Annotated in this window: 51 protein-coding genes and 1 tRNA gene (1 of these 52 running past the window's edge); 26 read left to right on the plus strand and 26 right to left on the minus strand. The window is 68.1% G+C overall.

Annotated elements, in window-relative coordinates:
* Positions 1-26 precede the first annotated feature (26 nt).
* Positions 27-103 (plus strand) — tRNA-Met (locus tag Q0044_RS03320).
* 69 nt (positions 104-172) lie between these two features.
* Here the strand turns inward: Q0044_RS03320 and Q0044_RS03325 are convergent.
* Together Q0044_RS03325 and Q0044_RS03330 are read right to left on the minus strand one after the other, a co-directional pair.
* A complete protein-coding gene (locus tag Q0044_RS03325) occupies positions 173-1,528 on the minus strand; it encodes a sigma-54-dependent transcriptional regulator (RefSeq protein WP_298159547.1) in 1,356 nt (451 codons plus the stop codon).
* Positions 1,525-3,369 (minus strand): sensor histidine kinase, encoded by a 1,845-nt coding sequence (locus tag Q0044_RS03330; RefSeq protein ID WP_298159550.1) that lies wholly within the window; start codon positions 3,367-3,369, stop codon positions 1,525-1,527. Before Q0044_RS03330 ends, Q0044_RS03325 begins: the two co-directional genes overlap by 4 nt.
* 213 nt (positions 3,370-3,582) lie before the next feature.
* Between Q0044_RS03330 and Q0044_RS03335 the strand changes: the two genes are divergently transcribed.
* The 3 genes from Q0044_RS03335 to Q0044_RS03345 are packed head-to-tail and all read left to right on the plus strand — an operon-like array spanning position 3,583 to position 9,464.
* Positions 3,583-4,941 (plus strand): dicarboxylate/amino acid:cation symporter, encoded by a 1,359-nt coding sequence (locus tag Q0044_RS03335; protein ID WP_298159552.1) that lies wholly within the window; start codon positions 3,583-3,585, stop codon positions 4,939-4,941.
* Positions 4,942-4,987: 46 nt separating this feature from the next.
* Positions 4,988-8,134, plus strand: coding sequence for a TonB-dependent receptor domain-containing protein (locus Q0044_RS03340; RefSeq protein ID WP_298159555.1), 3,147 nt, complete (start codon positions 4,988-4,990; stop codon positions 8,132-8,134).
* A 22-nt stretch (positions 8,135-8,156) separates the two neighbouring features.
* Positions 8,157-9,464: an alpha/beta hydrolase family protein gene (locus Q0044_RS03345; protein WP_298159558.1), complete on the plus strand. Its 1,308-nt coding sequence runs from the start codon at positions 8,157-8,159 to the stop codon at positions 9,462-9,464.
* 194 nt (positions 9,465-9,658) lie between these two features.
* Here the strand turns inward: Q0044_RS03345 and acs are convergent, their stop codons facing one another.
* Positions 9,659-11,590, minus strand: a complete 1,932-nt coding sequence (gene acs / locus Q0044_RS03350; RefSeq protein ID WP_298159561.1) for an acetate--CoA ligase — start codon at positions 11,588-11,590, stop codon at positions 9,659-9,661.
* 118 nt (positions 11,591-11,708) lie between these two features.
* Between acs and Q0044_RS03355 the strand changes: the two genes are divergently transcribed.
* From Q0044_RS03355 to rlmJ, 6 genes are all read left to right on the plus strand, one after another.
* The gene (locus Q0044_RS03355; protein WP_298159563.1) at positions 11,709-12,614 is read left to right on the plus strand and encodes a DUF4232 domain-containing protein; all 906 of its coding nucleotides are present in this window, start codon (positions 11,709-11,711) and stop codon (positions 12,612-12,614) included.
* A 254-nt stretch (positions 12,615-12,868) separates the two neighbouring features.
* The gene (gene kbl, locus Q0044_RS03360) at positions 12,869-14,062 is read left to right on the plus strand and encodes a glycine C-acetyltransferase (RefSeq protein WP_298159566.1); all 1,194 of its coding nucleotides are present in this window, start codon (positions 12,869-12,871) and stop codon (positions 14,060-14,062) included.
* Positions 14,062-14,367: a barstar family protein gene (locus Q0044_RS03365; RefSeq protein ID WP_298159568.1), complete on the plus strand. Its 306-nt coding sequence runs from the start codon at positions 14,062-14,064 to the stop codon at positions 14,365-14,367. Before kbl ends, Q0044_RS03365 begins: the two co-directional genes overlap by 1 nt.
* 4 nt (positions 14,368-14,371) lie before the next feature.
* On the plus strand, positions 14,372-15,424 hold the full coding sequence (tdh, locus tag Q0044_RS03370) for an L-threonine 3-dehydrogenase, zinc-binding type (RefSeq protein WP_298159571.1): 1,053 nt from the start codon (positions 14,372-14,374) through the stop codon (positions 15,422-15,424).
* 10 nt (positions 15,425-15,434) lie between these two features.
* Positions 15,435-15,884, plus strand: a complete 450-nt coding sequence (locus tag Q0044_RS03375; protein WP_298159574.1) for an opioid growth factor receptor-related protein — start codon at positions 15,435-15,437, stop codon at positions 15,882-15,884.
* Between the two features lie 56 nt (positions 15,885-15,940).
* Positions 15,941-16,759: a 23S rRNA (adenine(2030)-N(6))-methyltransferase RlmJ gene (rlmJ, locus tag Q0044_RS03380; protein ID WP_298159577.1), complete on the plus strand. Its 819-nt coding sequence runs from the start codon at positions 15,941-15,943 to the stop codon at positions 16,757-16,759.
* 49 nt (positions 16,760-16,808) lie between these two features.
* Here rlmJ and Q0044_RS03385 read toward each other — a convergent pair whose 3' ends face one another.
* Complete coding sequence (locus tag Q0044_RS03385; RefSeq protein ID WP_298159578.1) at positions 16,809-17,153, minus strand: hypothetical protein; 345 nt, start codon at positions 17,151-17,153, stop codon at positions 16,809-16,811.
* Between the two features lie 139 nt (positions 17,154-17,292).
* Positions 17,293-17,607 (minus strand): antibiotic biosynthesis monooxygenase family protein, encoded by a 315-nt coding sequence (locus Q0044_RS03390; RefSeq protein ID WP_298159580.1) that lies wholly within the window; start codon positions 17,605-17,607, stop codon positions 17,293-17,295.
* 60 nt (positions 17,608-17,667) lie between these two features.
* On the opposite strand from Q0044_RS03390, the gene Q0044_RS03395 reads away from it, so the two are divergent.
* Entirely contained in the window at positions 17,668-18,396 is a 729-nt protein-coding gene (locus Q0044_RS03395) for a glutamine amidotransferase-related protein (protein WP_298159582.1), read from the plus strand.
* A gap of 54 nt (positions 18,397-18,450) precedes the next feature.
* Here Q0044_RS03395 and Q0044_RS03400 read toward each other — a convergent pair whose 3' ends face one another.
* Positions 18,451-18,840 carry an endonuclease domain-containing protein gene (locus Q0044_RS03400; protein WP_298159584.1) on the minus strand — a complete coding sequence of 130 codons (390 nt, stop codon included), beginning with the start codon at positions 18,838-18,840 and terminating at the stop codon, positions 18,451-18,453.
* Between the two features lie 76 nt (positions 18,841-18,916).
* On the minus strand, positions 18,917-19,804 hold the full coding sequence (gene hemF / locus Q0044_RS03405) for an oxygen-dependent coproporphyrinogen oxidase (RefSeq protein ID WP_298159586.1): 888 nt from the start codon (positions 19,802-19,804) through the stop codon (positions 18,917-18,919).
* Between the two features lie 126 nt (positions 19,805-19,930).
* Between hemF and Q0044_RS03410 the strand changes: the two genes are divergently transcribed.
* Together Q0044_RS03410 and Q0044_RS03415 are read left to right on the plus strand one after the other, a co-directional pair.
* Positions 19,931-21,223, plus strand: coding sequence for a M20/M25/M40 family metallo-hydrolase (locus Q0044_RS03410; RefSeq protein WP_298159589.1), 1,293 nt, complete (start codon positions 19,931-19,933; stop codon positions 21,221-21,223).
* A gap of 80 nt (positions 21,224-21,303) precedes the next feature.
* A complete protein-coding gene (locus Q0044_RS03415) occupies positions 21,304-22,557 on the plus strand; it encodes a dipeptidase (protein ID WP_298159592.1) in 1,254 nt (417 codons plus the stop codon).
* 3 nt (positions 22,558-22,560) lie between these two features.
* Here the strand turns inward: Q0044_RS03415 and Q0044_RS03420 are convergent, their stop codons facing one another.
* The gene (locus Q0044_RS03420; RefSeq protein WP_298159595.1) at positions 22,561-23,025 is read right to left on the minus strand and encodes a tRNA (cytidine(34)-2'-O)-methyltransferase; all 465 of its coding nucleotides are present in this window, start codon (positions 23,023-23,025) and stop codon (positions 22,561-22,563) included.
* Positions 23,026-23,222: 197 nt separating this feature from the next.
* Between Q0044_RS03420 and petA the strand changes: the two genes are divergently transcribed.
* From petA to Q0044_RS03455, 7 genes are all read left to right on the plus strand, one after another.
* On the plus strand, positions 23,223-23,768 hold the full coding sequence (petA, locus tag Q0044_RS03425; protein ID WP_298159598.1) for a ubiquinol-cytochrome c reductase iron-sulfur subunit: 546 nt from the start codon (positions 23,223-23,225) through the stop codon (positions 23,766-23,768).
* A gap of 11 nt (positions 23,769-23,779) precedes the next feature.
* The gene (locus Q0044_RS03430; RefSeq protein WP_298159601.1) at positions 23,780-25,108 is read left to right on the plus strand and encodes a cytochrome b; all 1,329 of its coding nucleotides are present in this window, start codon (positions 23,780-23,782) and stop codon (positions 25,106-25,108) included.
* Positions 25,109-25,113: 5 nt separating this feature from the next.
* Positions 25,114-25,971, plus strand: coding sequence for a cytochrome c1 (locus Q0044_RS03435; RefSeq protein WP_298159603.1), 858 nt, complete (start codon positions 25,114-25,116; stop codon positions 25,969-25,971).
* A 145-nt stretch (positions 25,972-26,116) separates the two neighbouring features.
* Positions 26,117-27,760, plus strand: coding sequence for a M28 family metallopeptidase (locus tag Q0044_RS03440; RefSeq protein ID WP_298159605.1), 1,644 nt, complete (start codon positions 26,117-26,119; stop codon positions 27,758-27,760).
* An 86-nt stretch (positions 27,761-27,846) separates the two neighbouring features.
* The gene (locus Q0044_RS03445) at positions 27,847-29,493 is read left to right on the plus strand and encodes a M28 family peptidase (protein WP_298159608.1); all 1,647 of its coding nucleotides are present in this window, start codon (positions 27,847-27,849) and stop codon (positions 29,491-29,493) included.
* 78 nt (positions 29,494-29,571) lie between these two features.
* The gene (locus tag Q0044_RS03450; RefSeq protein ID WP_298159611.1) at positions 29,572-30,069 is read left to right on the plus strand and encodes a hypothetical protein; all 498 of its coding nucleotides are present in this window, start codon (positions 29,572-29,574) and stop codon (positions 30,067-30,069) included.
* Between the two features lie 163 nt (positions 30,070-30,232).
* A complete protein-coding gene (locus Q0044_RS03455) occupies positions 30,233-30,634 on the plus strand; it encodes a surface-adhesin E family protein (RefSeq protein ID WP_298159614.1) in 402 nt (133 codons plus the stop codon).
* Positions 30,635-30,655: 21 nt separating this feature from the next.
* Here Q0044_RS03455 and Q0044_RS03460 read toward each other — a convergent pair whose 3' ends face one another.
* From Q0044_RS03460 to Q0044_RS03510, 11 genes are all read right to left on the minus strand, one after another.
* Entirely contained in the window at positions 30,656-31,501 is an 846-nt protein-coding gene (locus tag Q0044_RS03460; RefSeq protein WP_298159776.1) for a DUF6065 family protein, read from the minus strand.
* Between the two features lie 55 nt (positions 31,502-31,556).
* Entirely contained in the window at positions 31,557-32,651 is a 1,095-nt protein-coding gene (gene ychF / locus Q0044_RS03465; protein ID WP_298159616.1) for a redox-regulated ATPase YchF, read from the minus strand.
* Between the two features lie 75 nt (positions 32,652-32,726).
* On the minus strand, positions 32,727-33,203 hold the full coding sequence (locus Q0044_RS03470) for a copper chaperone PCu(A)C (protein ID WP_298159619.1): 477 nt from the start codon (positions 33,201-33,203) through the stop codon (positions 32,727-32,729).
* Between the two features lie 11 nt (positions 33,204-33,214).
* Entirely contained in the window at positions 33,215-34,576 is a 1,362-nt protein-coding gene (locus Q0044_RS03475; protein WP_298159622.1) for a PepSY-associated TM helix domain-containing protein, read from the minus strand.
* Positions 34,576-36,642, minus strand: coding sequence for a TonB-dependent receptor family protein (locus Q0044_RS03480; protein ID WP_298159624.1), 2,067 nt, complete (start codon positions 36,640-36,642; stop codon positions 34,576-34,578). The genes Q0044_RS03475 and Q0044_RS03480 overlap by 1 nt, the downstream gene beginning before the upstream one ends.
* A 71-nt stretch (positions 36,643-36,713) precedes the next feature.
* Positions 36,714-37,106 carry a DUF2946 family protein gene (locus Q0044_RS03485; protein WP_298159627.1) on the minus strand — a complete coding sequence of 131 codons (393 nt, stop codon included), beginning with the start codon at positions 37,104-37,106 and terminating at the stop codon, positions 36,714-36,716.
* A gap of 41 nt (positions 37,107-37,147) precedes the next feature.
* Entirely contained in the window at positions 37,148-37,762 is a 615-nt protein-coding gene (gene pth / locus Q0044_RS03490) for an aminoacyl-tRNA hydrolase (protein WP_298159630.1), read from the minus strand.
* Positions 37,763-37,834: 72 nt separating this feature from the next.
* Positions 37,835-38,509: a 50S ribosomal protein L25/general stress protein Ctc gene (locus Q0044_RS03495; RefSeq protein ID WP_298159633.1), complete on the minus strand. Its 675-nt coding sequence runs from the start codon at positions 38,507-38,509 to the stop codon at positions 37,835-37,837.
* Positions 38,510-38,643: 134 nt separating this feature from the next.
* Entirely contained in the window at positions 38,644-39,726 is a 1,083-nt protein-coding gene (locus Q0044_RS03500) for a hypothetical protein (RefSeq protein ID WP_298159636.1), read from the minus strand.
* A gap of 133 nt (positions 39,727-39,859) precedes the next feature.
* Positions 39,860-41,092 (minus strand): hypothetical protein, encoded by a 1,233-nt coding sequence (locus Q0044_RS03505; RefSeq protein ID WP_298159638.1) that lies wholly within the window; start codon positions 41,090-41,092, stop codon positions 39,860-39,862.
* A gap of 78 nt (positions 41,093-41,170) precedes the next feature.
* On the minus strand, positions 41,171-42,103 hold the full coding sequence (locus tag Q0044_RS03510; RefSeq protein ID WP_298159641.1) for a ribose-phosphate pyrophosphokinase: 933 nt from the start codon (positions 42,101-42,103) through the stop codon (positions 41,171-41,173).
* 202 nt (positions 42,104-42,305) lie between these two features.
* Here Q0044_RS03510 and bamD point away from each other — a divergent pair, with 202 nt between their 5' ends.
* From bamD to Q0044_RS03530, 4 genes are all read left to right on the plus strand, one after another.
* Complete coding sequence (gene bamD / locus Q0044_RS03515) at positions 42,306-43,166, plus strand: outer membrane protein assembly factor BamD (RefSeq protein ID WP_298159644.1); 861 nt, start codon at positions 42,306-42,308, stop codon at positions 43,164-43,166.
* Between the two features lie 70 nt (positions 43,167-43,236).
* Positions 43,237-44,937: a DNA repair protein RecN gene (recN, locus tag Q0044_RS03520; protein WP_298159646.1), complete on the plus strand. Its 1,701-nt coding sequence runs from the start codon at positions 43,237-43,239 to the stop codon at positions 44,935-44,937.
* Between the two features lie 335 nt (positions 44,938-45,272).
* Complete coding sequence (locus tag Q0044_RS03525; protein ID WP_298159648.1) at positions 45,273-47,939, plus strand: TonB-dependent receptor plug domain-containing protein; 2,667 nt, start codon at positions 45,273-45,275, stop codon at positions 47,937-47,939.
* Positions 47,940-47,965: 26 nt separating this feature from the next.
* The gene (locus Q0044_RS03530; RefSeq protein WP_298159651.1) at positions 47,966-49,066 is read left to right on the plus strand and encodes a pyridoxal phosphate-dependent aminotransferase; all 1,101 of its coding nucleotides are present in this window, start codon (positions 47,966-47,968) and stop codon (positions 49,064-49,066) included.
* Between the two features lie 85 nt (positions 49,067-49,151).
* Here Q0044_RS03530 and Q0044_RS03535 read toward each other — a convergent pair whose 3' ends face one another.
* From Q0044_RS03535 to Q0044_RS03565, 7 genes are all read right to left on the minus strand, one after another.
* Positions 49,152-49,673 (minus strand): hypothetical protein, encoded by a 522-nt coding sequence (locus Q0044_RS03535; protein WP_298159652.1) that lies wholly within the window; start codon positions 49,671-49,673, stop codon positions 49,152-49,154.
* Positions 49,674-49,814: 141 nt separating this feature from the next.
* A complete protein-coding gene (locus Q0044_RS03540; protein WP_298159655.1) occupies positions 49,815-50,618 on the minus strand; it encodes a hypothetical protein in 804 nt (267 codons plus the stop codon).
* 18 nt (positions 50,619-50,636) lie between these two features.
* Positions 50,637-51,542 (minus strand): cobalamin biosynthesis protein CbiG, encoded by a 906-nt coding sequence (locus Q0044_RS03545; protein ID WP_298159656.1) that lies wholly within the window; start codon positions 51,540-51,542, stop codon positions 50,637-50,639.
* Positions 51,543-51,619: 77 nt separating this feature from the next.
* Positions 51,620-52,135 carry a hypothetical protein gene (locus Q0044_RS03550; RefSeq protein ID WP_298159659.1) on the minus strand — a complete coding sequence of 172 codons (516 nt, stop codon included), beginning with the start codon at positions 52,133-52,135 and terminating at the stop codon, positions 51,620-51,622.
* 15 nt (positions 52,136-52,150) lie between these two features.
* Entirely contained in the window at positions 52,151-52,945 is a 795-nt protein-coding gene (gene xth / locus Q0044_RS03555) for an exodeoxyribonuclease III (protein WP_298159662.1), read from the minus strand.
* Positions 52,946-53,070: 125 nt separating this feature from the next.
* Positions 53,071-53,994: a hypothetical protein gene (locus Q0044_RS03560; RefSeq protein WP_298159664.1), complete on the minus strand. Its 924-nt coding sequence runs from the start codon at positions 53,992-53,994 to the stop codon at positions 53,071-53,073.
* A gap of 114 nt (positions 53,995-54,108) precedes the next feature.
* Positions 54,109-55,071 carry a hypothetical protein gene (locus tag Q0044_RS03565; protein ID WP_298159667.1) on the minus strand — a complete coding sequence of 321 codons (963 nt, stop codon included), beginning with the start codon at positions 55,069-55,071 and terminating at the stop codon, positions 54,109-54,111.
* 129 nt (positions 55,072-55,200) lie between these two features.
* On the opposite strand from Q0044_RS03565, the gene Q0044_RS03570 reads away from it, so the two are divergent.
* The gene (locus tag Q0044_RS03570; protein WP_298159669.1) at positions 55,201-56,292 is read left to right on the plus strand and encodes an MBL fold metallo-hydrolase; all 1,092 of its coding nucleotides are present in this window, start codon (positions 55,201-55,203) and stop codon (positions 56,290-56,292) included.
* Positions 56,289-56,549, plus strand: the start of a protein-coding gene (locus tag Q0044_RS03575; protein WP_298159672.1) for an enoyl-CoA hydratase. The gene runs 510 nt beyond the window's last position; the window shows 261 of its 771 coding nt (coding positions 1-261); it begins with the start codon at positions 56,289-56,291; its stop codon lies beyond the right edge, outside the window. The genes Q0044_RS03570 and Q0044_RS03575 overlap by 4 nt, the downstream gene beginning before the upstream one ends.

Here is a 56,549-nt window from a genome sequence, read left to right on the forward strand (position 1 = left end):
CTTCTTCCTCACATAGCCGCTCTTGCCGCGGGATGGAGCAGCCCGGTAGCTCGTCAGGCTCATAACCTGAAGGTCGCAGGTTCAAATCCTGCTCCCGCACCCAAGATCTAAAAGCCCCGATGCTACACGCACCGGGGCTTTTTGCTGGCCGAAATACACACGCCCAAGCCATCTACCCCACGTCACGCGTGCGGAAGTCGCCGGGGCGAAGGCCATGGCGACGGAACTTATCGTAGAGCGTCTTCCGCGGAACCTGAAGTGCCCGGGTCATGGCGACGATGTCGCCGCCGTGCCGATACAGGGCCTCCTCCAGAACCGCTCGCTCAAATCGCTCGAGCCGGTCGACCAGGCCGGATGCCGTATCCTCGGCCGTACCGGCAACCGCGGGCGCGTCGATGTCCAGAGCGACCTGGTCGGCAAAATGGGCCAGTTCACGCACATTCCCCGGCCAGTCGTGTTCCATCAGCGTCCGGCGCACGGCTGTGCTCATCGGCGGCGGCGTACGCTGGCGATCACCCGAGGCGCGCGCCAGGAAGTGGGCGAACAGCAAGGGCACGTCCTCGCGACGTTCCCGCAATGGCGGCACCCTCAGCTTCAGCACATTGAGCCGGTAGTAGAGGTCCTCGCGGAACTGGCCGCGCTCGACGGCGAGTTTCAAATCGATCTTGGAGGAGGCGAGGATGCGCAGCTCCAGTTGCCGCGGCCCCGATCCGCCCAAAGGCTGGATTTCCCGCGCCTCGACAACTCGCAACAGGGCGACCTGGGCCGCCATGGGCATGCTCTCGATCTCGTCGAGGAACAGGGTCCCGCGATGGCTCTGTTCGACCAGGCCGACGCGCCGCCTCACTGCGCCGGGAAAGGCTCCCGGCTCGTGGCCGAACATCTCGCTCTCGATCAGGCCGGCCGGAAGGGCGCCGCAGTTCACGGGGACGAAGGCATGCACGCGACGCCGCCCGCTGTTGTGCAGGGCGCGGGCGACGACCTCCTTGCCGACACCGGTCTCGCCCTCGATCAGAACATCCATTCCGGCGTCAGCGATCTGTTCGATGACGGTCCGCAGACGGGCGATGGCCGGGCTGGACCCGAGCAGGGGCAGGTCGGGGGTCACCCGACCGACCTCGGCCGCCAGGGCGCGGTTGTCGAGGACCAGCCCCCGCTTCTCCAGCGCCCGGTTGACACTGTCGGCCAGCCGGCCGAAGTCGAAAGGCTTGGCCACGAAATCATAGGCCCCGTTCCTCAGCGCATCGACGGCGTCGGCAATGTCGCCGTGACCGGTGATCATCACGACCGGCAGCCCCTCGTCGAGCGCCTGTAGACGGGACAGCAGACCCCGACCGTCCATCCCGGGCATCCGCAGATCCGAGACGACGACGCCGGGATAGTCTGCGCCCAGACTCCTGAGCGCGGCCTCGGCCGATGCGAAGGCCTGGACGTCCAGGTCTTCGAGGCGCAACCGTTCGAGCAGGGCGTTGCGGAAATCGTCGTCGTCGTCGATCAGGGTGACGCACCGGGGACGGGAGAAGTTCACGCGGCGGCCTTCAGCGAAATCACGAACTCGGCTCCGGACATGCCCGGACGCAGGCTGAGTTCGCCTCCAAACCCGGCGACGATGTCGCGGCAGATGACGAGGCCGAGGCCCAGACCGGCCGGCTTGGTCGTGACGAAGGGGGTGAAAAGAGTCGCTGCGATTGTCGGATCAACGCCGGGTCCGTTGTCGCCGATCACGATCTCAATGCGCCGCGCCTTGCGGGCGACGTCGATGGTCAGCCTCGGTTCAGGCGTTCCGGCCTCGGTCAAGGCCTCGTAGGCATTCTGGATCAGGTTGACGATGACCTGCTCCAGCCGCACCGGCTCGGCCTGGACCTGCAGATCGGTCGCCCCGGTGCGGATCAGTTCGACCCCGCCCTCACGCAGGCGCCCGCCGATCAGCAGAAGCGCGCCGTCGATGGCGGCGGCGGGTGAGACAGCGGAGACGCCCCGAGTGCTCTTGCGGGAGAAGGCGCGGAGCTCGTCGGTGATGGCGCCGATCCGGCCGGTCAGTTCGGCCACCCGGCCCAGGCTGCGTCGTGCGGCGTCGGGATCATCGCGGTCCAGATAGGCGGTCGCCGTGTCGGCGTGGGTGCGGATAGCGGCGACCGGCTGGTTGATCTCGTGGGCGACCCCGGCGGCGATCTGGCCGAGGGTGGCAAGTTTGTTGGCCTGGACCAGCTCCTCCCGCAGGACCTCGCGGCTGGCCTCGGCGCGGCGGCGTTCGTCGATCTCCCGGCTCAGCTGACCGTTGGCCGCCCGCAGTTCGCGGGTGCGCTCATCGATCCGGCGTTCCAGCTCGGCGCGGGCCTGTTCCTCGGCCTCGGCGCGCGCCATGGCCAGCTGCCGTCGACGCAACAGAACGCCCGCGCCGACGGCGAGGAGGGTGGCCAGCAGTCCTGCCACGGCCCGAGCGCTGAGCACATTGGCGACGATGGCGCCGCCGATCGGGTCGAGCAGATGCAGGGTCCAGCCCGGCGTGTCCGTCCCGGTATGGGCCAGGATCCAGTCCGTCGAGGGACCGCCGGCGGCGGCCCTTACGATCCGGTGGGTGCCCGTCGCCTCGCTGTCGAAGGGCAGGGGGGCCAGGGCCTGTCCCGTCAGGGTCTGGTCGTCGAGAATGGCCGCGCGCTCGTCGGCGGTCAGGTCGCGGCTGCGCCGGAAGCGCCATTCAGGCACACTGGTGACCAGGACGACTCCTCGGGAATCCGTGACATAGGCGGGCTCGCCCGAGCCGCGCCAGTCGGCCTCCAGCGCGTCGAACTCGACCTTGACCACCACGACGCCGATCGGGGCTGCGGCCGTGCCTATGCGACGGGCGAGGTAGAGGCCGGGGCGTCCGCTGACGGTGCCGAGGGCGAAGAACTCCGCCTGTCCGTTCTGCATTGCGCCTCTGAAATAGGGGCGGAAGGCGTAGTCGGAGCCGACGAAGCTGGTCGGCTGACGCCAGTTGCTGGCGGCCCGGGCGACGCCGTCGCGATCGAGGACATAGAGGGCCGCGGCGCGGGTCTGGGCGGCGAGGGTTTCCAGCTTGGCGCTGACGGCGTCGGCGGCCTGGCGGCCCTGACCGGCGACGAGGCCGACGACCTCCGGGTCCTGGGACAGAACGACGGGCAGGGAGCGGTGCTTTTCCAACTCGCTGCGCAGCACGGCGGCGTGAAGGGCGGCGGCGGCGTCGGCCTGACGTGCAAGGTCGGCCCGGGCGTCCCGGCGGGCCAGTTCTCCGGCGGCGGTCATGGCCAGGGCGCAGGCGACCAGCCAGCAGACCAGCAGGACCAGCCACGGTCGGGACGACCGGGTGGAAACAAGTGTGCCGAGTCGATCGAGCGCCGGGGCCGTCATCCGGAAAGCATGCGGAATTCCGCACAGAAACGCCACAACGCTGTCCGAAATTCCGGACAATATCACAGCGGTGTCCGTGAAAATGAAGCAAAAACAGCCGCATGAGCAATATCCTGGCGGATTTGGACGTTCGCTCAATCACGGCCAAACTGGGGCCTTGGGACACGGCGTCAGACCGTGCGGAAACAGCGCCAGCGGCGCACGGGAGGTCGAGTGCAGCTTTCGAGCGATCAAGGTCATGCGTCCGGCGCACCGCGCGCCTGGTATCGGCACCTGTATGTCCAGGTTCTGGGCGCGATCCTGCTCGGCGGGCTGATCGGACACTTCTGGCCTGAGTTCGGCGAGAGCCTCAAGCCGCTCGGCGACGCCTTCATCAAGCTGGTGAAGATGGTCATCGCCCCGGTGATCTTCCTGACCATCGTCACAGGCATCGCCGGTATGCGCGACCTCGGCCGCGTCGGCCGGGTGGCGGCCAAGGCCTTCGCCTATTTCCTCGTCTTCTCGACCCTGGCCCTGATCGTCGGTCTGGTGGTCGGCAATGTCGTCCAGCCCGGCCGCGGCCTGAACATCGATCCGGCCACGCTCGACGCCGGGGCGGTGGCCCAGTATTCGACCGCCGCCCACGAGACAACGATCATCGGCTTCCTGCTGGGCGTCATTCCCGACACCTTCGCCAGCGCCTTCTCGACCGGCAACATCCTTCAGGTCCTGTTCGTCTCGGTGTTGTTCGGCATCGCGCTGGCCTCGGTCGGCGACCTCGGAAAGCCTGTCCTGAGCTTCCTGGAGTCGGTCAGCGCGGCCTTCTTCAAACTGGTCGCCATCGTGATGAAGGCGGCGCCGATCGGCGCCTTCGGGGCCTTCGCCTTCACCATCGGCGCCTATGGCATAGCCTCCGTCGTCAATCTGATCGCCCTTGTCGCTACCTTCTATCTGACGGCCGCGATCTTCGTGGTCGGGGTCCTCGGTGCGGTCGGGATCGCCAACGGCTTCTCGATCTTCAAGCTGATGCGATACCTCAAGGAAGAGCTTCTGCTGGTGCTCGGCACATCCTCGTCCGAGGCGGCCCTGCCCAGTCTGCTGCAGAAGATGGAGCGGGCCGGCGCCTCCAAGTCGGTCGTCGGTCTCGTCGTGCCGACCGGCTATTCGTTCAATCTGGACGGCACCAACATCTATATGACGATGGCCGCCCTGTTCATCGCCCAGGCGCTGAACATCGACCTGACGCTGGAGCAGCAGATCCTGTTGCTGCTGGTCGCGATGCTGAGCTCCAAGGGGGCAGCCGGCATCACCGGCGCCGGCTTTATCACCCTGGCCGCGACGCTCGCCGTCGTGCCCACGGTGCCGATCGCCGGCATGGCCCTGATCCTCGGTATCGACCGGTTCATGAGCGAATGCCGGGCCCTGACCAACTTCATCGGCAATGCCGTGGCGACACTCGTCGTGGCGCGGTGGGAGGGCGCGCTCGACCGTGACGCCCTGCGCGAGGCCCTCGATGGCTCGCCGCGTCCGCTCGCCGCCGAACCCGATCCGGCCGCGGGGCCGGGGGACGACCTCGTCGTCGCTCGCGACTGACCCCTTCGCACGTGCCTGAAAACAAAAAGACTTTGGGAGGATGATCATGAACACCAAGAAGACCGCGATGCTGGCGACCACCGCCGCGACCGCTCTCCTGAGCCTGGCCCCCGCCGCCTGGGCCCAGACCGGGACCCAACAGACGCCGGCGCCCGTGCCGTCCTCGACCCAGCTCTCGCAGGCCGCCCAGTCGATCGCCGATCAGGCCAGCCAGAACGGCGAGGATGCATCCTCGGTCGACGACATCGTGGTCGTCGGCTCCCAGATCCGCGGCGCGGACGTCACGGCCGCCCTGCCGGTCACGGTGCTGAGCGAGGAACAGATCCTGGCCACCGGCGCCGTCAACGGCGACGACCTGCTGCGGTCCATCCCCCAGATGGGCGACGTGCTGTTCAGCGCGGCCAACAACCCCCAGACCTCGAACGCGGCGCGCGGCGACGTGAACTCGGTCAACCTGCGCTCACTGGGCGTCGGCAACACCCTGGTCCTTCTGAACGGTCGCCGTATCGTGCAGCATCCGACCAGCCAGGGCACGTCCGACACAGGCACGGTCCCTGTCCTCTCCTACAACTCCAACGCCATTCCGGTGACCGGCCTTGAACGTCTTGAGGTCCTGCTGGACGGCGCGGCCGCCATCTATGGCGCGGACGCCGTGGCCGGCGTGGTCAACACCGTGCTCCAGGACGACTTCGACGGCCTGAAAATGAACGCCCAGTACGGCGGCGCCGAGGGCACCCATCTGAAGGAGTTCAACCTCGGCGTCTTCGCCGGCAAGGACTTCGATCGCGGCAATATCTCGGCCTATATCGACTACACGGACCGCTCGGCGCTGCAGGCCGAGGACCAGGAGTTCACGGCGACCGACAACCTGCGCTTTCTGTTCGCGGGGAATGAGGCTTTCGCCTCCAGCCTGACACCGGACTTCCGCAACACGCGCGGCGCCTGGGGCAATTTCGCCGTCGTCGGAGCGACCACGGCGATCCGTCGCGGCACGACCTCCCTGACCACGGCGGCCGGCGCCTTCCACATCCAGCCGACGACCCTGACGGGCTGCCTTGTTCCCAATGCCAATGACGCCAACATCTGTCTCGGCTCCGGCGCCCTGAACTTCAACGGCGTGCAGCGCGACCTGCGCTTCGATACGGCCCCGGGCACGACGATCCTGCCCGACACCCAGCGCCTGAACGTCTTCCTCCAGGGCCACTACGACATCAACGACAGCGTCACCGCCTTCGGTGAGCTGGGCTACTATACGGCCGACACCCAGCGCGTTCAGCCGCCGGTGATCAACCTGAACACCCTCACCATTCCGGCCCAGAACTACTGGAACCCGTTCGGCCCGGTCACCTTCGCCAATGGCCAGGTGAACCCCAACCGCATCTCGGGCCTGACCAATGTTCCGGTCACGGGCCTGGCCATCACCCTGAACCAGTATCGTTTCGTCGATGCCGGCTATCAGAAGGTGAACGTCACCAACTACCAGGCCCGCGCGCTCGGCGGCCTGCGTGGCGAATGGCGCGGATGGGACTGGGAAACGGCCTTGCTTTACTCGGAGGCCGAGGCGGTCGACGAGTCGCTTGCCGTCAATACCCAGGCTCTGCAGGCCTCGCTCGCCCTGTCGACACCGGACGCCTACAACCCGTTCAGCGGCGGCTGCATCGCCCAGACCAGCTTCGGCGATTGCACGCCCAGCTCGCAGACGGCGATCGACGCCATCACCTTCACCCTGAAGCGTGAGAGCCGCACGACCCTCGCCCTTTATGACTTCAAGGTCTCGCGGTCTGACCTGTTCAGCCTGCCGGCCGGCGACGTCGGTATCGCCTTCGGCTTCGAGGCGCGCAAGGAGACCCAGCGCGACAACCGGGATTCCAATCTGGACGGCTCCAACCCGTTCCGTGACACGGTCACCGGCGCGGTCCAGCTGTCGAACGTCATCGCCGTGAGCCAGAACCCCGATACCCGTGGCGAGCGTTCGGTCACCTCGGCCTATGTAGAGTTCGCTGTGCCGGTCGTGTCGCCGGAAATGAACATCCCGTTGGTGCACAATCTGGAATTCCAGGTCGCCGGCCGGGCCGAGCATTATTCGGACTTCGGCGACGTGGCCAAGCCGAAGATCGCCGCCGCCTGGGACATCGTCGACGGCCTGCGCATCCGGGGCTCCTATTCGGAAGGCTTCCGCGCGCCGAACCTGGAACAGGTGAACACGGCGACCTACGGCCGTCTGTCGACCAACCCCGACTACATTCGCTGCGAGGCGGATCTTCGCGCCCGCCGGATCGCCACCTTCGGCGCCTGCTCGCGCTCGATCGGCGCCTCGCTGCTGGTGTCCGGCAACCCGGATCTGGAGCCTGAAGAGAGCCAGAACCAGTCCTACGGCGTAGTCTTCCAGCCCCAGTTCATCCCGGCTGAATGGGGGAACTTCACCTTCACCGTCGATCGCTGGCGGATCCAGCAGGAAAAGATCGTCGGCCTGTTCGGCGGCGCCAATGCGGTGGTGCTGGACTATGCCGAGCGCGTCCAGGGGCGCTCCAACCCCCTCGTCACGCGCGCCCCGGTCAACGCCGACGACATCGCCCTGTTCGCCGGCACGGGCATCACCCCGGTCGGCGTGATCACGTCCATCTCGGACCGGTTCGTCAACCTGCTGCCCCAGGATGTCGAGGGCATGGACATCGGCTTCAACTGGCGTCTGAGGAACACGCCGCTCGGCAGCTTCCGGGTCAATATCGACGCCGCCAAGCTGATCAAGTTCGGTCGTGAAGCGGGTCCGGCCGTCGACGCCCTCTATGCCGCCCGCGCGGCCGGCACGATCAATGCCGCCACGCCGCTACCGGACTCCAGCGACCTCCTCGCCAAGAATGGTCGCCCGGAATGGAAGCTGTCGGGCTCGGTGACCTGGAGCCAGGGCCCCTGGCAGGTCGGCGCCTTCACCCAGTATATCTCGGCGGTCGACGACACGAACCTGCTGGACGCCTCGGGCAACGCCTGGGAGGTCGAGAGCCAGGTGACCGGCAACCTCTACGGCCAGTACGAGTGGGAAGAAAACAACGGCTTCATCTCGAACAGCCGCATCCGTTTCGGCGCGCGCAACATCACCAACGAGCGTCCGCCCCTGTCATCCTCGGGCTATCTCGGCTCGCTCTATCGCCCTTACGGCCGCTACTGGTACGTCTCGATGGCCAAGGAGTTCTAGGCGGTTGCGACGGACGGGGACGATGCGTTCTGTGTTTTCGACCCTCGCCGTCGCGGGCCTGACCTGGGTCGGAGCGGGTTTCCATGAGCCCGTTTCGGCCCAGGCCATTCCGCCGGAACCCGCGACCTGTCCCGCCAGCCTGCCCGAGGGGACGACCTGTTCCTCGGGCCGGTCGGCGGACGGGGCCTGGTACTGGACCGCGTATCCGCGCGACTGGAACGGAACCCTGATCGTCCACGCCCACGGCGGCCCGCGCACGGCCGAGCCGCAGCGGAACGACCCGGTGGAAGACCTCGAACGCTTCTCCGTCATGGTCCGCGAGGGCTACGCCTGGGCGGGCTCGACCTACCGTCGGGGCGGCTACGGCGTCCGTATGGCCGCCCGTGATACGGATGATCTGCGCCAGATCGTCTGGGACGCCTTCGGCAAGCCGGAGCGCACCCTGCTTCACGGACAGTCCTGGGGCGGCAATGTCGCGGCCAAGGCGGCCGAGCTCTACGCCGTCTCGGCCGACGGCGAGCGCAACTATGACGGCGTCATCCTGACCAGCGGCCTGCTGGCCGGCGGGACGCGCGGATACACCTTCCGGGCTGACCTGCGCGCCGTCTATCAGTTCTACTGCCGCAACCACCCGCGCCCGACCGAGACCCGATACCCCCTCTGGCAGGGCCTGCCCGAGGGCGCCGTGATGGCGCGCGCCGATATCGCCGCCCGCGTCGAGGAGTGCACCGGCCTCAGCCTCCCGCCCGAGGCCCGCACCCGCGCCCAGGCCGACGCGCTCCGGAACATCCTGTCCTTGGTCGGGGTGACGGCCGACAACCTTGTGGCCCATCTGGCCTGGGGCACCAACCTGTTCCAGGACATGGTGTGGAAGCGGCTCGACGGCGGCAATCCCTTTACCAACGCCGGGACCACCTATCAGGGCTCCGACGACGACGTGGCGCTTAACCAGGGGGTTGAGCGGTTCGAGGCCGATCCTGCGGCGGTGGCGGCCCTGGCCTATGATGCCGACCTGACCGGAAACATCGTCCTGCCGACTCTGACCCTGCACGCGCGCTACGACCCGACAGTCTTCGTCGGCCACGAAGCGGTTTACGCCCGCACAGTCGCCGCGGCCGGCCGCTCGAATCTTCTCAGCCAGGTCTTCACCACCGAGGCCCTGCACAGCCAGCTCAGCGTTCCCCAGTATGCCGGTATGCTGATCGCCATGACCCGTTGGCTCGATACCGGCGAAAAGCCGGATGCGGAGGATGTGCTGGAGGCCTGCCGCGCACGGGTGGAAGCCTACGGGCAACCCTGCCTGATCGACCCGGGCTTCGTGCCGGACTAGCCACCCCTTCTCCCCTTGCGGGAGAAGGTGGCCGAGCGAAGCGAGGTCGGATGAGGGGTGACTCCGGGTCTGGCCGGTGAAGGCTCGACCCGCGCACGCCTTCGACTTCCTGAGTCACCCCTCACCCGACCGCGCAAGAACGACGGCTTCGCCGTCGTGCGCGATCTCCCTCTCCCGCAAGGGGAGAGGGGGCTCTAATTCCGGTTCCTCACCAGGTCGTCGACGACCGATGGATCCGCCAGCGTCGACGTATCCCCCAGCGAGCCCAGATCGTTCTCGGCGATCTTTCGCAGGATCCTCCGCATGATCTTGCCGGAGCGCGTCTTGGGCAGGCCGGGCGCCCACTGGATGACGTCGGGGGCCGCGATCGGCCCGATCTCGTGTCGCACCTGGGCGACGAGCGCCTTCTTCAGATCGTCGGTCGGCTCGATCCCCTTGTTCAGGGTCACATAGGCGTAGATGCCCTGGCCCTTGATGTCGTGCGGGAACCCGACGACGGCGGCCTCGGCTACGTCCTCGTGCAGGACCAGGGCGCTCTCGACCTCGGCCGTGCCCATCCGGTGGCCCGAGACGTTGATGACGTCGTCGACCCGGCCGGTGATCCAGTAGTATCCGTCCCCGTCCCGACGGCAGCCGTCGCCGGTGAAATACTTGCCGGGATAGGTCGAGAAATAGGTCTCGAAGAACCGCTGGTGATCGCCCCAGACGGTCCGCATCTGACCCGGCCAGGAGTCGGTGATGCACAGGTTGCCGCTCGTCGCCCCCTCCAGCACCCCGCCCTCGGCATCCACCAGCTGCAGCTCCACCCCCGGCAGGGGTTTGGTCGCCGATCCGGGCTTCAGGTCGGTCGCCCCGGGCAGGGGGGCGATCAGGGCGCCGCCGGTCTCCGTCTGCCACCAGGTGTCGATGATCGGCAGCCGGCCCTCGCCGACGACCTCGTGATACCAGCGCCAGGCCTCCGGATTGATCGGCTCCCCGACGGTGCCGAGCAGACGCAGCGACTTGCGGCTCGAGGCCTTCACCGGCTCGTCCCCATCGCGCATCAGGGCGCGCAGGGCCGTCGGCGCAGTGTAGAAGATCTCGACCTTGTGCTTGTCCACCACCTGCCAGAAGCGGCGGTTGTCCGGATAGTTGGGGACCCCCTCGAACATCAGGGTCGTCGCCGCGTTGGAGAGCGCGCCATAGACGACGTAGGAGTGGCCCGTCACCCAGCCCACGTCGGCCGTGCACCAGAAGACCTCGCCCGGCCGATAGTCGAACACCAGTTCGTGGGTGTAGCTGACCCAGAACAGATAGCCGCCGGTGGTGTGAAGCACCCCCTTCGGCTTGCCCGTCGATCCCGAGGTGTAGAGGATGAACAGCGGGTCCTCCGCGTTCATCGGCTCGCAAGGGCAGTCGTCGGAGACGCTCGCGACGGCGTCCTCGAACCGCACGTCGCGACCGTCGACGATCGTCACGTTCGCGCCGGTGTGGGCGATGACCAGGACCTTGTCGACCGCCACCTTGGTCAGGGCCTCGTCTACATTGGCCTTGAGCGGGATCCGCTTCCCGGCCCGCAGTCCCTCGTCGGCCGTGATGACGATCTTCGAGCCGCAGTCCTCGATCCGCCCGGCGATACTGTCGGGGGAGAAGCCGCCGAACACCACCGAATGGACGGCCCCGATGCGCGCGCAGGCCAGCATGGCCACCGCAGCCGCAGGGATCATCGGCAGATAGATCGTCACCCGGTCGCCCTTCACGACGCCGAGGTCCTTGAGCACATTGGCCATGCGGCAGACCTGATGGTGCAGGTCCGCATAGGTGATCGCCCCCGACACCGAGGGATCGTCGCCCTCGAACAGGATCGCGGTCTGGTCTGCGCGCTCCGCCAGATGCCGGTCGATGCAGTTGTGAGCGACGTTCAGCACCCCGTCGGCGAACCAGCGGATGCGGAAGTCCTCCTTGTCGAAGGACACGTCCTTGATCACCGTCGGTGCCGTGATCCAGTCCAGCCGCTTCGCCTGTTCTGCCCAGTATGCGTCCGGTGTCTCGCGCGACGCGATGCGGGCGGCTTCGTAGCCGGCGGCGTTCATGTGGGCGCGTTCGGCCCGGTCGGCGGGGACGGGATAGAGGTCGCGGTCGGTCATGGGGAACTCCTGGCGCCATCCTAGCGACCCATGACCTGACGGAACAACCGGCCCGGCGGCGGCGACGGAGCTTTTGTCATCTCCCGGCGTTAACCTTGAGCATTCACCGGGGATCGTCATGAGTCTGAATCGCCTTCTCCTCGCCGCCGTCATCGGCGCGATGTCCGTCTCGGCCTGCACCCGCGAAGCTGATTCGCCGCCCAATGCGGTCGAACAGACTCCACCGGCGGCCGCGACAGCGCCCACCGCTCCGCCGATCGGCTATGCTTGCGAGAGCGGTCAGACGGTGATGCTCCAGTATCCGGACACGGCCACGGCCAGCGTCGCCTACAAGGGCCAGACCTATGCCCTGCGCCTCGTGCCCTCGGGCAGCGGCGCGCGCTACTCCGGCTCGGGCCTTGAATGGTGGATCGCCACCCGCGAGGGATTGGAGAGCGCGACCCTGACCCGCCTCGGGCCGAACGAGGACGTCGGCGTCGCCGTGCTGGAACGCTGCAGCCGGCCCTCGGCCAACCCGGACCTGCCGGTCCCGGGACCTCAGCCCCAGCCTGCCCCGGGCGGCGTCCTGCCGAGCTCCGCACCGTGTCGCGCAGGCCAGCTGCGGCTCAACAGCGAGACCGGCGATGCGGGTGCCGGCAACCGCGTCAATGTCTTCGGCGTCACCAATGCCGGGACCGCGCCGTGCAGCGTCTCCGGCTATCCGGCTGTGAGTCTGCTGGACTCCCAGGGCCGCGCTCTCACCGCGATCCGGTCGGACCAGAACCCGAGCACGGCCACGCCGGTCAATATCCCGGTCGGCGGCAAGGCCTTCTTCGACATCGCCTGGAATGTGGTGCCCCAGGAGGCCGCGGGCGAGCGGGTCTGTCCGTCCGCGGCGCGGGTGCGGGTTCTGATCGCGGGCGACACGGCGGCCCTGGCGATCCCGCTGGAGTTCACCCCCTGCGGCGGGCGCATCCGGGTCAATCCGTTCCGGGCGGGAGTCGAGCCGGGTTCTGCGCCGGCCGCAGCGGCGTCCTCGACCTGATACCCATCAATGGGCACGCCGATTTTCCTCGTGAAATCAGCGCGCCGCTGCTGACGACAGGTTTGTATCAATCGCTCTGGAAAGCGGGCGCATAATGCAGCAGGCTCGCGTCCGAGCCGTCGTCGTTTGCGGTCTTGCGGACGCTTCGAACGCTTCGAACGCTTCGGACTGTATTTCGGAGTCCGGACCGGGCTCTCGTGGAGCCGAGGGTCGCAGTGCTGGAATCCATTCGCGAAAGGGCGTAGCTCCGCGCCATGCAAACCACAGGCTTTCACGACCGCGTTGCGGCCGAGCTTTCCGACATCGACGCCCAGGGGCTGACCAAGCCCGAGCGGGTCATTGAATCGCGCCAGGGACCGGTGATCCAGGTCGGGGGCCGAAAGGTCCTCAACTTCTGCGCCAACAACTATCTGGGCCTGGCCGGCGACGAGCGGGTTGTGGCGGCGGGGAACAATGCCGCCGAACTGCGCGGGGCCGGCACCGCCTCGGTCCGCTTCATCTGCGGCACGCTCGACATCCACAAACAGCTGGAACGGGCCATCGCCGACTATCTCGGCTTCGAGGATTCGATCCTGTTCGCCGCCGCCTTTGACGCCAACGGCGGCCTGTTCGAACCCCTGTTCGGGGCAGAGGACGCGATCGTCTCCGACAGCCTGAACCATGCCTCGATCATCGACGGCGTTCGGCTGTGCAAGGCCAGACGCTATCGCTTCGCCAACTCCGACATGGCCGACCTCGAAGCCCAGCTGAAACAGGCCCGGGCCGACGGCGCGCGTGACATCGTCATCGCCACCGACGGCGCCTTCTCGATGGACGGCTATATCGCAAAGCTCGACGAGATCCGCGCACTGGCCGACCGGTACGGCGCCCTGATCATGGTCGACGACTGTCACGCCACCGGCTTCCTGGGTCCGCAGGGGCGCGGCTCCTACGCCCACCACGGCGTGAAGGTCGATTTCGTGACCGGCACCTTCGGCAAGGCCCTGGGCGGCGCGATGGGCGGCTTCATCTGCGCGACCTCGGCGGTGGTCCAGCTGCTGAAGCAGCGGGCCCGGCCCTACCTGTTCTCCAACGCCCTGGCCCCCAGCGTCTGCGGCGCCTCGCTCGAGGCCATCCGCATCGCTCAGGGCGAAGAGGGCGACACACTGCGCGACCAGCTGACCGCAAACGCCGCCCGCTTCCGGGGCGCGATGGCCGCGGCCGGTTTCGACCTGTTGCCCGGTCAGCATCCGATCGTTCCGGTCATGCTGGGCGACGCCAAACTGGCCCAGACGATGGCGGCGCGGATGCTGGAGCTCGGCGTTTACGTCATCGGCTTCAGCTTCCCGGTGGTGCCGCGCGGCGCGGCGCGCATCCGGACACAGATGTCGGCGGCGCACACCTTCGACCACATCGATCAAGCGGTCGCGGCGTTCACGACGGCGGGTAGGGAACTGGGAGTGATCTGATGCCGCTCCGGCTGGAGATCGAAAGCGGCAAGATCGATGGACTGGAAGATGTCCACGATCTCGTCGCCGAACTTCCCGGCTTGCCGATCTGGTTTGGCCGGAACCTCGACGCGCTTTCTGAACTTGCCTACTTCGTCAAAGAGCCTCTCGACATAGTGTTGATCAACTCGTCAGCGCTCGAACGACGGCTTGGCCGTCGCGACTACAAGGCGCTGATGAGCACCCTTGAAGACATCAGGGACAGCCCGAACGACGATCCGAACTGGCAACCCGTTACACTGACGCTTACCCCCCTGAGGCGATGAAACGATGACCACTACCATGAAGGCCCTGGCCAAGACGGCCCCCGGCATTGGCCTCGAGCTGATCGACGCGCCGATCCCCGTGGCGGGACCCGAGGACGTGCTGATCCGCGTCCACCGCACGGCCGTCTGCGGCACCGACATCCACATCTGGAACTGGGACGAGTGGTCCCAGAAGAACGTCCCGACGCCGATGATCACGGGGCACGAGTTTGCCGGCGAGATCGTCGCCATCGGGTCGGACGTCCAGCGCCCGCTGAAGATCGGCCAGCGGGTCTCGGCCGAGGGGCATGTCATCGACCTGAACTCCGAGGCCGCCCGGGCGGGCCACTTCCACCTCGATCCGCACACGCGCGGCATCGGCGTGAACCGCCAGGGCGCCTTCGCCGAGTTCGTCGTGGCGCCCGCCTTCAACGTGATCGAGCTGCCCGACGACGTCTCGTACGAAGTCGCCTCGATGCTCGACCCGTTCGGCAACGCCGTGCACACGGCCCAGCAGTTCGACCTGCTCGGCGAGGATGTGCTGGTCACCGGCGCGGGACCGATCGGCATGATGGCGGCCGCTGTCGCCCGTCACGCAGGCGCGCGGACGGTGGTCCTGACCGACATCAACGACTTCCGCCTGGAGCTGGCGCAGAAGGTCGCGCCGGGCGTGCGGACGGTAAACACCACCAGGGAAGACCTGCACGACGTGATGAAGGAGTTGGGCCTCAAGGTCGGGTTCGACGTGGCCCTGGAAATGTCGGGCTCGCCGATCGCCTTCAAACAGTGTGTGGACACATTGATCATGGGCGGCGGCATGGCGCTGCTGGGCATTCCGTCGAAGCCGATGGAGACCGACTGGGGCGCGATCATCCTGAAGGCCCTGACCATCAAGGGAGTCTACGGGCGCGAGATGTTCACGACCTGGCGCAAGATGCTGGGCCTGCTCAAGGCCGGGCTGGATCTGGAGCCCCTGATCACCCACCGCCTGTCCTACGCCGACTACCGCGAAGGCTTCGATGCGATGAAGTCCGGCCAGTCGGGCAAGGTTATTCTGGACTGGGACAAGGCCGCCTGATGGGGGCGGCTTGAGCAGCGCTGTCTTCGACTTCCTGACCGGCTCCGGGACCGACGACGCGGGCCGGGAGGTCTTCGACGTCATTGCGATGGACGATGCCGCCATCGAGCAGGGGCATGACTTCATCCAGTGGCTCTTCCCTCTGAGTGAACGATCCGGGGCCAATCCGAACGCGCCGATTCTCACCGGGGAAGACGTCGAGGAGATCCGGGAGTCGCCGGCGGCTCAGGCGTCGCTGGCGGCGGCGACCGATCGGCTGGCGGTCTTCTATCACCGGAACGGCCACTGGCTGACGGCGAGCGACCACAACCACCTGAGGATCACCCGGATCATCAAATCGCTGCGCCTGCTGCGCGGCGACGAGCTCGCCGATGCCTTCCGGACCTTCATCCTGGCCAGGGTGGAGGAGGCCGGCTCACCGATCGGCAAGCCGACGCTGGGATTCTGGTCCCGGGCCTAGGCCGTTGGCCGTCCGGTTCCGCTTGACCCGGAGTGCCGGGAAGGAGACGGAGCGACATGAACTACCGCCACAGCTTCCACGCCGGGAATTTCGCCGACCTGGTCAAGCACGCCCTCGTCCTGTGGCTGCTGAAGACGCGGCAGGCGGCCGGGCCGGTGCTCGTGCTGGACACCCACGCAGGCGCGGGGCTCTACGATCTGACGGGCGACGCGACGCGGTCACGCGAGGCCGAGGCCGGGGTCGAGCGTCTGATGGCGGCGGCGGACCGTCCGGCCCTGATCGAGGCGCTGGCGGCCGAGGTCACGGCGCTGAATCCACAGGGCGGGGTGCGCTTCTATCCCGGGTCGCCGGTGCTGGTGGCGCGGAACCTGATACCCGCAGACGCCTATGTCGGGTTCGAGCTCCGCGAGGAGATGGCCGGTTTGCTGCGCGAGAGCCTCGCGGGCTTCCCGGCCGCCAGAGGCGAGATCGGGGACGGCTATGATCTGGTGCTGGCCGAGGCGCGTCAGGCCCGCGGGGCGCTGGTGCTGATCGACCCGCCGTTCGAGCGGCCCGACGACTACCTGCGCGCGGCGGACACGGCGGCGGCGATCGTGAAAGCGGACCCGACGGCGGTCGTGGCGATCTGGACGCCGCTGAAGGACCTGGAGACCTTCGACGGCTTCCTGCGCCGGCTGGCGTCGGGGACGGGCGCGCCGACCCTGGTGGCCGAGGCGCGGCTGAGGCCCCTGACCAATCCGATGAAGATGAACGGCTGCGCCATGGTGGTGGTCAATCCGCCGGAGGGCGCGGATGAGGCGGCGGCGGAGATCTGCGGCTGGGTGGCGGGCAATCTGGGCGACACAGGCGCGAGGGCGGAAGTCTGGCGGGTATAGGTTCTTTTTCCCGTTGGGAGACGGCCTTGCCCGGGGGAATGCCAGACGCTTATTCTGATCGTCCCCAGCGCCACTTCACGCGTCGGCTCCGATCGCGCGTCCGCCAGACGATTCCGGCATAGACAAAAGTCATAGCCGCAATGAAGGCGAGGGCGATAACCAGGCTGGACCACGAATCGTCGCCCCAAACCAGAATGGCTCTCGATCCCAACACAACAGTGACGCCGTAGGCGATCGTCACCACCCAACCCTGCCACGATCCAGCCGAGAAGCCTGCTCCGTAGCGCTTATGGTTGAACCAAGGTTTCGCGTTCATCGGATTTTCCTTCACGCTCAAGGTAGCGTGACGGGAAATCGTTTTCAAAATAAGCTCATGGTTGTTGCTGCGGGCCATCAAACCTGGGTGCAGGGTGACCAGCGGAGAGAGACGGAGGCGGGTGAGGTCTGACCGGTAGAGCACGACCCTCACCCTTTCGCGGTTCCAATCGCAGCGCTTCGGGACACTCAAAACCTCTCCCAATGGGAGAGGGGAGTTATTCGATGACTTCGCCGGCCTCGTAGAGGTTGGGCTCGAAGGTCGCGATGGCCATGATCGGCAACATGGCGGCGGAGACGGCTGCGGTGCGGGTCATCGCCTTCCAGTCCTCGACCGAGCGCCAGACCGCCTGGTTGACCACCGTCTTGCCGTTGAGGCCCCGGTGCAGGGTGGCCGAGACGAAGCCCGGCAGGCCGACCTGTGCGCGGGTCAGTTCCGCCAGCATATCGAGCAGTTCGTCCTGCTTTTCGGGCTGGACCTTGAACACATTGATCAGAACCACGGGGGCGATGTCGGCGTCCGGATCGGTCATGAGCGGGGCTGTAGCGCCTTTGCCCTTGTCCCGCCATCACAGACCGGTCCCTATGGAGTCATGAAACCCATCGCGATCCTGGAAACCGGCAAGCCGCCCGAGGCGCTGAAGGATGCGTTCGACGACTATCCGGCGCGGTTCCGGGCCCTGCTGGGCGAAGGCGTGGCCACGGTGCGGTTCGACGTCCAGTCGGGGCGGCTGCCGAACGATCCGGGCGAGTTTCAGGGCGCGATCGTCACCGGGTCGGCGGCCGGGGTCTATGACGATCTGCCCTGGATCCCGCCCCTGATCGACTGGCTGCGTGCGGCGCGAGGGCGGACGCGGCTGGTCGGCATCTGTTTCGGGCATCAGGTCATGGCGCATGCCTTCGGCGGCCGGGTCGAGAAGTCGGACAAGGGCTGGGGCGTCGGCCTGCATCGCTATGCGGTGGTCGCGCAGGAACCGTGGATGTTCCCGCGCGCCGCCTCCATCGCCATTCCGGTCTCGCATCAGGATCAGGTTCTGGTCCCGCCGGCCGATGCGCGGGTCATTGCGACCAGCGACTTCACGCCCTTCGCCGGACTGGCCTGGGATGACGCCATGTCCTTCCAGTGCCATCCGGAGTTTCAGCCGGACTACGCCGCCGCCCTGGTGGAAAGCCGGCGGGGAACGCGCATTCCCGAAGCCCTGGCGGACGAGGCCATGGCCAGCCTGTCCCGGTCCAATGACCGCGCGGTGCTGACGGCCTGGATCCGCGCCTTCCTCATGCTGACCCCGCCGCCGGTCGAGGGGGAGGGCAGCGGAATCTGAGGGGGACAGTGTCACCTCTCCAGCGCCGAACGGCGGTGGGGAGGACAGGTCGCGTCAGCGACCAGGAGGGGGCGACACCGGCGGCGGGTCGTTCAGCCTTGCCCTGACAGCCTCGCCAATGAAACCGAGTACGCCGTCCAGTTCCGTCCGGACATCCTCGGCCCGTAGGCGGATCACCTTGACGCCTTGCGTCGCGAGCCATGCGGTTCGCCGTTGATCGCGGCGACCTGCGTCCGGAGTGTCATGCACCGCGCCATCGACTTCGATCGCGAGGCGCGCTGCCGTGCAGTAAAAGTCGAGGATGTAAGGGCCGATGGGATGTTGCCGACGAAACTTGATGCCACGAAATCTGGAAGCACGCAGGCAGGACCAGAGGCGCGCTTCTGGCGGTGTCATGATGCGGCGGAACGCTTTTGCGCGGATGTAGCTTTGACTGTCCGGCATAGGGTCGCCCCCTCCTGACCGCTTCGCGGTCTGTCCTCCCCATTCGCCTACGCGAATGGAGAGGTGACAAGTCACCTCACGGCCATTTCACCACCGGCGGCATCGAGCTCAGGATCGAGTCCACGTTGCCGCCGGTCTTGAGGCCGAACATCGTGCCGCGGTCGTAGAGCAGGTTGAACTCGACGTAGCGGCCGCGACGGACGAGCTGTTCCTCGCGCTCTTCCGGCGTCCAGGCCTCGCTCATGCGGCGTTCGACGATGGACGAGTAGGTCTCGAGGAAGGCGTCGCCGACATCACGGGTGAAGGCGAAATCCTTTTCGTAGTCGCCCGAGTCATGGTGGTCGTAGAAGATCCCGCCTGTGCCGCGCGGCTCGTTCCGGTGCGACAGGAAGAAATAATCGTCGCACCAGGCCTTGAACTTCGGATGCCAGGTCGGGTCGTGGGCGTCGCAGGCCGCCTTCATCCCGGCATGGAAGGCGACCGTGTCCGGGGCGTCCTGACGACGGTCGATGTCGAGCACGGGGGTCAGGTCGCCGCCGCCCCCGAACCAGCTCCTGGTCGTGGCGATGAAGCGGGTATTCATGTGCACGGCCGGGATGCGCGGGCTGACCGGATGGCAGATCAGGCTGATGCCGGTGGCGAAGAAGCGGGGGTCTTCGGCGGCACCCGGCACCGTCTTCGCATAGTCGGCCGGGAACTCGCCGTGGACGGTGGAGACGTGGACGCCGACCTTCTCGAACAGGCGGCCGTGCATCATTCCCATGACCCCGCCGCCGCCGGCCGGCCTGTCCCAGGCCGTACGGACGAAACGGCCGGCCTCGCCCGGGAAGAGGTCGGCGGGTGCCGCGTCCTCCAGCGCCTCGAAGCCGGCGTGAATCCGGTCGCGCAGCGCCTCGAACCAGGCGCGGGTTTCGATCTTCTTCAGGTCAAGCGGATCGGCGTCGGGGAGGGGGGCCTGGCTCATGGGCCGCGTTCAATCACGTCTGAAGCCTGAGGTCACGGGGTGGCGGTTGAACCGGGATACCGCCCGCCGCGCTTTACTCGCTCCCCGACGTCGGCCACGGTCACCGTCCCACAGCGAGTACCGTCCATGCGACTGATCCTGCCTGCCCTGATCGGCCTCGTCCTGGCCGCACCCGCGATGGCCCAGACGCCAGAGGCCGAGCGGACGATCATGGCCGAGGTCGTCGCCGGGCATGGCCGTCACATCGATCTGCTGGAGCGGCTGGTCAATGTGAACTCGGGCACCCTGAACCTGGCGGGCGTGACGACGGTGGGTGAGATGGTCCGCGCCGAGCTCGAGCCACTGGGCTTCGACGTGCGCTGGGTCGACATGAGCGAGACGGGCCGGGCCGGACATCTGATCGCGACCCACGACGGCGGCGGCAGGAACGTCCTGCTGATCGGCCACCTCGACACGGTGTTCGAGGTGGACAGCCCTTTCCAGACCTTCGTGCGCGACGGCTCGCAGGCGACCGGCCCGGGCATCGGCGACGACAAGGGCGGGGTCGTGGTGATCATCGCCGCCCTCCGGGCCATGCAGGCGGCAGGAACGCTGGAGGGGTCGAACATCACCATCGTCCTGACCGGCGACGAGGAAAGGCCGGGCGCGCCGCTGGCGATCGCGCGGCGGGACCTGATCGAGGCGGGGCGGGTCGCGGACTTCGCCCTGGAGTTCGAGGGCCTGGCCATTGAGGACGGCGAGGAGTTCGGCACCATCGCGCGGCGCAGTTCGTCCAGCTGGACCCTGACCACCGGCGGCCGGACCGGTCATTCCAGCGGGGTGTTCGGGGACAATCTCGGCTATGGCGCGATCTACGAGATGGCCCGCATCCTCGACACCTTCCGGCGCGAACTGCCGGAGCCGAACCTGACCTACAACGTCGGGGTGATCGCGGGCGGGACGCCGGCGGAGATCGATGCGGACGGCTTCCGGGTCGAGGCCTCGGGCAAGACCAATATCGTCGCCGAGACAGCGATTGCGCGCGGCGATCTGCGCACCCTGACGCCCGAACAGGACGCGCGCGTGCGCGAGCGGATGGCGGGGATCGTGGAGGATCATCTGCCGAAGACGACGGCCGAGCTGGAATTCGCGCCGGACGGTTATCCGCCGATGGCCCCGACGCCGGGCAACACCGCCCTTCTGGAGCGGCTCAACGCCGTCAACCGCGACCTCGGCTTGCCGGAGATGGCCCCCTACGATCCGGCGAAACGGGGCGCAGCGGATTCAGGGTTCGTCGCCGCCGACGTAGACACCCTGGGCGGGCTCGGCACGGCCGGATCAGGCGCCCATGCCGTCGGCGAATCGATCGACCTCGACAGTCTGGTACGCCAGTCGCAGCGGGCGGCGGTCCTGATCGGCCGCCTGAGCCTGGGCGAATAGCCGAGGGTGACCGATCGCCGCTTTCCTTCGGGCGCCGGCGTCTGCCAGTCTCCGTCCGTCATCGTCTTCCGGAGGTCGTCATGATCCGCTCCTGCCTGCTCGCCGTGTCCGCCCTCGCCCTGGCCCTGCCGGCGGCGGCCCAGGAGGGAGAGGCGAGGGCGCGGGAGATTCTGCGGACCACCCCCCTGATCGATGGCCACAACGACCTGCCCTGGGCGCTGCGGCAGGGCTACGGCAACGACCCGCATGCCGTCGATCTGTCGACCAATCTCGACGCCTCAACCGCGCTTCATACCGACATCCCGCGCCTGAGGGCCGGGGGTGTCGGCGGTCAGTTCTGGTCGGTCTATGTGCCGGCGACCCTGACCCCGACCGAGGCGGCGCGCGAGACCTTCGAACAGATCGACACCGTCCGCCGCATCGTCGCCGCCCATCCCGATGTGTTCGAACTGGCCACCACGGCCGACGACGTCGAGCGCATCCATGCGGCGGGCAGGATCGCCTCCCTGATCGGGATGGAGGGCGGCTATTCGATCGACGATTCGCTGGGCCTTCTGCGCGAGTTCCATCAGGCGGGCGCGCGCTACATCACCCTGACCCATTCGAAGACGACGACCTGGGCCGACAGCGCCACCGACGCCCCGAAATGGGGCGGGTTGTCGCCGTTCGGCGAGGACGTGGTCCGCGAGATGAACCGGATCGGCATGATGGTCGACCTCAGCCACGTCTCGGAGGAGACGATGGTCGACGCCATGCGGGTGTCCGAGGCGCCGGTCATCTTTTCCCACTCCTCGGCGCGGGCGGTGACGGCCCATCCCCGCAACGTGCCCGACAGTATTCTGCGCGCCATGAAGGATGACGGCGGCGTGGTGATGGTCACCTTCGTGCCGGGCTTCATCTCGGAGGCGGTCCGGAGCTGGAGCGCGGACCGGGCGGCCGAGGCGGCCCGGCTGCTGGCGCTCAATCCGGGCGATCCTGCCGCGGTGACGGCGGGCACGGCGGCCTGGGACGCGGCCCATCCGCAGCCGACAGCCGGCATCGCCGATGTGGTCGCCCACATCCAGCATGTCCGCGACGTGGCCGGGATCGACCACGTGGGTATCGGCGGCGATTTCGATGGCGTCACCAGCCTGCCGGTCGATGTGCAGGGGGTCGACGCCTATCCGCGCATTCTGGCGGCCCTGATGGCGGCGGGCTGGACGGACGCCGACATTCGCAAGCTGGCCGGCGAAAACGTGCTGCGGGTCATGCGCGCTGTCGAGGCCGTGGCCGCGTCAAAAGCGGGCGAGCGGCCCAGTCTGGCGGCGATTCCGGCGGTCGGGGCCCCGGACTAGGACTCAGCCGCGCGGCGCGGACCCGGCGCCGCCGGTCTGCCTCAGGGATTCGAACAGGCCGATCCCCGCGCTGACCGACAGGTTCAGCGAACGCGCCTCGGGCAGAATCGGGATGAAGACGCGGGCGTCGGCGGCGGCGTGGACGTGGTCCGGCGCGCCTGAGCTTTCCGAACCGAACAGCAGGGTGTCGTCGGGTTGAAAGACGAAGTCGGTCAACGGGGTCGAGCCCTTCGTCGTGAACAGGACCAGCCGCCCCGCACCTTTCGACGCCTGAAACGCATCCCAGTCGGCATGGCGTGTCATGTGGGACAGGGGGCCGTAGTCGAGGGCCGCGCGCTTCATCGCCCGGTCGTCGAACAGGAAGCCCGTGGGCTCGATAATGTGCAGCTCCACCCCGAAACACGCCGACAGCCTGATGCAGGCGCCGACGTTCTGGGGAATGGCCGGTTGAAAAAGGGCGAGACGCATTCTAAGGCCCTCCATACGCGCGGGATGGGGTCTTGTCGCGGTCAGTACTGCGAGTGGTTCTCAAATAACCACAGCGACTTGCGGCGATGAGCCGCAAAGCCTGACCGGGTCGGAATCTCTCCGTCGCGCTAAGGACATTTCCTCGCACGCGGGTCGCCACATGGCTGCCCGCGATCCGGGTTTTACAGAGGTGAGACGTGGCCGAATCGGTCGTGACGAACGAACATTCCGAAGGTGAGGCCACCCGCCGGGACTTCATCCATATCGCTGCCGGCGCCGCAGCCGTCGGTGCGGGCGTGATGGTGGCCTGGCCGCTGGTCAACTCCATGAACCCGGCCGCCGATACCCTGGCGCTGTCGACCGTCGAGTTCGACACCTCCAAGGTCGCCGAGGGGATGCAGATCGTCATCACCTGGCAGGGCAAGCCGGTGTTCGTGCGCAACCGCACCGCCGCCGAGCTGCAGCGGGTGATCGCCGACAACGACGCCTCGGACCTGAAGGAACCTCAGACCGACCAGGAACGCACAAAGGAAGGCCACGAGCCGATGCTGGTCGTGATCGGATCCTGCACCCACCTCGGCTGTATCCCGACCTTCGGCTCGGGCGATTTCGGCGGCTGGTTCTGCCCCTGCCACGGCTCGCACTACGACGCCTCGGGCCGTATCCGTAAGGGGCCGGCACCGAAGAACCTGGTCGTGCCGGAATACGAATTCACCGCCGGCTCCACCATTCGGATCGGCTGAGAGCGAACAAGATGAGCGGACACGAATCCACCTACGTTCCCAAGACTGGCATCGAGAAGTGGCTCGACACCCGGCTTCCGATCGTGCGCTTCGGCGCTGACTATCTGTCGCTGCCGACGCCGAAGAACCTGAACTACTGGTATACGTTCGGCGCGATCCTGACGATCTGCCTGGTCACGCAGATCGCCACCGGCATCTTCCTGGCCATGCACTATCAGCCGAACACGGCGATGGCCTTCGCCTCGGTCGAGCGCATCATGCGCGACGTCAACGGCGGCTGGCTGATCCGCTACGTCCACGCCAACGGGGCGTCGATGTTCTTCGTGGCCGTCTACATCCACATGCTGCGCGGCCTCTACTACGGCTCGTACAAGGCGCCGCGGGAGATGATCTGGATCCTGGGCTGCGTGATCTTCTTCCTGATGATCGCCACAGCCTTCCTGGGCTACGTCCTGCCGTGGGGACAGATGTCCTACTGGGGCGCCGAGGTCATCACCAATCTGATCGGGGCCATCCCGGTGATCGGCGAGCCGGTCCTGATCTGGCTGCGTGGCGGCCCGGCCATCGACAACGCGACGCTGAACCGCTTCTTCTCGCTGCACTATCTGCTGCCGTTCGTGATCTTCGGCGTCGTGGTGCTGCACCTCTGGGCCTTGCACACGGCCGGCCAGAACAATCCGGTCGGGATCCTGATCCCCAAGGAGCGCGAGGCCAAGGACACCATCCCGTTCCACCCCTACTACACGGTCAAGGACGGCTTCGCCCTGATCCTGTTCCTGATGCTGTTCGCGGTGTTCGTCTTCTTCATGCCGAACGCCCTGGGCCACGCCGACAACTACATCCCGGCCAACCCGCTGCAGACGCCGGCCCACATCGTGCCCGAGTGGTACATGCTGCCGTTCTACGCCATCCTGCGGGCCATCCCCGACAAGTTCGGCGGCGTGGTGGCGATGTTCGGCGCCATCGGCGTCCTGTTCATCCTGCCCTGGCTGGACACGTCCAAGGTGCGGTCGATGCGCTATCGCCCGACCATGAAGATCTTCTTCCTGATCTTCGTAGTCGTGGGTCTGATCCTCGGCTGGTGCGGCGCCCAGCTGCCGGACGCTCCGGTGGTGCCCGGCATGCCGAGCTTCACCCTGATCGACGGCAAGCTGAACAGCTACCTGTGGCTGACCCGTCTGGCCACGCTCTACTACTTCGCCTTCTTCTTCGTGATCATGCCCTTCGTGGGCCTGAAGGAGACGCCGCTGAAGATCCCCGCGTCGATCTCCGAGCCGGTCCTGTCGGGACCGTCCGCGATGACCGCCGCTGCTCCCGCCGACGCCGAAAAGAAGGGCTGATCGCGATGTCGATTTCTATTCGCAAACTGGCTCTTTCGCTGGCGGCCATCGCGGCTGTCGGCGCGGCCTCCCCGGCCCTGGCCGAGGGCGGCGCCCATCACCCGCGCTCGGGCGGCTTCTCCTTCGAGGGGCCGTTCGGCACCTTCGACCAGGCCCAGCTGCAGCGCGGCTACAAGGTCTACCGGGAGGTCTGCGCGGCCTGCCACTCGATGGACCTGATGCATTTCCGCACCCTTGGCGAGCGCGGCGGTCCCTTCTATGACCCGCACGCCGAGAACCCGGCCGCCAACCGCTACGTGCGGGCCCTGGCCGCCGAGATCGAGGTCGCGGACATCGACACCGAGACCGGCGAAGCGATCCGTCGCCCGGCCACCGCGGCGGACAAATTCCCCAACCCCTATCCGAACCGCACAGCCGCGGCCGCTGCGAACGGCGGAGCCGCTCCGCCCGACCTGTCGGTGATGGCCAAGGCCCGTCACGGCGGCGCCGACTACATCTACTCCCTCCTGTCGGGCTACGAAGCGCCCCCGGCCGGGCTTCGGATGACGGCGACCCAGCACTACAACCCGTACATGGCGGGCGACATGACCCCGTTCTGGGACGGCGATCCGGAACACGTCCCGGCCGGCGGCTTCATCGCCATGCCCGCGCCGCTGGCCAACGGCCAGGTCACCTATGACGACGGCACCGAGGCCACCGTCGACCAGATGTCGAAGGACGTCGCCGCCTTCATCGCCTGGTCCTCCGACCCCAAGGCGACCGAGCGGAAACAGTCGGGCATCGCGGTCCTGGCCTTCCTGGCCATTTTCGCGGGCATCACCTACGCCAGCTACCGCCGAATCTGGAAGGGCGTCGCCCACTAGGGCTCCTGCCATCGTTGATAGAAATCAGCCCGCCGGGTTCGCCCGGCGGGCTTTTTCTTGGGCGCCGTGTCGCGGGTCGCGCAAGTCGACAGCGAGGCGACCGCCCCCTAACCTCAGCCAACCGCTCAGTCTTCAAGGGTTCGCCATGCGTTCGTTCACCGCCGTCGCCGCGCTTCTCGCCGGTCTGTCCCTGACCGCCGTCGCTTTCGCGCAGGAACCGGAATTCGACGGGGCGCGCCTGTCCGAACACATCCGAATCCTGTCCGCCGATGACTTCGAGGGTCGCGGGATTGCGGCTCCGGCGGAACAGAAGGTCATCGACTACCTCTCGGGTCAGTTCGAGGCGGCCGGGCTCGAGCCCGGCGGCGACAACGGCGGCTGGACCCAGGCCGTCGCCCTGAACCGGTTCACGGCATCAGGGGTGCAGGCCCGGCTGACGGTCGGCGACTGGACCCAGCCCCTGGCCCAGGGCGAGCAGATCGTCATCTCCAGCCGACGTCCGGACCAGGATCACGTCATGCTGATGGATGCTCCGCTGGTGTTCGTCGGTTACGGCATCCATGCGCCCGAGCGGAACTGGGACGACTTCAAGGGTCTGGACATGCGGGGCAAGATCCTGGTCGTCCTTGTCAACGACGCGGACTTCGAGGAGCCGGCGCTGAACACCTTCGGCGGCCGGGCCATGACCTACTACGGCCGCTGGACCTACAAGTACGAGGAAGCGGCGCGTCAGGGCGCCGCGGGCGTCATCATCGTCCACGAGACCGATCCGGCCTCCTACGGCTGGACCACTGTACGGAACAGCTGGACCGGTCCGAACTTCGACATCGTGCGCGAGAACGCCGACGAACGCGTGCCGATGGAAAGCTGGATCCAGCGCGAAGTCGCGGTGGAGCTGTTCCAGCGCGCCGGTCTCGATTTCGAGGCGTTGAAGGTCCAGGCGCGCAGCCGGGACTTCCAGCCGGTGGCTCTTGAGGGCGCCGGGATGGACGTGATGTTCAACGTCTCCTCGCAGCGGATCGAAACGCACAACATCCTCGGCCGCCTGCCGGGGACCACGCATGCGGACGAGACCTTCCTCTATACCGCACACTGGGACCACATCGGGGTCGGCACGCCGGACGCGAACGGCGACGCCATCTTCAACGGCGCCATCGATAACGCCTCGGGCATCGCCGGACTCATCGAACTGGCCCGGGTCTATGCCGCAGGCGAACGGCCCGAGCGGTCGATCGTCTTCATCGGCTTCGCGGCCGAGGAGAGCGGGCTGCTGGGCTCGGAATACTATGCTGCCAATCCGATCTATCCCCTGGCGACGACGGTCGGCGGCGTGAACATGGACTCGGCCAACGTCTATGGCCGCACGGCCGCGTTCGGCGTGGTCGGGTATGGACAGTCGGACTTCGACGAACGGATGGCCGCGATCGTCGAGGACCAGGGACGTGTCATCCAGCCCGACGGCAACCCGGCCTCGGGCACCTATTTCCGTTCCGACCACTTCCCGCTGGCCAAGCGTGGCATCCCGATGGCCTATGCCAAGTCGACGGGCGCCTTCGTGGATGAGCCGATCGCCGAACGCCTCGCCTCGCGCGACGCCTATACGGCCAACCGCTACCACCAGGCCGATGACGAATGGTCGGGCGACTGGGACTATTCCGGCCAGGTCCAGGACCTGCAGGTCTACTGGTCGCTGGGGCACGCCCTGGCCAACAGCCGCGACTGGCCGCAGTGGAAGGAGGGCTCGGAGTTCGGGCCTGCGCGGGCGGCGACGGCGAGCGAGCGGGACTGACTCTGGTCCTTTCATGACGAAACCGTAATGAGCCTCCGCCCGCCGGCCACCCTAATGTCCGCCCGGAAATGGCAAGGAGAGCCCTGATGTTGCGTGGATTGTTCGGCGGTGCTGCCGCCTTGGCCCTGGTGCTTTCAGCGGGACTGGCTTCGGCCCAGGACTTCTCGGCCGAGCGGATCTCGCAGGATATCCGCCATATCTCTTCGGACGACTTCCAGGGCCGCTATCCGGGGACGGAAGGCGAGCGGATGACCCTGGCCTGGCTGCAGGCGCAGTACGAGGCGATGGGGCTGGAGCCCGGCGGGCCGAACGGCCAGTGGCTGCAGGAGGTGGTGCTGAAACGCTATACCCCCATCGCCGGCACGGCTTCGGCCAGCTGGACCGGCCCCGACGGCACGGTGCATCCCCTGACCGTCGGGACGGACATCCTGCTGCGTTCGGGGTCCAATGACGGCAAGGCTGCGATCGAGAACGCGGGCCTGGCGTTCGTCGGCTACGGCATCAATGCGCCGGAGCGGAACTGGGATGACTGGGGCGACATCGACGTGCGCGGCAAGGTCGTGATCGTCATGGCCGGCGAACCTGATGCGCCCGAGGTCACCGAGCGGTTCAACGGCGCCTATCCGACGGCCTATTCGAACGGATGGTACAAGGCTGACGAAGCCTTCCGGCGCGGAGCCGTCGGCGTCATCACTCTGAGCATGGTCGAGGCGGCGGACGTCAGCTGGACCCGCGGTGCCCGGTTCAATGATCGTCAGCGGACCGCGACGCCCGGGGCTGCCGACCTGGAGTTCACGGGCGTCATCAACCGCTCGATCGGTCTTGCCTTGGCGACCGCCGCGGGTCTGGACATGACGTCGCTGGTGGGTTTCGCGAGCGGAGACTTCAAGGCCTTCGCCCTCGACGGCGTGACCCTGTCGGTCGCCAACGAGGAATCCATCGACACCCTGACCACGCACAACCTGCTTGCCAGGATTCCGGGCACGGAGCGTCCGGACGAGACCATCATCTATTCGGCCCACTGGGATCACGTCGGCGTCGGCGCGGACCACGTCAGCCCGGTCTCGACGACCGAGGACAACATCTACAACGGCGCCTGGGACAACGCCTCGGGCACGGCCGGCATCGTGGAGATGGCGCGTCAGATCAAGGCCGCGCCGCCGCCCGAGCGCACCATTGTCTTCGCCCATATGGCGGCCGAGGAGATGGGCCTGCTCGGCTCCTACGGCTACGCCGCCAACCCGGTCTATCCGCTGGAGACCACGGTCGCGGACATCAATATCGACATGCTGCCGCTGTCGGGACCGACCCGCGACGTGGCCATCTTCGGCAAGGGACAGAACACGCTGGAGGATGATCTGGCGGTGCTGGCGGCGGCCGAGGGTCGTGTGATCACCGACGATCGACAGCCTGAGCAGGGCTTCTACACCCGCTCGGACCACTTCCCGTTCGTCCGCATGGGCGTGCCGGCCCTGATGACCTGGCACGGCGTGGACTGGGACGAGGGCGGCGTGGAAGCCGGTCAGGCGGACTGGGACGCGAAGTTCGGCGCCAACTATCACAAGCCCTCGGACGAATGGTCGGCGGACTGGGATCTGCGTTCTGCGGTCGAGAACCTGACCCTCCTGTATCGCCTGGGCCTGCAGCTGGCCAACGGCGACGAGTGGCCGACCTGGAAGCCGAACTCCGAGTTCGGCGCCCGCCGCGCTGCGAGCGATTCCGCGCGGCAATAGGCAGAAGCCCGTCATCCCCGGACCGGATCCGGGGATGACGGCCCTGAACCTTGACCGGGGCTCGGGCGTTGAAGGGCCATGACCTTCGGTTTTCGCTCCGTCGCTCCTGCGCTTCTTGTTGTCGGTCTGGCAGGCTGCGGAGACAACGGCCCGGTCAATCCGCCGACGAAACCGGCGGCTGCGGTGACGGTGGAGGATCCGTCCGCGCCGCCCGCGCGCGGTCAGACCTCGATGCTGCCTGGCCGGGGCGCCACAAGCTTCGTCGGGCGCTGGGCGGCGGACGTCAGCTGGTGCGCGACGCCGCAGGGCGAGCGCCGGCCGATCGAACTCACCGCGACCCGTTTCGAGGGCTATGAAAACAGCTGCGGGATCGCGGCGATCGACGAGGTCGCAGACGGCTATGTCGCGACCCTGGCCTGCGCGTCCGAAGGCAGGGCGCACAGCGAGCGACTGCGGTTTCAGGTCACCGGGGACGTGATGCGCCTGACCTATCTGGATCGGGCCGGCGATCCGGTGGTTCTGCACAAATGCACAACGCTGACCGACACGGCGACGACGCCGGCGGTCGCGCCCTGAAGACGTTCAGGGGGGCCGGTCACGCCGGCCATGGGCTCGTCTCTGTCATCGTTTCGTGATTGACGCCTTTCTGACCCCATGGAAGCGTGACCATAAGCCCGCGATCGGCGTCTGGCCGAACGAGCGACCGCCGTGACCCAAGCCCCCTTGCCAGGAGATGCCGATGCCCGCCCGCCTCGCCTCGTTCGTCGCCGTTCTGGCCCTGTCGATCCATGGTCCGGTCATGGCCCAGTCCGCCTATGTCTGGGAGGAGCTCGGTTCGGACGACGGCATGACCATCAGCTACAATCCGCTGACCGTCCGGCACACCAGCGGGCGCGTCACCTTCCTCGAGAAGGTCAGCTATAGCACGCCTCAGCCGCTCGGGGATGGCGTGAGCCAAGGGTACTATACCGTCGACATCACGATCGACTGCGCGGCGAACACCTACCAGCATGCGAACTATACGGCCTACACGGCCGAGGGGACGGTCATTCCAGGGGCGGCCGATTCGACGCCGGCCGGCATGAACCCGATCGCCCCGGGCGGCGCGCCGTCCGCGTTCAAGGCCAAATTCTGCACCTGAACCCGGCGCGACGGGCCCTGATCAGCGCTCATCTCCGGGTTTGACCGGGCAGACGCGCCGCGAGCCGGTCTGGCGGAAGGGCGACAGCCTCAGCTTGGATTCATGGTCGGCCGGCCCCGGCTTTCCGTCGGGATGCAGACCGCGATAGTAGAGCTTCTGCCACTGATCGGCGGGGGCGGAGGGCTTGGTCTTCTTCACCCACTCCTGGAACTCCCGGCGCGCCACGGCCCAGGCATCGAAGGTCTTCAGAAGCTCCGGCTGGTCCTCCATCGGACGGAGCTCGGGTTTGACCCGGTCGACGACCCCGCGCGGTGTCGGGAAGAAGTGGCAGAAGGGCTCGTTCTCCTCAAACCGGATCCAGACGTCGGGCCGGGTGAAGCGCCAGTTCATGGTGAAGGTGTAGGGCGACCAGTCCGTCTCGATCACACCGCCCAGGGGGGCGATGCCGTCCTTGATCCCGTTGGGCGGGCCGCCGACCCACAGGTTCCAGCCCTCCGACGTGCGCATGATGCCGTCGACGTGGAAGGTGATGGTGCCGCTGCCGAACAGGGAATGGGGCGCCGAGTTCCTGTCGGCGCCTTCGTCCAGGACGATCTCGACGGAACGGGCGTCGGTCCCGCCGTTCCAGCGAGCGGAGAAGCCGCACGGGCTCAGAACCTCCCAGCCGTGGCTGTTGGCGATGGCCAGAGGCAGGCACCGATAGGCGAAGCTCTCCGGCGTTTCCGTCATCCAGCCCCGTTTGGCCGAGGCCGGCGCGATGCGTGGGGCCCAGCCGTTGCGGACATAGCAGACCAGTTCGGTGTCGGCCGCCCGGACCGGGACGGCCCGAGGCCGCACCGGCGCAGAACCCTTCAATCGCTTCATGATCTCACGCCCTCCGCCGCACGCCGCGCGGGCCTTATGCCATGAGCGGAGGCCCGCGTCAGTTGAACAGGAAGTTCATCACGTCGCCGTCCTTGACGACATAGGCCTTGCCCTCGGCGCGCAGCTTGCCGGCCTCGCGGGCCTTGGCCTCGCCCTTGAAGGCCACATAGTCGTCGAAGGCGATGGTCTCGGCCCGGATGAAGCCCTTCTCGAAGTCGGTGTGGATGACGCCAGCCGCCTGGGGCGCAGTGTCGCCGACATGGATGGTCCAGGCGCGGGCCTCCTTGGGTCCGACGGTGAAGTAGGACTGCAGGCCCAGCAGCGAATAGGCCTCGCGGATCAGACGGTTCAGGCCGGGCTCGGCCAGGCCGAGGCTTTCCAGGAACTCGGCCTGTTCGGCGGGGTCGAGCACGGCCAGCTCGGAGTCGATCTTGGCCGAGATGACGACCGAATTGGCATTATCCTCGGCGGCGCGCTTTGCGACCAGGTCGGACAGTTCGTTGCCCTTGTCGGCCGAGCCCTCGTCGACGTTCGAGACGTACAGAGCCGGCAGGGAAGTCAGCAGCTGGAGCATGTGCCAGGCCTTCTCGTCCTCCTTCGACACCTCGACGACGCGGGCGGGCTTGCCGGCGCGCAGCGGGGTCAGGGCCATGTTGATCAGGCGCAGCGTCTGCTGGGCGTCCTTGTCGCCGCCCTTGGCCTTCTTCTCGACGTTGACGACGCGCTTCTCGAGGCTTTCGAGGTCGGCCAGCATCAGTTCGGTCTCGATGATCTCGAGATCGCTGATCGGGTCGATGCGGTTCTCGACATGGGTGATGTCGTCATCGACGAAGCAGCGGGCGACGAAGGCGATGGCGTCGCAGTCGCGGATATTGGCCAGGAACTGGTTGCCAAGGCCTTCGCCCTTGGACGCGCCGCGCACAAGGCCTGCGATGTCCACGAAGGTGATGCGCGAGGGGATGATCTCCTTCGAGCCCGCGATCTCGGCCAGGGCCTCCAGGCGCGGTTCCGGCACGGCCACGTCGCCGGTGTTCGGCTCGATCGTGCAGAACGGATAGTTGGCCGCCTGGGCCGCCGCCGTCTTGGTCAGGGCGTTGAACAGGGTGGACTTGCCGACATTGGGCAGGCCGACGATCGCGACTTTCAGAGCCATGGTATTCCTCGTGAGGGGCGAGCCTTTAGCGGGTTCGAACCCGTTTGTCAGGCTCGTCGCGCACGCGGCCGCAGCTCAGTGACCCGTGTGGGCCGCGGCGACCGCAGGCTGGCCCACCGTGGCCGTGACCTCGACCGGGGCGGCCGTGGCGAAGGTCAGGGTCAGGGACACGGTGTCGCCGGTCTTGAGCGGCTCTGTGACGCCCATCAGCATGATGTGGTTGCCGCCGGGCGCAAGGGCCACGGACTCGCCGGCGGGCAGGGGCAGACCGTCCTCGAGCTCCCGCATCATCATCATATTGCTCTCCATCCGCATCTCGTGGACCTGGGCGAGGGCGGAGGCGGGTGAGGCGACGGACACCAGGGTGTCGGCGGCGGGCGCCGTCAGGGTCAGGTAGCAGCCGGTCACCTGACGGCCGGTGGGCGTCGGGCGGCAGATCGCCCCGGTGACGGCCACCGGTCCGGCGGCCTCCGACTTTCCGGACGAGGCGGGCTGGCCGCAGGCGACGAGGGCCAGCAAGGGCAGGGCGGTGAAGAGGGGCAGGGCTTTCATGGTTGGACCTTTCAGGCGGAGGCGGTGGAGGCGAGGCGACGCAGACGCGCGACCAGCCGGTCCAGGGCGACAGCGGCGATCAGGCTGAGGCCAGTGAGGGGATACAGGATCGCGAGCGGCAGGACGATGGCCAGGACTGCGACCCTGGCGCGCGGCCCGGGCGGGGCGACGGGGGCGGCCAGACGCCCCTTCGGACGGCGCTTCCACCACATCACGATGGCGCTGACGCCCAGCAGCCAGACGGCGATGCAGCCGCCGAGCATGACATAGCGGTTCAGCCAGCCGTACTGCCGGCCCTCGTGCACGGCGATGCCCCATTCGAAGGCCTTGGCACCGATCCCGAATTGACCGTAGCGGACGTCGGCCTGGACCGACCCAGTGGCCGCTTCGACATAGAGGATGCGGGTGTCCTCAACCCGCTGGACGACGCGGGCGGCCGTATAGGCCAGCGTCGGATCCGTCGGGATCGAGACCGTATAGGGGCGGGCCAGTCCCTGGGCCTCGGCGGAGGCGACGACGGCGGACAGCCCTCCGGAGCGCCCGGCGTCGGGCGTGGGCATGACCATCCCCTCCATCGTCCAGCCGACGCCGACCGGGGCGTCCTGATGCTCCGCATGGGCGAAGGGGCTTGCTGCGGCAGGGGGCTTGGGACGACCCAGGCCGTGATCCTTGACGTAGTCCATGTACCGGTCGCCCCAGAAGGCGGACCAGGGCATGCCGGTGACAGCGAGGAAGGCTATGACCGCCCCGGCGCAAAGCCCCGTCACCGCGTGCAGGTCCCTCCAGAAGGGACGCCGGCTCGCGTCGGCCGACGTGATGCTGACGACGCCGACGTTCCGGCCCCGCGGCCACCACAGGAACACCCCCGTGGCGACGAGGATCATCGCCCAGCCCGCGACGATCTCCACGATGTAGTTGGCCCAGCTTCCGAGCAGGATCAGGCTGTGCAGCCGTTTCACCGTCTCCATGACGCCGCCGAAGGACGTCGTGCCGATCAGGCGGGCGTCGTGGGGATCGACGAAGGCGGTGCGCTTGTCGCCGTCCGGCAGGGTGACGGTCAGGCGGACGGCCTCGTCGGCACGGGCCGGCAGCAGGACGTTGGCGACCTTGCCGCCCGTGCCGGCCTCGGCGGCGGCGACCCAACGATCGGGCGAGGCGGTCTGCGCCCGGGCCTCGACCTGCGACAGGCTGCGATAGGCGAGGCCGTCGATCTCGGTCTTGAACAGATACAGGCCGCCGGTGAGGGCCATCAGCATCAGGAACGGCATAACCAGCAGCCCGGCGTAGAAATGCCAGCGCCAGACCGTGCGGTAGGCCCCCGAGAGGAGGCCGGGAGCGGCCGAAGCCGCTCCCGGGGTATCGATGCCGGACATCACAGGGCGAACCGCAGGCCGACGAAGGCCGACACGCCCTCGCCCGGCCAGAAGACCGCGGTCGAGGCTGTACGGGCGTCCGTGACGGCGCTGAAGTTCGAAACATAACGCTCGTCCAGCAGGTTGCGCGCGTCGACGAACAGGCTGGCCCGCTCGTCGAGCTTGTAGCCGAGCCCGAGGTTCACGACGGTGTAGCCGGGCACCTTCAGGGTGTTCATGTAGTCGACCCAGCTGTCCGACGGCGTCCATTCGACCGAGGGAGCGATGAACCAGCCGGCCGGATGGTCGTAGCGCAGCTCGGCCCGATAGACCTGCGGCGGGACCAGCGGCAGGTCGTTGTCGCCATAGACCTTGTCGCCTTCGAAGAAGAAGTCCGAATAGGTCCAGGTCTGGCGCAGTCGCCAGCCCGGGGCGAAGCGCCAGTCGAGACCGGCCTCGATCCCCTGGTGGATCGTCTTTCCGGCATTGAAGGTCGCCGCGGGGATGCCGAGCGCCGGATTGACGATGAAGGTCAGCAGTTCGTTCTCCAGCTCGGCGCGGTAGACGGCCACGTCCCACGAGAACTGCGCCGTGCGGCCGCGCAGGCCGGCCTCCCAGGTCCAGGCCTCCTGGGCCTCGACCGGGGCGAAACCGCCGACCGTGGGCGACAGGGAGCCGAAGTTCGGCGGTTCAATCGAACGGGTCACATTGGCATAGGCCTGGGCGCCCGACGCGCTCTCCCACAGGATGCCGAGGCGCGGGGCGAACCAGTCGTAGTCCTTGCCGGTGGTGAGGTTGAAGGTCGTCCCGACCCCGGGCAGGGCGAAGCTCTGGTAGTCGCGCTCCGCCCGGCCCCAGGCGCCGCCGGCGACCAGGGCGAGCTGATCGGTCACGAACAGCCGGCCTTCTGCGAAGACGTCGAGCGCGCGGGCGTTCTGGCGGGCCTTGGCGGTTCGGGCACCGCTGGAGCCGCGCACATTGACGAACTGCTGGGCGTCCAGATCGCCGACCCGGTACCAGACGCCGCCGAAGGCGTCGGCCCGCAGGCCGAACAGCTGTCCTTCCCAGTCCAGACGACCGAAGGCGCCGTAGTTCCGGCTCTGCTGGTCGATGACCTGGAAGATCGGGTGATGCAGGTCCTTCCAGGTGCCGTAGACGGCGCCCTCGAACAGCAGCCCGGGCGACAGCCGCCAGCGCGTGGACAAGGTCGTCCGGACCGAGGCGTAGTCGCGCTGGTAGTCGTTGGCGACGTTGGCGGCGGCCGCCATGACCGGCGTATTCAGGGCCTGGGCCAGGGTCAGGGAGCCCGGAATCTGCTGATGGATATAGGCACCCTGGACGATCAGCCGGGCCTCGCGATCCTCGCCGAAGGTGCGGCCGATGTTGGCGGTGATGTACTGCTGCTGACCGTCGGAGTGCTGGCGCCAGCCCTCGGCCGTCGCGCCGGTCACGCCGATGAAGCCGTCCCAGTCGCCGCGCACGCCGCCGACCTCGGCGTGCAGCCGACCCGTTCCCCAGGAGCCGAAGTCGGCGCGGAGGCTGGCTGTATGCTCCATGGTGCTGCCGTTCGGCGTGACCAGATTGACGGCCCCGCCCAGAAGGGCCCCGCCGAACCTCAGGGCATTGCCGCCCTTGTAGACCTCGGTGAACCGGGCCAGCAGGGGATCGACCATCTGGGAGTCGCCGAAGCCGTCGGCCTGATTGAATGGAATACCGTCCTGGGAGACGAACAGGCCGCGCAGGTGGCTGGAGTTGCCGATACCCGAGCCACGGATCGAGATCCGTGCATCGCCGCCCCACTTCTTCTGGGCAAAGACCCCCGGCACGTCGCGCAGGACGTCGGCCATATTGGGCGCATAGCGGTTTTCGAGGCTCTCCGCCGAGACGACGGCGACGGCGCCCGGGGTGCGCGACAGGCGGCGGCGGGCCTCGGCGACGACGGGCGGGTCTTCGGGATTGCGGGCCCCGGTGACGATGACCTCGCCGAGGTCCGTGGCCTGGTCTTGCTGGGCAGCCTGGGCGAAGGCGGGGGCGCTCGCGGCGGCGAGCAGCAGCGCCAGCGGCGCTGCGGTAGACTTGAACAACATGGGATTTCCTGAATCAGGGACAGGCGAACGCGCTGCCGGTCAGGCGCGCGTGGCGAAAACGTCGGTCTGGTTCAGGCTTGGGGCGGGGCGGTCGAAGGCGGCCGCGGCGGGCCGCGCGCGGGCGGGGGTGCGGCTTCGTGCCGGGTGACGAAGACCGAGGCCGGCTGGACCGCCGCGCCACGCAGGGGAGTCAGTCGCGGCGGGTCGGGGAGGGCGGCCGCGAAGGCGAGGACGCAGGCGGCGCATTTGACCCCGGCCATGCCCTTGCCCGAGCCCTGTTCGCCGTCGACGCCGATGGCGATCGTCTGCGGCCCCTCGGTCGAGCAGATGACCATGGGGTGGCCGGGCGTCGAGGCCGCCAGGGCCGCGAACGGCATCAGGCTTCCGAACACGATGGCGAACGTCGCGGCCAGGAAGGCCAGCGAACGCATGGTGGACCAGGATTCGGCCTGAGGACGGGTCACGTCGGGTCGATAGCCGAGGCCGGGCTCACAGGGAAGCGCGGCTATTGGTCTTTGGCCGCCTGGGCCGCCTGGCGCGGGCTGAACTTCGGCGCGGGGGCCAGTCGCAGGACCTCGCCCTGGTAGCGTTCGTCCTCGCCCTTGACCGCAAAGGGCAGGGCGTCGGCACAGGCGTTCAGCAGGGCCTCCAGCCACGGCTGTTCGGCCTTGTGGAAGTCGCCGAGCACGTGCGGCATGACCAGTTGCGGCTCGCCGGGGTGGCCGATGCCCATGCGGGCCCGCCGGAAGTCGGCGCCCAGCTGGCTGATCAGGCTGCGCACGCCGTTCTGGCCCGCCGCCCCGCCGCCGGCCTTCATGCGGAACCGGCCCGGGGCCAGGTCGATCTCGTCGTGGAAGACGATGATGTCCTTCGGCGGGATCTTGTAGAAGCGCGCAGCCTCGCCGACGGCGTTGCCCGAGTTGTTCATGAAGGTCTGTGGCTTCATCAGCAGGATCTTTCGACCCTCGATCTCGCCCTCGGAGATCACCGACTGGAACTTCGCCCGATCGGAGCCGAACCGCCACCGGCGCGCGATCTCGTCCACGGCCATGAAGCCGATGTTGTGGCGGTTCCTTTCATATTTGGCGCCCGGGTTGCCGAGGCCGGCGATGATGAGCATGGCGCTGTCCGGAAATGAAAACGGCCCCGTCCGTCGCCGGAGGGGCCGCTTCCGAAGGAGTGGATCGGTCGATCAGCCTTCCGACGTCTCGCCCTCATCCGCGGCGGGAACGTCGCCAGCGGCAGCCTCGGCTGCGGCCTGTTCTTCGGCGATCGTCTCTTCGTCGTGGGCGGCCGAAATGCCGGCCGACGAGGTCTTGATCGAGGCGATCACGAAGTCGCGGTCGGTGATGGTCGGCTTGACGTCCGAGGGGACCTTGACGTCCGACCAGCGGATGGTGTCGCCCAGCTTGTGGCCGGCCAGGTCGACGACCAGGTCTTCCGGGATGTGGTTGGCGGGGACCAGGATCTCGACCGAGTGACGGACGATCTCGAGCGAACCGCCCTGACGGAAGGCCTTGCACTGGTCTTCATTGATGAAGTGGACCTGGACCTCGATCTTGACGTCGGCGTTCTCGTCGACGCGCATCAGGTCGAAGTGAAGCGGGCGGTCCGACACGGGGTCGAACTGCACGTCCTTGGCGATGACCGGCTGGCTCTCTTCGCCGTACTTCAGCGTGACCAGGTGGCCCAGCAGCTTGCCGGTGTACAGGTTCTTGCGGAAATCCTTCTCGTTGACCGAGATGGCGACGGGGGCCTTGCCGCCGCCGTACAGGATGCCCGGAACGGCGCCCGAGCGACGGGCTGCGCGCGCGCCGCCGGTGCCGGTGTTCTCGCGGACATCCACGTTCAGAATGATCTCGGCCATCTGGCTCGCCTCAACAACAAAAACGCCTGCGCCGACATTGCGGCCCGCGCGGCGGGGTCATGGACCCTCGAATTCAAGAGCGCGGGTCATTACACGCAAGAGCCCGCGTGTGCAACCGAGTCTGAACGCTGATGTCAGTTCGGCGTCGGCGAGGTCGCCGCAAGCGAGGCCGTCGCCGCCTCTGCGGCAACTCCCACAGGGGCCGGCGTGACCTCTGCCGTGGCGATCGTCGGGTTCACAGGGACCGGAATCGTCGCCGCCGTGGCGCAGGTCGCGAGATCGCGCACGATGTGGCGACCGAGGCAGAACATGTCCTCGTAGCTGGGTCGCGCGGCGGCCAGGCACTGGAACAGGTTCAGCTTGGACATATCCAGACAGAATTGGGCGTTGGTCTCGATCGACAGGGCCTCGGTGTTGGCGCGGGCGTCGTCGCCCGCTGCCCCCATGGCCGCCAGGGCCGCGATGGCCAGGGCGTTGACGACGGCGGGGGTGTAGGGCGGGCCGTTTTGGGCCGGAGCGAGGTTCAGGCCCGTCCCGCTGTTGGCGGCGGCGAACAGGCGCGCCGATTCCTCGGCGGACGGCAGCATCTGGATGGCGGAGATGGTCTTGACCGATTCAAGGCGGACTTCGCGGCTGGGGATCGGCGTCACGGCCCAGCGGCGGCGCGGATCGCGGCGTTCCTGGATCGTATAGGCGTCCTGCTCCACGCCGTCGGCGATGGCGGTCAGGGCGACGATATCCTGGTTCAGGGTCGCGATGATCAGGCCTGCGGCGACATCGGCACCCGGCAGATTGGCGGCATAGGCGGGGTCGCGGATGATGTTGGCGATCACGTCGGCCCGTTGCTGCGGATCGTTGACGTAGCTGCGCACCCCCGCGACGAACTCCGGCGACTGGAGCGCCAGGATCGAGGCGTAGGCGATCATGCCGCGCGACAGGGTGGCCGGGTCGTAGGCTGCGCCCTTGCGCATGGCCGCCTGGATCGATTCGGCGTCCTGGAAACCGCCGGCCTGGATGGTGCCGACCTCGCGGATGAAGGTGACGTAGATCGACGCGGCCTGGGCCACGCCCTCGTTGAGGGTCACGGCCGGCGGCGGCGGCGGGGGTGGCGGGGGCGGGGGCGGCGCGACCGGTTCGGGCGTGCTGCAGGAGGCCAGGATGGCGGCTGCGGCGGCGACGGCGATAGCGAGGCCGCGACGCGGAAGTGCCAGACGCATGGTGATTTTCCCCACAAGGATGCAACAGCGCTCCGCCGGCGCCGTCGTCATGTCGGCTTATAAGCCTTCCCCAAGGTTTTCCGATCGTTAATCGCCGCCCGACCGTTCAACTCTCCGGCGCCTCCCGGCCTGGCTAGCCGTTGGGACCGGCGTTCAGACGCTGGGTCGCCGACTGTCCGGGCGGGGGAGTTGCGGGCGTCGTCGCCGGCGCCGGCGCGGCCTGGAGCGGGGTCGGGACGACGGGCGGCTCCGGGGGCGTCGAGGGGGGAAGCGGCTCCGGCGTGATCGCGGGCGAACGCGCCGGGGTCGGGCTGCGTCCGCCGCTCTGGGTCGGATTGCCTACGGTGATGATCGCAGCGGGCAGGGCGGCGCCTCGAGCGCAGGTCGACAGGTCACGGATCACGTGTCGGCCCAGGCAGAACATGTCCTCATAGGTCGGCCGGGCAGCCGCCAGACACTGGAACAGGTTCAGCTTGGAGCTGGCCAGACAGTCCTGGCTGGCGCGGTCGTACTGCAGGGCGTCGGTATTGGCCCGGGCGTTGTCGCCGGCGGCCCCGAGGGCGGCGAGGGCGGCCATGGCGATGGCGTTGGTCACCGAGGGGGCATAGGGCGCGCGCCGCGTACGCCCGGCCGTCACGCCCAGGCCTGATCCGCTGTTGGAGGCCGCATAGAGCCGGGCGGTCTCGGAACCCGACGGCGCCACCGGGCGCGACAGGTCCTTGATCGCCTGAAGCCGGCCCTCGCGGTCCGCCGGGGTGGCGCGGCCCCAGCCGTTCCGCTGATCGCCCGCATACTGGATGTTATAGGCGTCGCTCTCCACCGAGTCGGCGGCCGAGCTCAGCGCCACGATGTCGGCTTCCAGCACCGCCATGACCAGGCTGGCCGCGGCCTCGGCGCCGGGCAGGGTCGAGGCGTACTCCGGGTTCGCGACGATACGGTCGATGATCTGACGCCGCGCCGCGGGCTCGGCTCCGGCCTGTCTGACGCCAGAAACGAACTCCGGCGACTGCAGCGCCAGGATGGAGGCATAGGCGACCAGGCCACGAGAAATCTGGTTGGCGTCGTAGGCCGCGCCGCGACGCAGGGCCGCCTGCACCGCTGCGGGGCTGGCGAAGCCTCCCCGGATCGTCGCCATGTCGCGGGTGAAGGTCAGATAGACGGCTGCCGACTGGGCCACGCTGTCGTTCAGGGCGACGGGAGGCGGCAGGCGGGCGGCGATGGCCGCGGCCTCCTGCGCCGCCGCGATCGCGGCGACCCGCATCTCCTCGGCCTGCAGTTCCGCCCGGCTGGGGCCACAACTCGTCAGCAGTCCAGCGACCGCGAGGGCGACCAGGGTCGGGCCCTGGCTACGGAAGGAAAGACGCATTGGAAGTCCCCGAAATCTTGCTGCGACTGAAACTTCCAGTCCGGCGGTTTTGAGGCAAGGCGAGCGACGTTTTCGTGATCAGTCGAACAGTTTGGAGACCGATTCCTCGTTGGCGATCCGGCGGATGGCCTCGCCGATCAGGGGCGCGACCGGGACCGTCCGGATTTTGGAGCAGGACAGCACCTCATGCGGCTGCTCGATGGAATCGGTGATGACCAGTTCTTTCAGCGGGCCGTCGGTGACGCGCTGGACCGCCGGGCCCGACAGGACGCCGTGGCTGATGTAGGCCGAGACCTCCGTCGCGCCGGCCGCGATCAGGGCCTTGGCCGCGTTGACCAGGGTGCCGCCCGAATCGACGATGTCATCGAACAGGATGCATTCGCGGCCAGAAACGTCGCCGATGATGTTCATGACCTCGCTCTCGCCCGCCCTGGGGCGCCGCTTGTCGACGATGGCCAGATCGACGTTCAGGCGCTCGGCCAGGGACCGGGCGCGCACCACGCCGCCGACGTCGGGCGACACGATCATCAGATTGCCGCGCGTGTAGCGATCCTTGATGTCCTGGGCCAGCACCGGGGTGGCGACCAGGTTGTCGGTCGGGATGTCGAAGAAACCCTGAATCTGGCCGGCGTGCAGGTCCATGGTCAGGACCCGGTCCGCGCCGGCGCGAGTGATCATGTTCGCCACCAGCTTGGCAGAGATGGGCGTGCGCCCGCCGGTCTTCCGGTCCTGACGGGCATAGCCGAAATAGGGCATGACCGCCGTGATCCGCCGCGCCGAGGCCCTGACAAGGGCGTCGATGCAGATCAGCAGCTCCATCAGGTTGTCGTTGGCCGGATAGGAGGTCGACTGGATCACGAAGACGTCCTCGCCCCGGACGTTCTCCTCGATCATCGCGAACACCTCGTTGTCAGCGAAGCGTTTCACCTGGGCCTTGGTGAGGGGCATGTCGAGGTGATCGGCTATGGCCTGGGCCAACGACCGGTTCGAGTTGCCAGCAAGCAGCTTCATCCGGTCATCCTTTCGCCGTCATCGGGCCGCCAATGACGTCAGTTCCGTCTTGCGCGCTCTTTAGCAGCGCGTCGGCCCGTATCAAGCCGTGATTGCCTGACCCGGCGCATGGCGCGTTGCGAACGCCGATGTTAGAGAACGCGATCTTGATACCCGGCGAGCCTCGCGGCCCCGTCCGGGCGGCGTGTGATGAGGTTCCAGGTTGCCGAATTCCTTCCAGTCTTCGTCCGTTTCGCGCCCGGTCGGCGTTGTCCTGATCGCTCTGGCGGCGGTGCTGACGCTGTCGGCATGCAACGGCGGCCGTGCCCGTCCGCGCCTGGCCTATGAGGAGCGTCCGGTCGAGCTGCTCTACAACACAGGCTACGAGCGGCTGCAGCGCCAACGCTGGGCCGACGCCGTGGACTATTTCCAGGAAGTGGAGCGTCAGCATCCGTATTCGGAATGGTCGCGTCGCGCGATCCTGATGCAGATCTACGCCTACTACCAGAACGGCAGTTACGAAGAATCGATCGCTGCGGCGGACCGGTTCATCCAGCTGTTCCCGGGCAGCCCTTCGGCCGCCTACGCCTTCTACATGCGGGCGACCTGCCACTTCGAGCAGATCGTGGATGTGGGCCGCGACCAGAATCAGGCTGAACAGGCGCTGGCCGGCCTGCGCGACGTCGCCCGCCGCTATCCCAATTCGTCCTACGCCACCGATGCGGTCGTGAAGATCGACATGGTCAACGACCAGCTGGCCGGCAAGGAAATGAACATCGGCCGCTACTACCAGCGCGCCAACCAGCCTCTGGCCGCCATCGGTCGCTACAAGGCCGTGATCGACAACGAGGCCTTCCAGCGGACCTCGCATACGCCCGAAGCCCTGTACCGTCTGGTCGAGGTCTATCTGACGCTCGGTCTCAAGGACGAGGCGGAACGCAACGGCGCCGTGCTCGGCTTCAACTATCCGGGCAGCCCCTGGTACGCCGAAGCCTACGCCTTGCTGACCGAGGACGGCCGCCCGCCGGAGACGGCCCCGACCGGCGAGCGTGAAAGCTGGCTGCGACGGATTATTCCGGGCTGACCGTTCCCGGCCTGTTCTGGTCTAGAGTGTCGGCGATGACGAATCGCCCCCGCCTCATGGCGTCTGCCCCATGCTGACAAGTCTTTCGATCCGCGACGTGGTGCTGGTCGACGTCCTCGATCTGGAGGTCGACGAGGGACTGACCGTACTGACCGGCGAGACCGGGGCCGGCAAGTCGATCATTCTCGACGCCCTGGGCCTGGCGCTGGGAGGGCGAGGGGAGGCGGGCCTGGTCCGTTCCGGCGCAAAACAAGCCGTGGCCACCGCCGTCTTCACCGCGCCCGACGACGACGAACTGCTCGACCTGATCCGGGAGAAGGGGTTCGAGATCACTCCGGGCGCCGACCTGATCCTGCGTCGCGCCCTGTCCGCGGATGGCCGGAGCCGGGCCTGGGTCAATGACCAGCCGGCAGGAGTAGGGGCCCTGCGGGAGATCGGCGCCCGCCTGGTCGAGGTGCACGGCCAGCATGAAACCGTCGGCCTGCTGGACTGGAAGACCCATCGCGGATTGCTGGACGCCTATGGGGGCCTGGCGCCGCAGCTCGGCGGGGTCGCCGCTGCGTCCGAAAGGCTGAAGGCCGCCGAGGCGAAGCTGGAAGGCCTGCGCGCCGCCGCTGCCGATGCCGCAGCCCGGGCCGAAGAGATCGCCCTGAACCTCGCCGACCTCGACGCCCTGGATCCGCGCGAGGACGAGGAGACCGAGCTGGCCGGCGAGCGCGCCGTGCTGGGCGCGGCGGAAAAGGCCGTGGCGGATCTCGTGGATGCCCGCACCAGCCTCGGCGGCGACAAGCTGAGCCAGAAACTGTCCGCTGCCCTCCGCGCCGTCGAGCATGCGCGCCAGCGGGCGACCCAGGCCGGTGTCGAGGCCGATCACCCCGTCCTGGTCCGCCTGACGTCGGCGGCCGAGGCCATCGACCGAACCATGGTCGAGGCCGCCGAGGCCATCGCCGAGGTCGACGCCGCCGCCAACGCCTTCGACTTCGAGCCCGGCCGCCTGGACAAGGCCGAAGAGCGGCTGTTCGCCCTGCGCGCCGCCGCCCGCAAGCTGAACACCACCGTCCACGCCCTGCCCGCCCTGCGCATCTCCCTGCGCGAACAGTTGCGACTGATCGAGGACGGGGCAGAGGCGATCACGAACGCCGCCCGCGATGCGGCCGTGGCGCGCGAGACCTATGACGTCACAGCCAGCCTGCTCAGCTCCGGCCGCGAAGCCGCCGCAGACCGTCTGGCCAGGGCGGTGATGGAGGAACTCGGCCCGCTGAAGCTGGATCGCGCCCGCTTCCGCGTGGCTCTGGAGCCGGTCGCCGAGGGACGTCGCGGCCCGCTGGGCGTCGAAACCGCCCGGTTCGAGATCGCCACCAACGCCGGCACGCCGTTCGGCCCTCTGGACGCCATCGCCTCGGGTGGCGAACTGGCCCGCTTCGCCCTGGCCATGAAGGCGGCGCTGGCGGGGCGCGAGGACCAGCGCCAGCCGGTGATGATCTTCGACGAGGTCGATCAGGGGGTCGGCGGCGCCGTGGCCGAGGCCGTCGGCCAGCGCCTGAAGCGCCTCTCGAACGGCGCCCAGGTCCTGGTCGTGACCCACAGCCCCCAGGTCGCCGCGCGCGGTCACGCCCACTGGAAGGTCCGCAAGGCCGACGCAGCCGGCGTGACCACCACCACCGTCGATACGCTCGACGACACGGCCCGCCGCGAAGAGATCGCCCGCATGCTGTCCGGCGCCGTTGTCACCGAGGAAGCCCGCGCCGCCGCCCGGTCCCTGATCGGCTGACGCCTCTACGCACGGCGCGCGTGTGCTAGGGTTCGCATGTACCGGGGAGTTGTCATGTCGTACGCCGCTGTCCTCGCCGCCTCCGCCCAGGTCGACCCCGGCGCCGACATGGGGGGCCTTCCCGTGCGTTCTGAATGTCTCTAACGGCCCGGGAACCAAAAACTTTCCGGCTTAGATTTTCTCCGCATCCAGGCCCGTCTGTGCCTTGAGGCGGGCGGTGCGCCGACAGCCGGTCTGGAGGGCGTTAGAAAATCTATCAATCGACCGACACTATCTGGCGCGCGGAATGCTGCACCGCACGCTAGATGCGATGGCCTCACTTCGGGGCAATCACGATGACGACTTCCACCCAGACCTCCCTCCGCCTGGCCGCGCTCCTGACCGGCTGCTCCGTCCTCGCCTGCGCCCCCGTGGCTTCTGCCCGGACCGTGACGCAGGACGAGACCGCCAACGTCGACGAGATCGTGGTCACCGGCACCCGTCTGTCCAACCGCACCGTGGTCAACTCGCCCGTGCCGATCGATGTGCTGACGCGTGAGGACATCGAGCACAGCGGCCATTCGGGCACGGCTCGCATCCTCCAGACCCTGATTCCATCCCTGAACTATCCGACTCCGACGACGCCGGACGGCAACACCCACATCCGCTCGGCCAATCTGCGCGGTCTGTCGCCGGACCAGACCCTGGTGCTGCTGAACGGTCATCGCCGGCATACCGCCGCCTGGGTCAATGTCGGCGGGACGATCGGCAAGGGCTCGGTGCCGACCGACCTGAACGCCATTCCTCCCAGCGCCATCGGCAGGGTCGAGGTGCTGCGCGACGGCGCCTCGGCCCAGTACGGCTCCGACGCCATAGCCGGGGTGGTCAACCTGATCCTGCGCGAAGATCTGGGCAGCGAGTTCACCGTCAGCGGCGGCACGACCCAGGACGGAGGCGGCGACACCTACGAAGCCTCCTTCGACCACGGCTGGGCCCTGGGCGACGACGGCGTCCTGCACGGCACCCTCTACTACCGCAACGTGGAGGCGGCGAACCGCGCCCGTCCGGACCTGCGCCAGTTCTACTTCGGCCGCACGCCGACGGGCGGGCAGGGAGTGCTGTCGGATCGTTTCGGCGCGGGCGTCGGGCTCAATCCTCCGGGCGGGGCGACCGGCACGACGCTGGACCCACGCGAGGCCTCGGTCGACCGCAACGTCTGGCGGTTCGCCGACTCGGCCGACATCGAACAGACGGTCCTGTTCCTGAATGGCCGCAAGCAACTCGGTTCGGTCGAAGCCTACGCCTTCGGCGGCTATGACAGGAGCGACGCGACCTCCAACGCCTCCTTCCGTCGTCCCGGTCAGAACGAGAACGTGCGGGCGATCTATCCCGACGGCTTCCTGCCCTATGTCGATACGCTCAGCACCAATGTCTCGATCAGCGCGGGCCTGAGAGGCGACCTGGCCGGCTGGGGCTGGGACCTGTCGACGACCTGGGGCCGCAACGAACTCGAGTACCGCACCCACAACACCCTGAACGCCACCCTCGGCGCGGCCAGCCCGACCAGCTTCTACAACGGTCGGCTGGAGGCGGCTCAGTGGACGACCAACCTGGACCTCACGCGTGAGTTCGACGTCGGCCTGTACGAGCCCGTCCAGATCGCGGCCGGCGCCGAGTTGCGCTACGATTTCTACGAGATCGGTGCCGGCGAACTGGCCTCCTACCAGTGGGGGCCGGCCCGAGTGCTGGACGGACCGGGCACTGGCGCCGTCCCGACGATCGGCTCGCAGGGGTTCGCGGGGATCCAGCCGGGTGACGAGGTCGACACCGACCGGCGGAACGTCTCGGTCTATGCCGAGGCCGGCGTCCGGCCGATCGAGCCGTTGCAACTGACCGGCGCGATCCGGTTCGAGGACTTCAGCGACTTCGGCTCGACCACCAACGTGCAGGCGGCGGCGCGCTATGACCTGGGCTCGGGTCTTGCAGTGCGTGGCTCGGCGGGCACGGGCTTCCACGCCCCGGCCTTGGCCCAACAGTTCTATTCCTCGACCAGCAGCCGCACGCTGAACAATCCTGTCACCGGCGTGCCGGAGTTCGTCCTTGTGCGGACGGCCCCGGTCAGTTCGCCGGTCGCCCGGCTTCTGGGCGCGAAGGACCTTGAGCCGGAAGAGGCGACCAACCTGTCGTTCGGCGCGACCTGGCAGGGGGAGGTCGCCGGCGGCTCGCTGAGTGCGTCCGTCGACGCCTACCGTATCGAGATCGACGACCGCATCGCCCTGTCGTCCAACTTCGTCGACACCGGGACCTCGACCGCAATCCGCAGCTTCCTCGCGGCCCAGGGGTTCCCGGGCGTGACCAGCGTTCGCTACTTCGCCAACGTCGGCGACACCCGCACGGAGGGCTTCGACGTCTCGGGCCGCTGGCGCCGGACGACCGACACCCTCGGGACCTTCACCGTCACGGCCGGCTACAATCGCAACGAAACCGAGCTGACTCGTGTCGCCTCGACTCCAGCCGAACTCGTCGCCCTGGGGGTCCGCACGCCGCTGTTCGACATCACCGAGATCACGCGCACGGAGAAAGGGCAGCCGCGCGACAATCTCCAGATCGGTGTCACCTGGCATGTCGACCGGTTTTCCATCTCGGTACGCGGCGTCCGCTACGGCGAGGTGCAACAGCTGATCCTGACCAACCAGACCCCGGCCGCCGTCGCCGCCTTCCGGCAGGGGCGCACCGGCTTCAACGCCCTGCCGACCCAGGCGGGCGCTGCCGGAAACTTTGACCTGGCCCAGATCCTGGAGCCCGAAGTCCTCACTGACATCAATGTCGCCTACCGGTTCACCGATCGGCTGACCGGCGAGATCGGGGTCAATAACGTCTTCAACGTCTATGGGACCGAGAACATCGCCTCGACCGCCGCCTTTTCCGGCGGGGATACCTTCGGCGCCTTCCCCTACAGCGAATACTCGCCCTTCGGCTGGAGCGGAGCCTTCGGCTACGTGAAGCTGAGGGCCAGTTTCTGAGGTCCGCCGTGACCCCGACTTCCAGCTTGTCCCGCCGTTTCCTCCTCGGCGGCGGGACGGGGCTGGCCGGCGCCGCGCTTCTGGGGAGCGCGGCGCCGGCGACAGCCCGCCAGACATCGTCGGCGCCGATCCGGCTGAGCCTGAACGAGAACCCCTGGGGACCTTCGCCGACGGTCGAGCCGGCCATCCGCTCCGCGCTCGGCCGGGTGAACCGTTATGTCGAGGGGGAACAGAACGATCTGATCGCCGTCATCGCAGCGCTTGAGGGCGTAAACCCGGACCAGATCATTCTCGGCGAGGTCCTGGCGCCGCTGGGCCTGCAACTGGCTCTGAAGGGCGGGGCGGCCAGCCGCTTCGTCTATTCGGCGCCGGGTTACGCAGGCTTCACTGACGCGGCCGCTGCGGTGGGCGGCCGGATCGTCGGCGTGCCTCTGAACGACCGGCTGGAGAACGACCTTCCAGCCCTGCTCGCTGCCCTCGAAGACCGCACCGAGGCCCTGTTCCTCGTCAATCCGCACAATCCGTCCGGCACGGTCAGCGATCCGGCCGCGCTGCGCGCCTACCTGCTGGAGGCGTCCGCGAAGACCCTGGTGATCGTTGACGAGGCCTACCTCGAATACACCGACGACTTCGCGGGACGCACGGCGGTCGGGCTGGTGCGTGACGGCGCCAACCTGGTCGTGTTCCGCACCCTGGCCAAGGTCTATGGACTGGCGGGCCTGCAGGCGGGCTACGCCGTCGCCCCGGCCGCGCTCGCATCGGAGCTGAAAGCCAAAGGCGTGGGCGCGCCGCACAGTCTGGACCAGCTGACCCTTGCGGCCTCGACGGCGGCCCTGACCGATCAGGCCCACGTCCACCGGGTCGCGGCAGAGACAGCGCGTGAGCGCGACCTCTGGCACGCCGAGCTCGACGCACGCGGCTGGCCCCGAACGCAATCCCGGGCGAACTTCGTGTTCTTCAGGTCCGGCCGCCCGCACGCCGAACTCGCCGCCGCCCTCGCCGCCGAGGGCATCATAGTCGGCCGCGCCAATCCGCCCCTGACGGACTGGACCCGCGTCACCCTCGGCCTGCCGGAAGAAAACCGAAGGGCGCGCGAGGCCGTTCTCAGGCTGGGACGTGCGGTCTAAAGCCTGATCCGTTGAGGAGGAATCGCTACGCGATTCCGCCAATTCGGTGAGTCAGGCGCCAGCTATGTGCGAGAGCGATCAGGCTCTAGCGCGCGCACACCGGCGACGGGGCCGGGGTGTCTTCATTGGCGATCCAGCAGGCGCTGTCGCGCTTGTCGCGACGATAGGTCCCCCCGATCGGAACGCGCTCATCGGGGCCGAAGACCTCGAACAGGCCGCCTTCGCCGTCCGAGATCACCATGCGGAGGGCGATGTCCGGGCCATCCAGCTGGAAGCTGCCGTCGCCGAACAAGGGCGTGAATGTGCAGTTGGTCTCAGGGGCTGTCCCGACCTGGCAGCGGATCTGGCGCGCGCGGCCGGGGTTGTCCTCGGCGCTGATCGGCACGGGGGTGTAGCCGGCAGTCTGGGCCGGCGGCTTGGCCGAGGTCGGGCCGGTCGGTGTGGGCGGCGCTGCGGCAGGCTTGGCGGCGGGCTCCGCTGCAACCCCTGCGGTCGGAGCGGTCGCGGACGCATCCGAGGCTGGTGCGTCGACTGAGCTCTCGGCCTGGCTGCAGCCAGTGACTACCAATGCCGCCGTGCAGGCCGCAGCCAAGATGATCGAGCGCATCGTCTTCCCTCCGTGATCGTCGATGTGTCAGATCTCCACTGTTCACCAAGCCCGGACGCGGGTCCAGCCCGCCGATGGTTGGAGACCGGTTTCGTCAGACGGGTGCGCCCCGTCTGGGGCCCGGGCGCGATGACGCCGGTGTCATGGGAGGCGACAGACCGTCCGGCCACTCGGCGCGATGCGCTCCCAGAGCAGGCCGAGCCGCCTGTATGACCGGAGCCAGCGTTTGGTCAGCGCCTGCTGGTAGGGCGCGATCTCTACGCCGGGCAGGCAGGATCGCATCATGCGTTCCTCGACAAGAATAGCGCGTGACTGAGTGGGTTCGTGGTCCAGTCCTGTGACATCGGCCGAACCGGGGGTCCGGTACAGCAGCCAGCCGGGCGCCACGTTATGGCGCTGCGCGAATTCCGCCTGTCGCGTCGCCGTGGTCTCCGTCCTGGCCATGGCCTCGGCGAAGGCGATCTCCGCGTCTTCAACACTCCGTCCAATCCTGGCCTGCAAGGCCATGAACTCCGACTTGCGCGACCGGAAGCGGTCAAGGGTCCAGGGATCAATGCTGCCGTGGAGCAGCACGATGGACCGGGGCGAGAACTCGATCCGCCGGGCCAGAGGCAGGAAATAGTTGGCGCAGGACGAGTTGCATTCGCCCTCGACCCGCATCGTCAGACCCCGGCCCTCGAGAATCCCGGCGATGTCGAGGGCTGCCTCGACGCTTCCGCCGTTCGAATCCAGCACGAGCTCGCGTGTGCTTCCGGCGAAAGTCTCTCGGACGCAGCGTGACAACGCCGCGTCGATTTCACCTGTGATGGCGAAGACCTCTGCGGTGCGTTGTTCGCAGGCTCCGGTTCTCGCCTCTGCGGCTGGCCGGGCGTTGAAGGTCGATGTGCTGGCGCACCCACCCAGCAAGGCGGTGGCGACGAAAAGGATGGCCCAGGCGGCACGCATGGCCAGACCCTAGGGTGGTCAGACCCCCAGAATCCAGCCCTCTTCGTCCTGCACCTGTGCGATCAGGGCCTCGTCGGTTCCCTTTTTCGGTCCGAAGGCGGTCGACAGTTCGCCGCGCTCGTCCATCAGGGCGAAGGCTTCAGCCGTGGTGCGGACCTGGGCCTGGTCCTTGAACTCGCCCTCGGCGGCGGTGGTCGGCCACATCGACGGCCAGACCTCGGCGACCAGCACCGACAGGGGTTCCACATCGGCGGGGTCCAGCGTCCGCCAGCCGGTGCCCAGTGGCCAGACGGCACCCGACGGGCCGAGGCTCTCCAGCAGCCGGCGCACCATCGGGATCCCGACAAGGGTCTGTCCCCCGACCGCGCCCGCGCCGTGCATCTGCCAGTTCGACTTGGGCTGCAGCTTGCCCTTGCGCACGGCGGTCTCGGTCGCGCGGAATTCGAGGATGTCGCCTGTACCCTGCGGCGGCTTGGTCGTGGTCAGCCAGCGCTGGGCCTGTTTGGCCGGGGCCCCCCACAGAGGCCAGGCCTCGTCGGTCATCAGCCGGTTCATCTTGGCCGCGACCTGGTAGCGGTTGTTGGTATTGTCGGCCTTGTCGACGACGTTCGCCGCGATGAATTTCCACATCGCGGACCAGGCCGGGGTCTCGGTCAGGCCGAGGCGTCCGGCCGTGCCGACGGGATAGCCCAGCGAGAAGTCGAAGCCGACCAGGACCCGGTCGCCGCGCTTCCTGTGATCGGCCAGGATCGTCTTCAGCAGGGCCTCGCCCTCGGCTCGCGTCGCGACATTGTGGGTCTCTGTATAGAGGCGGAAGCGCACGTCGCGCTTGGCCACGCCGATCCAGACCGAGTTCTCGCCCAGCTTCTTGCCTTCGGCGGCGGTCCAGTCGGCAATCACATAGGCGTCGAACAGGCGGGCCACGGCGGGCTCCTTCAAAAGCAGCAGGCGATACAGAGGTGAGGGCTTCTAGCGCCCGGCGGCCTTCGCCGAAAGGGCGATCAGGCTTTAAGCAGCGCCTCAAGGTGCGACAGCCAGCGCCGGCCGAGCCTCATGGCCTCCGGCGGAGACCCCGCATGACCCGGCGCCATGGCGTTCCACAGGGCCAGTTCGAACTCCGGATAGCGGGCGTCGGCGAACAGCAGGCGCAGGGTCACCAGTTCGGCATCCGGGGCCATGACATCGAGCGCCTTCCGGGGCTCGCCGCGCCGGACCCGGGCGACGACGTGGCCGTCGACGATGACCTCGCCGCCCTCCACCTCGTCGAAGGCGTAGACCAGACCATGCGCGCCGCGGTCCCACAGGACGGCGATCTGGCCGCCCTGGAAATCCAGGCCGGCGGCGCGGCCCTCGATCGCCGAGATCGCCTCGGCTTCGGCGACGGACCCGAGCGACTTGAGCATGGCCCGACGCAGCCGGCGCTCAGGCTCCATCCACCAGTTCAGCGTCAGGGCGGCGGTGGTCAGGGCGGCGGCGGCCAGCGACACCAGCAGGATGACGCGCAAAGCCTCACCCATGTTGGGCCTCGCCCATCAGTCGGCGAGCTCGATCACGACCGGCACGTGGTCGGACGGCTTTTCCATGTCGCGGGCATCACGATGGGTCTCGACCCCGACGAACCGGTCGGCCGCCTGGGGCGACAGCAGGTGGAAGTCGATGCGGATGCCGTTGTCCCTCTGCCAGGCGCCGGCCTGATAGTCCCAGAAGGTGTAGGTCCCCGGCGGCTGGCGGCCCAGCTCCCCGGCTTCATGCAGGCCGAGGCCCTTCAGCGCCCGGAAGGCGGCGCGGCTCTCCGGCTGGAACAGGGCGTCGTTGACCCAGGCGGACGGGGTTTTCGCGTCCTCGGGCGTGGGGATGACATTGTAGTCGCCGCACAGGGTGAAGGGCTCTTCCAGTGCCAGCAGATCACGGGCGTGGGCGTTCAGGCGCGCCATCCAGCGCATCTTGAAGTCGAACTTCTCGGTCCCGATGGGATTGCCGTTGGGCAGGTAGATCCCGCCGACGCGGACGGGGCGGGGCGCCTCGATCACTGCCTCGATGTACCGGGCCTGATCCTCCGCATCCTCGGTCAGCAGGTCCAGGCCCGGCAGGCCGCGTCGCACGTCCGAGACCGGAAACTTCGAGAGCAGGGCCACGCCGTTGTACGACTTCTGGCCATAGACCTCGACGTTGTAGCCCAGGCTCTCGAACGGCTCCCTCGGGAACTTCTCGTCGACCGTCTTGATCTCCTGGAAGCAGACGACGTCCGGCTGCGCCGCCTCCAGCCATGCGAGCACGGTCGGCAGGCGGGCATTGACCGAGTTGACGTTCCAGGTGGCGATGCGCATCGGACGGAGCCTAGGCAGCGTCGCCCTGCCCGGCAAGCGCCGCGCGCCCGCCGGGCAGGACCAGGATGCCCCGGCAAGCGCCGCGCGCCCGCCGGGCAGGACCAGGATGCCCCGGCAAGTGCCCCTTACTGCGCTGGCGCCGCCGCGACCGTGGTTAGCCGACAGCCGCCGCCGATCCGCTGGGCCTGTTCGCAGGGATAGACATTCAGCGGCTCGAACCGGGGGGAGAAGATCACGACATAGCCGCCGCCTGCGCCGCATTTGGCCTCATAGACGCGATTGCCTGCCGCCGAACCCATGTAACGACTGCCGGTCACGTCGCACTCCGACGCCGGACTGCCCGTCAGCCGGGCCTTCAGGGTCGCGGCCGCTTCCTCGGGGGTCGAGAAGCGGCAGGTCGAATTTTGGCTGGCGATGATCGCGCATTCAGTGGTGCTCCAGCCGGTCGCCGTCTTCTCGATCCGGTAGCCGTCAACACCGGCGCATCCGACCTCGTAGATCAGGGTGTTTTCGGCAGTGCGTCCGAGCGGGACGCCCGCGTCGACCGTGCAGGCTATGCCGGCCTCGGCGGCATAGCCGGCTATGGCGCGGGCGACGTCCTTGTTCTGGGCGATGACGCACTGGACGCCGACGTCGGCATTGGGATTGGCGGCGCGATCCGCCTCCGCCTGACCGGCCAGCAACACGCAGTCGCGCGCCTCGGGCGGGATGGAGTTGACCAGGATATAGCCGGGGCCGGCGGCGCAGGCCGCCTCATAGGTCACGCGCTGCCGGTCGGTGGTCTGGCCGATCACATTGGCCTCGACCACGCGGCAGGTCAGGCCTGCTGCGTTGGCGATGCGCTGCGCCGCCATGGCGGCGGCGGGGCCCGAGGTCGCCAGGGGCGCGGTGGCGCGGGCCCCGCCTTCCGCAGGCGCCGGCGTGGCGCCGGGATCCTGGGGCATGCCGGTCGATCCCGGGTCCTGGGCGGAGGCGGGAAGGGCGGTCAGCGTCGACAGGGCGACCGCGAGAACGGCTCCGAACGCTGCGAGGGGGAAATGTTTCGACACGGCGACTGCTCCTGATCGGCCCGCCGAGCGTTGGTCCGACGATCCCGGTTGGTCAAGCCTCCCGGAGCCGGAAATCCGCACCGGCGAGCCTTCCGCTCGCCGGTGCGGGTCCGGTTACTCTTGCGTCGCGGGTGCGGCGGCGGCCGGAATCTCCGGCACGATGGTCAGCCGGCAGCCGCCCCCGATGCGCTGGGCGGTCTCGCAGGGATACACCTGCTGCACGGCGTATTCCGGGTTGAAGCGCACAATCACGCCGTTGCCGGCGCCGCATTTGGCTTCCCAGAAGGCGCCGTTGGCGTTCGCGCCCATGTAGCGGCCCTCGGTCACGTCGCAGGACGCGGCTTCGCTGCCGGCCAGGCGGCTCTTGAACGTTGCGGCAAGCTCGGCGGGCGTCGAGTAGCGGCAGTTCGCATTCTGCGTGGAGATGATGGCGCATTCGGTCGCCTTCCAGCCGGTCGCGACCTTCTCGATCCAGTAACCGTCGGCTCCGTTGCAGCCGATCTCGTAGATCAGATTGCCTTCGCTCGACTTGCCGATGGAGGCGCCCTGGTCAACGACGCAGGCGATGCCGGCCTCGCCCGCATAGGCCGAGACGACGCGGACGATGTCGAGGTTCTGGGGGATGACGCACTGTGTGCCGACGTCGGCGAGCGGGTCGCGGGCGCGGTCGATCTCGGCCTGACCGGCCAGCAGCACGCAGTCGACGGCCAGGGGCGGAGCGGAGCTGATCAGGATGTAGCCCGGGCCTGTGGCGCATGCGGCTTCATAGGACTTTGCGCCTTCGGCAGTCTGGCCGAGGAAATTGGCCTGGTTGACCTGGCACGCGACCGACGCCGACGTGGCGATGGCCTGGGCGGCTGCGATATTCTCTTCCGGAGTAGGCGGGGCCGGCGCCCGCTGGCGTTCCTGGCGCGGCGTGCGGCCGGGATTGGCCCGGGACGTCGGAGCGATGGTGCTCGGGTCCGGGGTTGGCTGGCCGTAGCCCGTCCCGCCGCTGTTCGTGTCCTGGCCCGCAGCCGGCGCGACGACCGCCATCGCTATCATTGCGGCGCCGCCGACGGCCGCCAAGGTTTTCATGAACACGGAAACTCTCCTTGAAACTTGTCCGGAAGCCTTGGCGAGCCGTCGTGACGAGGTCAAGACCGGGCGCTGGACGCGCTGGCCCTCCTGAGCCTATGGTCAGGCGCGTTGCGATTGGAGACGGACTTGGCGGACGGCGTCATCACAAGCGAGGGCGAGGCCGAGACCGGCGGTGACGGTCTGCGGGGTCTCACCTATCCGCTGGGCGCGCCGCCGGCCCCCGGCGAGGCGATCCAGGCGGCGCGCGGCGTCCTCTGGCTGCGCCTGCCCCTGCCGATGCAGCTCAATCACATCAATGTTTACGCCATCGAGGACGGCGACGGCTGGGCGGTGGTCGACACCGGCATCCGCACCCCGGAGTCCCTCGCGGCCTGGGAGGCGGCCCTGGCCGGCCCCCTGGGCGGCAGGCCGGTGACCCGGGTCATCTGCACCCATATGCATCCCGACCACATCGGCCTTGCGGGCTGGCTGTGCCAGCGGTTCGACGCCCCCTTGCTGATGACCCAGCTGGAATATGTCACCGGCCGGATGCTGGTCGCCGACAACGGCCCGGCCCCCGAGGCCGGTGCGATCTTCTGGCGCGCCTCCGGGTGGACGGAGGCGCAGATCGACGGCTGGCGCTCAAGCTACGGCCGGTTCACCAAGGGCGTCTTCCACATGCCCTCGACCTATGAGCGCCTGACCGGGGGGCAGGTCCTGTCCATCGGCGGCGAGGACTGGACCATCGTCATCGGCAACGGCCACAGTCCCGAGCATGCCTGTCTGTGGCGCAGGTCGGACAATGTCTTCATCTCCGGCGACCAGATTCTGCCGCGCATCTCGTCGAACATCTCGGTCTGGCCGACCGAGCCCCTGGCCGATCCGCTCGACGACTGGATGACGTCGCTGGACCGGCTGGGCGACCTGCTGCCGGCGGGGACCTTCGTCCTGCCAGGCCACGGCGACCCCTTCACCGGGGTCCTGCCGCGCATCGAGGCTCTGAAACGGGGTCACACCGTGTCGCTGAAACGGCTGGAGCGGACGCTGCGCGAGCCGAAGCGAGCGGTCGACGTCTTCGCCTCCCTGTTTGCTCGCCCGGTCGGCGACGGCATCCTCGGCATGGCGACGGGCGAGGCCATCGCCCACCTCAACTATCTGGCCGGTCAGGGCCGCGTGCGCCGCGAACGCGACGCCGACGGCGTGGACTGGTGGAGCCTCACCCAAACGGAGACCGCATGAGCGACCCCATCCGCACCGAACTGTCGAACGGCGTCCTGACGGTCACCTTCGCCCGCGCCGAGAAGAAGAACGCCATCACCCAGGCGATGTACGCCCTTCTGGCCGAGGCGACCAACCGCGCCCGCACCGACGACGCCGTCCGCGTCCTGGTGTTCAAGGCCGAGGGCGACAGCTTCTCCGCCGGCAACGACATCGCGGACTTCATCGCCCTGGGTTCGCAGGGCGGCGGCGGACAGGTCGTCGATGCGCCGGTGTTC

The organism is Brevundimonas sp. (assembly GCF_027484365.1).
GTDB lineage: Bacteria > Pseudomonadota > Alphaproteobacteria > Caulobacterales > Caulobacteraceae > Brevundimonas.

What these genes read in the sequence shown, in the direction of transcription:
- Q0044_RS03445 (WP_298159608.1), top strand. Translation starts at nt 27,847, where the DNA reads ATGTTGCGTGGATTGTTCGGCGGTGCTGCCGCCTTGGCCCTGGTGCTT.
- Q0044_RS03420 (WP_298159595.1), bottom strand. Translation starts at nt 23,025, where the DNA reads ATGCGTCTCGCCCTTTTTCAACCGGCCATTCCCCAGAACGTCGGCGCC.
- Q0044_RS03505 (WP_298159638.1), bottom strand. Translation starts at nt 41,092, where the DNA reads ATGCGTCTTTCCTTCCGTAGCCAGGGCCCGACCCTGGTCGCCCTCGCG.
- hemF (WP_298159586.1), bottom strand. Translation starts at nt 19,804, where the DNA reads ATGAGCCAGGCCCCCCTCCCCGACGCCGATCCGCTTGACCTGAAGAAG.
- Q0044_RS03435 (WP_298159603.1), top strand. Translation starts at nt 25,114, where the DNA reads ATGTCGATTTCTATTCGCAAACTGGCTCTTTCGCTGGCGGCCATCGCG.
- ychF (WP_298159616.1), bottom strand. Translation starts at nt 32,651, where the DNA reads ATGGCTCTGAAAGTCGCGATCGTCGGCCTGCCCAATGTCGGCAAGTCC.
- Q0044_RS03385 (WP_298159578.1), bottom strand. Translation starts at nt 17,153, where the DNA reads ATGGCCCGCAGCAACAACCATGAGCTTATTTTGAAAACGATTTCCCGT.
- Q0044_RS03470 (WP_298159619.1), bottom strand. Translation starts at nt 33,203, where the DNA reads ATGAAAGCCCTGCCCCTCTTCACCGCCCTGCCCTTGCTGGCCCTCGTC.
- Q0044_RS03450 (WP_298159611.1), top strand. Translation starts at nt 29,572, where the DNA reads ATGACCTTCGGTTTTCGCTCCGTCGCTCCTGCGCTTCTTGTTGTCGGT.
- Q0044_RS03455 (WP_298159614.1), top strand. Translation starts at nt 30,233, where the DNA reads ATGCCCGCCCGCCTCGCCTCGTTCGTCGCCGTTCTGGCCCTGTCGATC.
- Q0044_RS03540 (WP_298159655.1), bottom strand. Translation starts at nt 50,618, where the DNA reads ATGCGTGCCGCCTGGGCCATCCTTTTCGTCGCCACCGCCTTGCTGGGT.
- Q0044_RS03330 (WP_298159550.1), bottom strand. Translation starts at nt 3,369, where the DNA reads ATGACGGCCCCGGCGCTCGATCGACTCGGCACACTTGTTTCCACCCGG.
- Q0044_RS03340 (WP_298159555.1), top strand. Translation starts at nt 4,988, where the DNA reads ATGAACACCAAGAAGACCGCGATGCTGGCGACCACCGCCGCGACCGCT.
- Q0044_RS03355 (WP_298159563.1), top strand. Translation starts at nt 11,709, where the DNA reads ATGAGTCTGAATCGCCTTCTCCTCGCCGCCGTCATCGGCGCGATGTCC.
- Q0044_RS03480 (WP_298159624.1), bottom strand. Translation starts at nt 36,642, where the DNA reads ATGTTGTTCAAGTCTACCGCAGCGCCGCTGGCGCTGCTGCTCGCCGCC.
- Q0044_RS03500 (WP_298159636.1), bottom strand. Translation starts at nt 39,726, where the DNA reads ATGCGTCTGGCACTTCCGCGTCGCGGCCTCGCTATCGCCGTCGCCGCC.
- Q0044_RS03390 (WP_298159580.1), bottom strand. Translation starts at nt 17,607, where the DNA reads ATGACCGATCCGGACGCCGACATCGCCCCCGTGGTTCTGATCAATGTG.
- Q0044_RS03400 (WP_298159584.1), bottom strand. Translation starts at nt 18,840, where the DNA reads ATGCCGGACAGTCAAAGCTACATCCGCGCAAAAGCGTTCCGCCGCATC.
- Q0044_RS03440 (WP_298159605.1), top strand. Translation starts at nt 26,117, where the DNA reads ATGCGTTCGTTCACCGCCGTCGCCGCGCTTCTCGCCGGTCTGTCCCTG.
- Q0044_RS03395 (WP_298159582.1), top strand. Translation starts at nt 17,668, where the DNA reads ATGAAACCCATCGCGATCCTGGAAACCGGCAAGCCGCCCGAGGCGCTG.
- Q0044_RS03430 (WP_298159601.1), top strand. Translation starts at nt 23,780, where the DNA reads ATGAGCGGACACGAATCCACCTACGTTCCCAAGACTGGCATCGAGAAG.
- Q0044_RS03535 (WP_298159652.1), bottom strand. Translation starts at nt 49,673, where the DNA reads ATGCGCTCGATCATCTTGGCTGCGGCCTGCACGGCGGCATTGGTAGTC.
- Q0044_RS03510 (WP_298159641.1), bottom strand. Translation starts at nt 42,103, where the DNA reads ATGAAGCTGCTTGCTGGCAACTCGAACCGGTCGTTGGCCCAGGCCATA.
- Q0044_RS03475 (WP_298159622.1), bottom strand. Translation starts at nt 34,576, where the DNA reads ATGTCCGGCATCGATACCCCGGGAGCGGCTTCGGCCGCTCCCGGCCTC.
- xth (WP_298159662.1), bottom strand. Translation starts at nt 52,945, where the DNA reads ATGCGCATCGCCACCTGGAACGTCAACTCGGTCAATGCCCGCCTGCCG.
- Q0044_RS03495 (WP_298159633.1), bottom strand. Translation starts at nt 38,509, where the DNA reads ATGGCCGAGATCATTCTGAACGTGGATGTCCGCGAGAACACCGGCACC.
- acs (WP_298159561.1), bottom strand. Translation starts at nt 11,590, where the DNA reads ATGACCGACCGCGACCTCTATCCCGTCCCCGCCGACCGGGCCGAACGC.
- kbl (WP_298159566.1), top strand. Translation starts at nt 12,869, where the DNA reads ATGCAAACCACAGGCTTTCACGACCGCGTTGCGGCCGAGCTTTCCGAC.
- recN (WP_298159646.1), top strand. Translation starts at nt 43,237, where the DNA reads ATGCTGACAAGTCTTTCGATCCGCGACGTGGTGCTGGTCGACGTCCTC.
- Q0044_RS03410 (WP_298159589.1), top strand. Translation starts at nt 19,931, where the DNA reads ATGCGACTGATCCTGCCTGCCCTGATCGGCCTCGTCCTGGCCGCACCC.
- Q0044_RS03345 (WP_298159558.1), top strand. Translation starts at nt 8,157, where the DNA reads ATGCGTTCTGTGTTTTCGACCCTCGCCGTCGCGGGCCTGACCTGGGTC.
- pth (WP_298159630.1), bottom strand. Translation starts at nt 37,762, where the DNA reads ATGCTCATCATCGCCGGCCTCGGCAACCCGGGCGCCAAATATGAAAGG.
- tdh (WP_298159571.1), top strand. Translation starts at nt 14,372, where the DNA reads ATGACCACTACCATGAAGGCCCTGGCCAAGACGGCCCCCGGCATTGGC.
- Q0044_RS03550 (WP_298159659.1), bottom strand. Translation starts at nt 52,135, where the DNA reads ATGGGTGAGGCTTTGCGCGTCATCCTGCTGGTGTCGCTGGCCGCCGCC.
- rlmJ (WP_298159577.1), top strand. Translation starts at nt 15,941, where the DNA reads ATGAACTACCGCCACAGCTTCCACGCCGGGAATTTCGCCGACCTGGTC.
- Q0044_RS03525 (WP_298159648.1), top strand. Translation starts at nt 45,273, where the DNA reads ATGACGACTTCCACCCAGACCTCCCTCCGCCTGGCCGCGCTCCTGACC.
- Q0044_RS03365 (WP_298159568.1), top strand. Translation starts at nt 14,062, where the DNA reads ATGCCGCTCCGGCTGGAGATCGAAAGCGGCAAGATCGATGGACTGGAA.
- Q0044_RS03415 (WP_298159592.1), top strand. Translation starts at nt 21,304, where the DNA reads ATGATCCGCTCCTGCCTGCTCGCCGTGTCCGCCCTCGCCCTGGCCCTG.
- Q0044_RS03565 (WP_298159667.1), bottom strand. Translation starts at nt 55,071, where the DNA reads ATGAAAACCTTGGCGGCCGTCGGCGGCGCCGCAATGATAGCGATGGCG.